General features: G+C 71.9%; 56 protein-coding genes and 1 pseudogene (1 of these 57 running past the window's edge). 17 read left to right on the top strand and 40 right to left on the bottom strand.

Going from position 1 to position 56,000, the window contains the following annotated elements; all coding sequences use genetic code 11:
- The 9 genes from scpB to BIU97_RS03810 all read right to left on the bottom strand — a co-directional run.
- Window positions 1–73, bottom strand: partial view of an SMC-Scp complex subunit ScpB gene (scpB, locus tag BIU97_RS03850; RefSeq protein ID WP_254782879.1) — the start only. It extends 605 nt beyond the left edge of the window; only the first 73 of its 678 coding nucleotides appear in the window; it begins with the start codon at window positions 71–73; its stop codon lies off the left edge, out of view.
- The gene (locus BIU97_RS03845) at window positions 63–866 is read right to left on the bottom strand and encodes a segregation and condensation protein A (RefSeq protein WP_071257719.1); all 804 of its coding nucleotides are present in this window, start codon (window positions 864–866) and stop codon (window positions 63–65) included. The genes scpB and BIU97_RS03845 overlap by 11 nt, the downstream gene beginning before the upstream one ends.
- Window positions 850–1,725, bottom strand: a complete 876-nt coding sequence (locus BIU97_RS03840) for a ParA family protein (RefSeq protein WP_071257714.1) — start codon at window positions 1,723–1,725, stop codon at window positions 850–852. The genes BIU97_RS03845 and BIU97_RS03840 overlap by 17 nt, the downstream gene beginning before the upstream one ends.
- Before the next feature lie 162 nt (window positions 1,726–1,887).
- Window positions 1,888–2,703, bottom strand: a complete 816-nt coding sequence (locus tag BIU97_RS03835) for an SseB family protein (protein ID WP_071297113.1) — start codon at window positions 2,701–2,703, stop codon at window positions 1,888–1,890.
- Window positions 2,704–2,707: 4 nt separating this feature from the next.
- Window positions 2,708–3,454, bottom strand: a complete 747-nt coding sequence (priA, locus tag BIU97_RS03830) for a bifunctional 1-(5-phosphoribosyl)-5-((5-phosphoribosylamino)methylideneamino)imidazole-4-carboxamide isomerase/phosphoribosylanthranilate isomerase PriA (protein WP_071257707.1) — start codon at window positions 3,452–3,454, stop codon at window positions 2,708–2,710.
- Between the two features lie 117 nt (window positions 3,455–3,571).
- Window positions 3,572–4,207: an imidazole glycerol phosphate synthase subunit HisH gene (gene hisH, locus BIU97_RS03825; protein ID WP_071257701.1), complete on the bottom strand. Its 636-nt coding sequence runs from the start codon at window positions 4,205–4,207 to the stop codon at window positions 3,572–3,574.
- The gene (gene hisB, locus BIU97_RS03820) at window positions 4,204–4,806 is read right to left on the bottom strand and encodes an imidazoleglycerol-phosphate dehydratase HisB (protein WP_071257700.1); all 603 of its coding nucleotides are present in this window, start codon (window positions 4,804–4,806) and stop codon (window positions 4,204–4,206) included. Before hisB ends, hisH begins: the two co-directional genes overlap by 4 nt.
- Window positions 4,803–5,909 carry a histidinol-phosphate transaminase gene (locus BIU97_RS03815; protein WP_071257828.1) on the bottom strand — a complete coding sequence of 369 codons (1,107 nt, stop codon included), beginning with the start codon at window positions 5,907–5,909 and terminating at the stop codon, window positions 4,803–4,805. Before BIU97_RS03815 ends, hisB begins: the two co-directional genes overlap by 4 nt.
- Window positions 5,910–6,152: 243 nt before the next feature.
- Window positions 6,153–6,530, bottom strand: coding sequence for a LysM peptidoglycan-binding domain-containing protein (locus tag BIU97_RS03810; RefSeq protein ID WP_071257825.1), 378 nt, complete (start codon window positions 6,528–6,530; stop codon window positions 6,153–6,155).
- Window positions 6,531–6,765: 235 nt separating this feature from the next.
- On the opposite strand from BIU97_RS03810, the gene lexA reads away from it, so the two are divergent.
- Window positions 6,766–7,410 carry a transcriptional repressor LexA gene (gene lexA, locus BIU97_RS03805; RefSeq protein ID WP_071257697.1) on the top strand — a complete coding sequence of 215 codons (645 nt, stop codon included), beginning with the start codon at window positions 6,766–6,768 and terminating at the stop codon, window positions 7,408–7,410.
- A 261-nt stretch (window positions 7,411–7,671) separates the two neighbouring features.
- On the opposite strand, the gene BIU97_RS18555 is transcribed toward lexA, so the two are convergent.
- Window positions 7,672–7,920, bottom strand: coding sequence for a hypothetical protein (locus BIU97_RS18555; protein WP_441294389.1), 249 nt, complete (start codon window positions 7,918–7,920; stop codon window positions 7,672–7,674).
- Window positions 7,921–7,923: 3 nt separating this feature from the next.
- Window positions 7,924–9,012 (bottom strand): annotated as a pseudogene (gene hflX / locus BIU97_RS03800) (GTPase HflX); the annotation flags it as partial.
- A 259-nt stretch (window positions 9,013–9,271) separates the two neighbouring features.
- On the opposite strand from hflX, the gene BIU97_RS03795 reads away from it, so the two are divergent.
- Window positions 9,272–9,883: a class I SAM-dependent methyltransferase gene (locus BIU97_RS03795; RefSeq protein ID WP_071257687.1), complete on the top strand. Its 612-nt coding sequence runs from the start codon at window positions 9,272–9,274 to the stop codon at window positions 9,881–9,883.
- A 204-nt stretch (window positions 9,884–10,087) separates the two neighbouring features.
- Here the strand turns inward: BIU97_RS03795 and dapF are convergent, their stop codons facing one another.
- The 14 genes from dapF to BIU97_RS03725 all read right to left on the bottom strand — a co-directional run bounded on the left by dapF (window position 10,088) and on the right by BIU97_RS03725 (window position 24,951).
- Window positions 10,088–10,978: a diaminopimelate epimerase gene (gene dapF / locus BIU97_RS03790; RefSeq protein ID WP_071257685.1), complete on the bottom strand. Its 891-nt coding sequence runs from the start codon at window positions 10,976–10,978 to the stop codon at window positions 10,088–10,090.
- The gene (miaA, locus tag BIU97_RS03785) at window positions 10,975–11,979 is read right to left on the bottom strand and encodes a tRNA (adenosine(37)-N6)-dimethylallyltransferase MiaA (RefSeq protein ID WP_441294388.1); all 1,005 of its coding nucleotides are present in this window, start codon (window positions 11,977–11,979) and stop codon (window positions 10,975–10,977) included. Before miaA ends, dapF begins: the two co-directional genes overlap by 4 nt.
- Window positions 11,966–13,459 carry a tRNA (N6-isopentenyl adenosine(37)-C2)-methylthiotransferase MiaB gene (miaB, locus tag BIU97_RS03780; RefSeq protein WP_071297112.1) on the bottom strand — a complete coding sequence of 498 codons (1,494 nt, stop codon included), beginning with the start codon at window positions 13,457–13,459 and terminating at the stop codon, window positions 11,966–11,968. The genes miaA and miaB overlap by 14 nt, the downstream gene beginning before the upstream one ends.
- Window positions 13,460–13,485: 26 nt before the next feature.
- The gene (locus tag BIU97_RS17140) at window positions 13,486–14,364 is read right to left on the bottom strand and encodes a regulatory protein RecX (protein WP_083404702.1); all 879 of its coding nucleotides are present in this window, start codon (window positions 14,362–14,364) and stop codon (window positions 13,486–13,488) included.
- Window positions 14,361–15,425 carry a recombinase RecA gene (gene recA / locus BIU97_RS03770; protein WP_071257675.1) on the bottom strand — a complete coding sequence of 355 codons (1,065 nt, stop codon included), beginning with the start codon at window positions 15,423–15,425 and terminating at the stop codon, window positions 14,361–14,363. The genes BIU97_RS17140 and recA overlap by 4 nt, the downstream gene beginning before the upstream one ends.
- Window positions 15,426–15,684: 259 nt before the next feature.
- Window positions 15,685–15,909 (bottom strand): DUF3046 domain-containing protein, encoded by a 225-nt coding sequence (locus BIU97_RS03765; RefSeq protein WP_071257672.1) that lies wholly within the window; start codon window positions 15,907–15,909, stop codon window positions 15,685–15,687.
- A gap of 85 nt (window positions 15,910–15,994) precedes the next feature.
- Complete coding sequence (locus tag BIU97_RS03760) at window positions 15,995–16,303, bottom strand: helix-turn-helix domain-containing protein (protein WP_027464765.1); 309 nt, start codon at window positions 16,301–16,303, stop codon at window positions 15,995–15,997.
- 154 nt (window positions 16,304–16,457) lie between these two features.
- Complete coding sequence (locus tag BIU97_RS03755; RefSeq protein ID WP_071257819.1) at window positions 16,458–16,973, bottom strand: CinA family protein; 516 nt, start codon at window positions 16,971–16,973, stop codon at window positions 16,458–16,460.
- Window positions 16,974–16,999: 26 nt separating this feature from the next.
- Complete coding sequence (pgsA, locus tag BIU97_RS03750) at window positions 17,000–17,644, bottom strand: CDP-diacylglycerol--glycerol-3-phosphate 3-phosphatidyltransferase (RefSeq protein WP_071257812.1); 645 nt, start codon at window positions 17,642–17,644, stop codon at window positions 17,000–17,002.
- 5 nt (window positions 17,645–17,649) lie between these two features.
- Window positions 17,650–20,589 (bottom strand): FtsK/SpoIIIE family DNA translocase, encoded by a 2,940-nt coding sequence (locus BIU97_RS03745; RefSeq protein ID WP_071297111.1) that lies wholly within the window; start codon window positions 20,587–20,589, stop codon window positions 17,650–17,652.
- 101 nt (window positions 20,590–20,690) lie between these two features.
- Entirely contained in the window at window positions 20,691–22,367 is a 1,677-nt protein-coding gene (locus BIU97_RS03740) for a ribonuclease J (protein ID WP_071297110.1), read from the bottom strand.
- Between the two features lie 49 nt (window positions 22,368–22,416).
- A complete protein-coding gene (gene dapA, locus BIU97_RS03735; RefSeq protein ID WP_071257810.1) occupies window positions 22,417–23,394 on the bottom strand; it encodes a 4-hydroxy-tetrahydrodipicolinate synthase in 978 nt (325 codons plus the stop codon).
- 196 nt (window positions 23,395–23,590) lie between these two features.
- Window positions 23,591–24,121, bottom strand: coding sequence for a dihydrofolate reductase (locus BIU97_RS03730; RefSeq protein ID WP_071297109.1), 531 nt, complete (start codon window positions 24,119–24,121; stop codon window positions 23,591–23,593).
- Complete coding sequence (locus BIU97_RS03725; protein WP_254782876.1) at window positions 24,121–24,951, bottom strand: thymidylate synthase; 831 nt, start codon at window positions 24,949–24,951, stop codon at window positions 24,121–24,123. Before BIU97_RS03725 ends, BIU97_RS03730 begins: the two co-directional genes overlap by 1 nt.
- Window positions 24,952–24,989: 38 nt before the next feature.
- Between BIU97_RS03725 and BIU97_RS03720 the strand changes: the two genes are divergently transcribed.
- The gene (locus tag BIU97_RS03720; RefSeq protein ID WP_071297108.1) at window positions 24,990–25,910 is read left to right on the top strand and encodes a TIGR01777 family oxidoreductase; all 921 of its coding nucleotides are present in this window, start codon (window positions 24,990–24,992) and stop codon (window positions 25,908–25,910) included.
- 94 nt (window positions 25,911–26,004) lie between these two features.
- Here the strand turns inward: BIU97_RS03720 and BIU97_RS03715 are convergent, their stop codons facing one another.
- Together BIU97_RS03715 and dapB are read right to left on the bottom strand one after the other, a co-directional pair.
- A complete protein-coding gene (locus tag BIU97_RS03715) occupies window positions 26,005–26,466 on the bottom strand; it encodes a hypothetical protein (RefSeq protein WP_368073079.1) in 462 nt (153 codons plus the stop codon).
- Window positions 26,467–26,475: 9 nt separating this feature from the next.
- Window positions 26,476–27,222 carry a 4-hydroxy-tetrahydrodipicolinate reductase gene (dapB, locus tag BIU97_RS03710; RefSeq protein ID WP_071297114.1) on the bottom strand — a complete coding sequence of 249 codons (747 nt, stop codon included), beginning with the start codon at window positions 27,220–27,222 and terminating at the stop codon, window positions 26,476–26,478.
- A gap of 23 nt (window positions 27,223–27,245) precedes the next feature.
- Between dapB and BIU97_RS03705 the strand changes: the two genes are divergently transcribed.
- Complete coding sequence (locus BIU97_RS03705; protein ID WP_071257644.1) at window positions 27,246–27,740, top strand: GNAT family N-acetyltransferase; 495 nt, start codon at window positions 27,246–27,248, stop codon at window positions 27,738–27,740.
- 48 nt (window positions 27,741–27,788) lie between these two features.
- On the opposite strand, the gene BIU97_RS03700 is transcribed toward BIU97_RS03705, so the two are convergent.
- Both BIU97_RS03700 and BIU97_RS03695 read right to left on the bottom strand, forming a co-directional pair.
- Window positions 27,789–28,391, bottom strand: a complete 603-nt coding sequence (locus BIU97_RS03700) for a histidine phosphatase family protein (protein ID WP_071257634.1) — start codon at window positions 28,389–28,391, stop codon at window positions 27,789–27,791.
- A gap of 8 nt (window positions 28,392–28,399) precedes the next feature.
- A complete protein-coding gene (locus BIU97_RS03695; RefSeq protein WP_071257631.1) occupies window positions 28,400–29,734 on the bottom strand; it encodes a M16 family metallopeptidase in 1,335 nt (444 codons plus the stop codon).
- A 251-nt stretch (window positions 29,735–29,985) separates the two neighbouring features.
- On the opposite strand from BIU97_RS03695, the gene BIU97_RS03690 reads away from it, so the two are divergent.
- Entirely contained in the window at window positions 29,986–30,633 is a 648-nt protein-coding gene (locus tag BIU97_RS03690) for a TetR/AcrR family transcriptional regulator (RefSeq protein ID WP_175472099.1), read from the top strand.
- Window positions 30,634–31,218: 585 nt separating this feature from the next.
- Window positions 31,219–31,746, top strand: a complete 528-nt coding sequence (locus tag BIU97_RS03685) for a YbhB/YbcL family Raf kinase inhibitor-like protein (RefSeq protein ID WP_071297106.1) — start codon at window positions 31,219–31,221, stop codon at window positions 31,744–31,746.
- 72 nt (window positions 31,747–31,818) lie between these two features.
- Here BIU97_RS03685 and BIU97_RS03680 read toward each other — a convergent pair whose 3' ends face one another.
- Entirely contained in the window at window positions 31,819–34,107 is a 2,289-nt protein-coding gene (locus BIU97_RS03680) for a polyribonucleotide nucleotidyltransferase (protein WP_071297105.1), read from the bottom strand.
- Between the two features lie 281 nt (window positions 34,108–34,388).
- On the opposite strand from BIU97_RS03680, the gene BIU97_RS03675 reads away from it, so the two are divergent.
- Window positions 34,389–35,588 (top strand): coiled-coil domain-containing protein, encoded by a 1,200-nt coding sequence (locus BIU97_RS03675; protein ID WP_071297104.1) that lies wholly within the window; start codon window positions 34,389–34,391, stop codon window positions 35,586–35,588.
- A 19-nt stretch (window positions 35,589–35,607) separates the two neighbouring features.
- On the opposite strand, the gene BIU97_RS03670 is transcribed toward BIU97_RS03675, so the two are convergent.
- From BIU97_RS03670 to BIU97_RS03660, 3 genes are all read right to left on the bottom strand, one after another.
- Window positions 35,608–36,225: a CE1759 family FMN reductase gene (locus BIU97_RS03670; protein ID WP_071297103.1), complete on the bottom strand. Its 618-nt coding sequence runs from the start codon at window positions 36,223–36,225 to the stop codon at window positions 35,608–35,610.
- Window positions 36,226–36,363: 138 nt separating this feature from the next.
- On the bottom strand, window positions 36,364–36,633 hold the full coding sequence (gene rpsO, locus BIU97_RS03665) for a 30S ribosomal protein S15 (RefSeq protein WP_071257618.1): 270 nt from the start codon (window positions 36,631–36,633) through the stop codon (window positions 36,364–36,366).
- A gap of 101 nt (window positions 36,634–36,734) precedes the next feature.
- Window positions 36,735–37,199, bottom strand: coding sequence for a VanZ family protein (locus BIU97_RS03660; protein WP_175472401.1), 465 nt, complete (start codon window positions 37,197–37,199; stop codon window positions 36,735–36,737).
- 152 nt (window positions 37,200–37,351) lie between these two features.
- Between BIU97_RS03660 and BIU97_RS03655 the strand changes: the two genes are divergently transcribed.
- Genes BIU97_RS03655 through BIU97_RS03645 form a run of 3 tightly spaced genes read left to right on the top strand, consistent with a single transcriptional unit; the run spans window position 37,352 to window position 39,842 of the window.
- Window positions 37,352–38,449, top strand: coding sequence for a glycoside hydrolase family 6 protein (locus BIU97_RS03655; protein WP_071297101.1), 1,098 nt, complete (start codon window positions 37,352–37,354; stop codon window positions 38,447–38,449).
- Window positions 38,450–38,493: 44 nt separating this feature from the next.
- Entirely contained in the window at window positions 38,494–39,543 is a 1,050-nt protein-coding gene (locus tag BIU97_RS03650) for a M4 family metallopeptidase (RefSeq protein WP_071297100.1), read from the top strand.
- 29 nt (window positions 39,544–39,572) lie between these two features.
- Window positions 39,573–39,842, top strand: coding sequence for a protealysin inhibitor emfourin (locus tag BIU97_RS03645; RefSeq protein ID WP_071257604.1), 270 nt, complete (start codon window positions 39,573–39,575; stop codon window positions 39,840–39,842).
- A gap of 146 nt (window positions 39,843–39,988) precedes the next feature.
- On the opposite strand, the gene BIU97_RS03640 is transcribed toward BIU97_RS03645, so the two are convergent.
- The 3 genes from BIU97_RS03640 to BIU97_RS03630 all read right to left on the bottom strand — a co-directional run bounded on the left by BIU97_RS03640 (window position 39,989) and on the right by BIU97_RS03630 (window position 43,651).
- Window positions 39,989–42,232 carry a HelD family protein gene (locus BIU97_RS03640; protein ID WP_254782875.1) on the bottom strand — a complete coding sequence of 748 codons (2,244 nt, stop codon included), beginning with the start codon at window positions 42,230–42,232 and terminating at the stop codon, window positions 39,989–39,991.
- Between the two features lie 211 nt (window positions 42,233–42,443).
- Window positions 42,444–43,280: an aldo/keto reductase gene (locus tag BIU97_RS03635; protein ID WP_071257537.1), complete on the bottom strand. Its 837-nt coding sequence runs from the start codon at window positions 43,278–43,280 to the stop codon at window positions 42,444–42,446.
- Window positions 43,280–43,651 carry an FKBP-type peptidyl-prolyl cis-trans isomerase gene (locus BIU97_RS03630; protein ID WP_071257535.1) on the bottom strand — a complete coding sequence of 124 codons (372 nt, stop codon included), beginning with the start codon at window positions 43,649–43,651 and terminating at the stop codon, window positions 43,280–43,282. Before BIU97_RS03630 ends, BIU97_RS03635 begins: the two co-directional genes overlap by 1 nt.
- A 58-nt stretch (window positions 43,652–43,709) precedes the next feature.
- On the opposite strand from BIU97_RS03630, the gene BIU97_RS03625 reads away from it, so the two are divergent.
- Together BIU97_RS03625 and BIU97_RS03620 are read left to right on the top strand one after the other, a co-directional pair.
- Window positions 43,710–45,029 carry an MFS transporter gene (locus tag BIU97_RS03625; protein ID WP_083404697.1) on the top strand — a complete coding sequence of 440 codons (1,320 nt, stop codon included), beginning with the start codon at window positions 43,710–43,712 and terminating at the stop codon, window positions 45,027–45,029.
- A gap of 377 nt (window positions 45,030–45,406) precedes the next feature.
- Window positions 45,407–46,492, top strand: a complete 1,086-nt coding sequence (locus BIU97_RS03620; protein ID WP_071257527.1) for a YihY/virulence factor BrkB family protein — start codon at window positions 45,407–45,409, stop codon at window positions 46,490–46,492.
- Window positions 46,493–46,543: 51 nt separating this feature from the next.
- Here the strand turns inward: BIU97_RS03620 and BIU97_RS03615 are convergent, their stop codons facing one another.
- From BIU97_RS03615 to BIU97_RS03605, 3 genes are all read right to left on the bottom strand, one after another.
- Window positions 46,544–48,034: an aspartate ammonia-lyase gene (locus BIU97_RS03615; protein WP_071257524.1), complete on the bottom strand. Its 1,491-nt coding sequence runs from the start codon at window positions 48,032–48,034 to the stop codon at window positions 46,544–46,546.
- A gap of 253 nt (window positions 48,035–48,287) precedes the next feature.
- Window positions 48,288–48,584, bottom strand: coding sequence for a hypothetical protein (locus tag BIU97_RS03610; RefSeq protein ID WP_071257521.1), 297 nt, complete (start codon window positions 48,582–48,584; stop codon window positions 48,288–48,290).
- Window positions 48,584–49,840 carry an inorganic phosphate transporter gene (locus tag BIU97_RS03605; RefSeq protein ID WP_083404696.1) on the bottom strand — a complete coding sequence of 419 codons (1,257 nt, stop codon included), beginning with the start codon at window positions 49,838–49,840 and terminating at the stop codon, window positions 48,584–48,586. The genes BIU97_RS03610 and BIU97_RS03605 overlap by 1 nt, the downstream gene beginning before the upstream one ends.
- Before the next feature lie 116 nt (window positions 49,841–49,956).
- Between BIU97_RS03605 and BIU97_RS03600 the strand changes: the two genes are divergently transcribed.
- The 3 genes from BIU97_RS03600 to BIU97_RS03590 all read left to right on the top strand — a co-directional run bounded on the left by BIU97_RS03600 (window position 49,957) and on the right by BIU97_RS03590 (window position 54,106).
- Complete coding sequence (locus tag BIU97_RS03600; RefSeq protein WP_071257797.1) at window positions 49,957–51,645, top strand: cation:proton antiporter; 1,689 nt, start codon at window positions 49,957–49,959, stop codon at window positions 51,643–51,645.
- Window positions 51,646–51,697: 52 nt separating this feature from the next.
- Complete coding sequence (locus tag BIU97_RS03595) at window positions 51,698–53,287, top strand: ABC transporter permease (RefSeq protein WP_071257518.1); 1,590 nt, start codon at window positions 51,698–51,700, stop codon at window positions 53,285–53,287.
- Between the two features lie 531 nt (window positions 53,288–53,818).
- Window positions 53,819–54,106 carry a hypothetical protein gene (locus BIU97_RS03590; protein ID WP_071257516.1) on the top strand — a complete coding sequence of 96 codons (288 nt, stop codon included), beginning with the start codon at window positions 53,819–53,821 and terminating at the stop codon, window positions 54,104–54,106.
- Here the strand turns inward: BIU97_RS03590 and BIU97_RS03585 are convergent.
- A complete protein-coding gene (locus BIU97_RS03585; protein WP_217639493.1) occupies window positions 54,103–54,627 on the bottom strand; it encodes an 8-oxo-dGTP diphosphatase in 525 nt (174 codons plus the stop codon). The genes BIU97_RS03590 and BIU97_RS03585 overlap by 4 nt on opposite strands.
- Before the next feature lie 181 nt (window positions 54,628–54,808).
- Here BIU97_RS03585 and BIU97_RS03580 point away from each other — a divergent pair, with 181 nt between their 5' ends.
- A complete protein-coding gene (locus tag BIU97_RS03580) occupies window positions 54,809–55,042 on the top strand; it encodes a tryptophan synthase subunit alpha (RefSeq protein WP_368073078.1) in 234 nt (77 codons plus the stop codon).
- A 19-nt stretch (window positions 55,043–55,061) separates the two neighbouring features.
- Complete coding sequence (locus BIU97_RS03575; protein WP_071257510.1) at window positions 55,062–55,952, top strand: aminodeoxychorismate lyase; 891 nt, start codon at window positions 55,062–55,064, stop codon at window positions 55,950–55,952.
- Window positions 55,953–56,000: the final 48 nt, after the last annotated feature.

Here is a 56,000-nt window from a genome sequence, read left to right as displayed (position 1 = left end):
TCGCGCGGGCGTCGGCGATCTCGTCGGCCCCGCCGGGTTCGGCGCTGGACGGGTCGTGCGCGTCATCCGTCATAGTCGGCTCCCAGGTTGGCGAGGCTCTCGTCGGACCAGTCCTCGGCGGTCCACCGGAGTGTCAGCTCCCCGAGCGGCTCGAGCTGCTCGAACGAGATCGACGCGTTCCGGTACAGCTCGAGGATCGCGAGGAAGCGAGCCACCACGATACCCGTCTCCAGCACGCCGGCGACCAGGTCGCGGAACGAGACGTCCTCGTCGGAGCGGGTGCGGAGGATCGAGACGACGATCGCGGCCTGCTCGCGGATGCTGATGAGCGGCGCGTGCAGGTGGTCGAGTCCGACCGTGGGGATCTCCTTCGGCGCGAACGCCACCGCCGCCAGCGCCGCGAAGTCCTGGACGGACAGCGTCCAGACGAGTTCGGGCGTGCGGGCGCGGAAGCGCTCCTCGAGCCGGACGCTCCGCACGTGCCGGCGGGACTCGACGCCCCAGCGCTCCCCGAACCAGTCGGCCGCCTGCTTGAACGCGCGGTACTGCAGCAGGCGTGCGAACAGCAGGTCGCGGGCCTCGAGCAGGGCGACGTCCTCGGCGTCGACGAGCTCGCCCTGCGGCAGCAGCCCGACGATCTTCAGGTCGAGCAGGGTCGCGGCGACGACGAGGAACTCGCTTGCCTCGTCGAGTTCGTCGGCGGACTCGGCCTGCCGGACGTAGGCGATGAACTCACCCGTCACGGCGCCGAGGGAGACCTCGGTGATGTCCAGCTCGTGCTTCGTGATGAGCGAGAGCAGGAGGTCGAACGGCCCGTCGAAGTTGGCGAGCCGGACCCGGAACCCCGGCTCAGGCGACGGCGCCACGCTGGACGAGCTCTCGTGCGAGCTGCCGGTAGGCGTGTGCGGCCGCGTGGTCGGGAGCGGTCTGGGTGATGGGGCGCGCGGACACCGTGGCGTCGGGGAACCGGACGGTGCGGCCGATGACGGTGTCGAGCACCCGGTCGTCGAAGGTGTCGACGACGCGTTCCATGACCTCGCGGGAGTGCAGCGTGCGCGAGTCGTACATGGTCGCCAGGATGCCGTCGAGCGTCAGCGCCGGGTTGAGGCGGTCGCGCACCTTGTCGATCGTCTCGATGAGCAGGGCGACACCGCGGAGCGCGAAGAACTCGCACTCGAGCGGGATGAGCACCCCGTGCGCCGCCGTCAGCGCGTTGACGGTGAGCAGCCCGAGCGACGGCTGGCAGTCGACCAGGATCACGTCGTAGTCGTTCGCGACCTTGCGGAGCACGCTCGCCAGGATCTGCTCGCGGGCGACCTCGTTGACCAGGTGCACCTCGGCAGCGGACAGGTCGATGTTCGCGGGGATGACGTCGAGCCCGGGGGTGTTCGTCGGCTGGATGACCTGGTTCGGGTCCTTCACGGCGCCCATGAGCAGGTCGTAGACGGTGTGGATGTCGTGCGTGCGGACGCCGAGGCCCGCGGACAGCGCACCCTGCGGGTCGAAGTCGACGGCGAGGACCTTGCGGCCGTACTCGGCGAGCGCCGCGCCGAGGTTGATGGCGGTCGTGGTCTTGCCGACGCCGCCCTTCTGGTTGCAGAGCGCGATGATGCGGGCGGGTCCGGTGCTGTCGAGCTCCTCGGGCACGGGGAACTCGCGGACGGGACGCCCCGTCGGACCGTGGGTGGTCGCGCCGGTGGGGTTGGTCGTCGGGTTCGGGCTCACCCCGTCATCGTACCGGCGGCGGCCCCCCGACCGGGGTCGCACCGCCGCAGCAGCACCGGGCCGGGCCGGGGCCGAGCCGGGGCTGCGTCGGGTCCCGGTCGGTGCCGCGGCCGTGTCCGCGGCGTCGCCGCGCCCCTGGCCCCGCGCTGCGGGGTCGGTGGATCAGGCGGCGCGGAGGGCGACCCGCATGCTGTCGACCCGCTCGGCGATGACGGCGTCGGTGGCCCACCGCTGCTGCAGCCGACCGACGAGCGCCGCGACCTGCTCGCGGTCGAGGCCGGGGTGCAGCGCGAGGCCCACCGTCAGCTCGGGTCCGGCGAAGCGACCGACCGGGTCGCCCGGCGCGAGTTCGACCCGCGCGACGCTCGGCTCGCCCTGCACCGACGCCGCGAACGCCCCCGCGACGTCGGGGTCCTCGAAGCAGGGCGTCCAGGGCAGGTCCTGCCCGAGCGCCCACACCGCGGGACGGCGCAGCACGAACTCGGTCGGCGACTTCGGGTCGAGGACGACGAGCTGGGTGTCCTCGCTCGCCGCGGCCATCGCCACCCGGCGGGACTCCACCGGGACGGGGCGCGCGTCCGGGTCCCACGCGTGCATGGCGTCGACCGACGTGAAGGCCGGCATGACGCTGCGGCCGTCCGGCCCGGCGACCGTGACGATCGAGAGCTCCTGGGTCTTGTCGACGAGCGCGCCGGTCTCGGTCGTACCGACGTCGCCGGCCTCGGCGATGAGCGGGATGAGCAAGCGGGCGGAGCGCAGGGCGTCGACGACCGCGCCCTGCGGGGCTCCCGTGGTCAGGGCGCCGATCGCCGCGACCAGGGCCGGGTCGGCGAGCCCGTCGTCGTCGGCGAACGCGGTGTCGTGGTGGTCGAACGTCCGGCCGGCCCAGGGATGGCCCGCGGAGTCCGCCGCAGCTGCGACACCGGCGGTGTCGTCCGCGTCGGGCCCGGTGCCCCGTCCGTTCGAGATTCCCGCCACGCGGCTACTCCGCGGCGACGTCGAGCGCGGCCGGCAGCGTGAACGCCCCGGAGTAGAGCGCCTTGCCGATGATCGCGCCCTCGAGGCCGTGCGGCACGAGCGCGCGGAGCGCACGGAGGTCCTCGAGGGTCGAGATCCCGCCCGAGGCCACCACCGGCTTGTCGGTCCGGTCGCACACCTGCCGGAGCAGCTCCACGTTCGGGCCCTGCAGCGTGCCGTCCTTCGTGACGTCGGTCACCACGTAGCGGGCGCACCCGGCCGCCTCGAGGCGGTCGAGCACCTCCCACAGGTCGCCGGCGTCCTCGGTCCACCCGCGGCTCGCCAGGGTCGTGCCGCGCACGTCGAGGCCGACGGCGATCTGCTCGCCGTACTCGCCGATCACCCGAGCGGCCCACTCCGGGTCCTCGAGGGCGGCGGTCCCGAGGTTCACGCGCGCCGCACCCGTGGCGAGCGCCGCCTCGAGCGAGGCGTCGTCACGGATGCCGCCGGAGAGCTCGACCGCGACACCGTCGACCTCGCGGATCGCCTGCGCGACGAGGGCCCGGTTGTCGCCACGGCCGAAGGCCGCGTCGAGGTCCACGAGGTGGATCCACTCGGCGCCCTGCTCCCGCCAGGTCCGCGCCGCGGTGACCGGGTCGCCGTAGGACGTCTCGCTGCCGGCCTCGCCCTGGGTCAGGCGCACCGCCTGGCCGTCGACGACGTCGACGGCGGGCAGCAGGACGAGGGGCGGGGTGTCGGTGCGGTCGGTCATGGTCCTGTCGGTCTCGTCGTGGTGCTGGTGCGGTTCGGGTCGTGCGGTGGTCGGGGCGACGGCCGGGAGGCCCGGATCACGTCCGGCACGGACGCGTGCGTCCGTCGTCGGCCGGGTTCAGAGCGACTGCACCCAGTTGGTGAGCAGGCGGATGCCCGGCTCCCCGGACTTCTCGGGGTGGAACTGGGTCGCGGTGAGCGGACCGTTCTCGACGGCGGCGACGAAGCGCTGCCCGTGCTCGGCCCAGGTGAGCCGGGGCGCACGGAACGGGCCGTAGGCCTCGAGCGGGAAGTCGGTCACACCGTACGAGTGCACGAAGTAGAAGCGCTCGTCGTGCAGGCCGTCGAACAGGACGGAGTCCTCCGGTGCCTGCACGGTGTTCCAGCCCATGTGCGGCAGGACCTCGGCCTCGAGCTGCTCGACGGTGCCCGGCCACTGCCCGAGGCCCTCGACGTCGGCACCGCGTTCGATGCCGCGTGAGAACAGGACCTGCATGCCGACGCAGATGCCGAGCACCGGACGGCCACCGGCCAGACGGTGGTCGACGATCTCACCCCCGCGGACGCCCTCGAGCTGGTCGATCACGGCGGCGAACGCCCCGACGCCCGGCACGAGCAGCCCGTCCGCCTGCAGCGCCGCCTGCTTGTCGGCCGTCAGGGTCACGTCGGCGCCGGCGCGCTCGAGTGCCTTCGCGGCGGAGTGCACGTTCCCCGACCCGTAGTCGAGGACGACGACGTTCGGCCGCGCGCTCACAGTGCGCCCTTCGTGGAGGGGATGCCGACGACCCGCGGGTCGCGTTCGACGGCCTTGCGCATCGCACGGGCGAAGGCCTTGAACTCGGCCTCGGCGATGTGGTGGGGGTCGCGCCCCTCGACCACCCGCACGTGCACGGTGATGCCCGCGTTGACGGTGATCGCCTCGAACACGTGCCGGACCATCGACCCGGTGAAGTGCCCGCCGATGCGGTGGAACTCGAAGCCGGCCGGCTCGCCGGTGTGCACGAGGTACGGACGGCCGGACACGTCGACGACGGCCTGGGCCAGGGCCTCGTCGAGCGGCACGAGGGCGTCGCCGTAGCGGCCGATGCCGGACCGGTCGCCGAGCGCCTGCTTGATCGCCTGGCCGAGCACGATGCCGGTGTCCTCGACGGTGTGGTGCACGTCGATGTCGGTGTCACCGGTCGAGCGCACGCGCAGGTCGATGAGCGAGTGCTTGCTGAACGCCGTCAGCATGTGGTCGAAGAACGGCACGCTCGTCGAGATGTCCGAGGTACCGGTACCGTCCAGGTCGAGCTCGAGTTCGACACTCGACTCGCTCGTGCTGCGGCTGATCGAGGCGGTGCGGGCGGTCATGCGTCCACCCTAACCGGCGGCTGCACGGCGGCGACGCGGCGCATCGCGTCGAGGAAGGCGGTGGTCTCCTCGGCGGTCCCCGCACTCACGCGCAGGTGGTTCGGGATGCCGAGGTCGCGGACGATGACGTCCTGGTCGAGCAGCGCCTCGAAGGCGGCGTGCGGGTCCGCCACCCCGCCGAACAGCACGAAGTTCGACCACGTCTCGTAGGTCCGGTACCCCATGGCCTGCAGCTCGGTGACCATCCGGTCCCGCTGCTCCTTGATGTCGTCGACCATCGCCAGCATGGCGGGCGCGTGCCGCAGTGCGGCGACGGCCGCCGCCTGCGTCAGCGCGGACAGGTGGTACGGCAGGCGCACGAGCCGGAGGGCGTCGACGACCGCGGGGTCGGCGGCCAGGTACCCGACGCGCGCACCCGCGAACGCGAACGCCTTGCTCATGGTGCGCGACACGACGAGCCGCGGCCGCCCCGGCAGCAGGGACAGCGCCGACGGCGCGTCCGACGGCATGAACTCGGCGTAGGCCTCGTCCACCATCACGATGCCGTCGGTGGCGGCGTAGGCGGCCTCGATCGTCTCGATGGGCAGCGGGGTGCCGGTGGGGTTGTTCGGCCCGCACAGGAACACGATGTCCGGCTGGTGTGCCTCGATCGCGGCCACGACGGTCTCGGGCGAGGTGCGGAACTCGTCGTCACGCTGCGCCGGGATCCACCGCGTTCCGGTCCCTGCAGCGAGGATCGAGTGCATGGAGTACGTGGGCGGGAACCCGAGCACCGAGCGCCCCGGGCCGCCGAATGCCTGCAACAGCTGCTGGAGGACCTCGTTCGAGCCGTTCGCCGCCCAGAGCTGGTCCACCGTGAGGTCGTGCCCGAGATAGTCGGCCAACGACCGGCGCAGCTCGGTGAACTCACGGTCGGGGTAGCGGTTCACGGTGGCGAGGGCCTGCCGGATCGAGGCGAGGATGTCCTCGGCGACGGCGTCCGGCACCGGATGCGTGTTCTCGTTGACGTTGAGTTGGACGCGGACGTGCTTCTGCGGAGCGCCGTAGGGGCTCTGACCGCGGAGGTCGTCTCGGATCGGGAGGTCGTCCAGCGTGAATGCCACCGATCCATCGTAGGGCGCTCGACCGCCGACGGACCGTCTGCCCGGACGGCGGCGCTCGGCCGCCGACGGACCGTCCGCCCCGACGGCGACGATCGGCCGTCGACGGGACGGACCGTCCACCCCGACAGCCGCGCTCGGCCATCAACGGGCCGTCATCTGAGACGGCGGCGCCCCGCCGTCAACGGGTCGCCCTCTGGGACCGCGTCGCCGGACAGTCCGCCGGGAAGGCGGAGGGACCGCCGACTACTCGCCGGTTGCGTACTTGGTCGGGATGGCGATCTGCTCGCCGGCCTGCAGCTCGGAGCCGTCGAGCGCATTGAGGCTCACGACGTCCTGCACGAAGTCACGGGGGTCGGCGTTCGGAGCGGTCTGCTCGGCGAGCTGCCACAGCGTCTCCCCCGGCTCGACCGTCACGGTGGCGAAGTCGGCGTGGTTGCCGCCGGAAGCCGAGTCTCCGGCGGACGCCTGCCCGCCGTTCAGCATCGCGAGGGCGACGCCGACCAGGAGTGGGACCGCGGCGAGCGTGGTGAAGACGACACGGCCCCGGCGGGTGAGCCGCAGGCGCGTCCGCACGGCGGGAGTCGCGGTGCGCTGGGTGTCAGCGATGGCGATGGTGCTCATGTCGGTGGTGCCTTCCCGTTCGGTCAACCGAAGTCGTGTACCGAACATAGTTTCGAACCGGAGGTCACACAAGCCCTGGGAGAGGATTTGTGGGGGATTTTCTTGCGACACGCTCGAACAGGTGTTTGTCCGGCTTGGACCAGTCGGATACTGTTTCGAGCGACTGGGACAAGTCAAGCGGGGACCACCGACATTCCCGCCACGACCGCTCCGGCACCGACGAAAGCGAGACGACGTGGTGGACGAACTGCGGGGCCAGAAGCCGCTGACCGCGAAGCAGCAGGCGATCCTCGACGCGATCCGAGCGTCGATCGCCTCGCGCGGTTACCCGCCGAGCATGCGGGAGATCGGTGACGCGGCCGGGCTGTCCTCGCTGTCGAGCGTCTCGCACCAGCTCGGGCAGCTCGAGCTCGGCGGCTGGATCCGACGCGACCCGAACCGCCCCCGGGCACTCGAGGTCCTGGTCGACGAGCCGTCGTCCGACGCAGACTCCCCCGACGTCGACGCCACGACCCTCGTGCCGCTCGTCGGTCGGATCGCCGCCGGTGTGCCGATCACCGCCGAGCAGCACGTCGACGAGATCGTGCCGCTGCCGCGTCAGCTCGTGGGCACCGGTGACCTCTTCATGCTCAAGGTCGTGGGCGAGTCGATGATCGACGCCGCGATCTGCGACGGCGACTGGGTGGTCGTCCGCGCGCAGCAGACGGCCGACAACGGCGACATCGTCGCGGCGATGCTCGACGAAGAGGCCACCGTCAAGGTCTTCCGCCAGCGCGACGGGCACACCTGGCTGCTGCCGCGGAACTCGGCGTTCGAGCCGATCCTCGGGGACGCCGCGTCCGTGCTCGGCAAGGTGGTGGCGGTCCTCCGCTCCATCTGAGCCGGCAGGTCCCCGGCTGGCCGGGCCTCGCAGCGGCCGACCGCCTCGTCGCGTCGGTGATGTCCGCACGCCGTCGACCGGTCGGGCGGAACCAGGTTCCGGACACCACACCGCGCTCTCCGACGGCGCCGTGGCCTGAACCGGCTCCCTCAGCGAGGAACCCGGCGCCGACGCACCGACGCGACGCGCCACGGGACACCGCGCGGCGGACCGCCGGACGCGCCCCGTGCCTCCCGGCCGGAGCGCGTCAGCGGACGCAGGTCAGGACGCGACCGGCGTGACCACGTAGGGGTCGAGCTCGGCGACCTGCCGCTGGAAGACGCGCACCCGCAGGCGGGTGCCGTCCTCGACGTAGTCGACCGTCTCGACGGAACCCGCGTCGTGCAGCGAGGACACCAGGTCCCCGCGGTCGTACGGCACGACGACGGTGAGCTCGACGTCGGGTTCGGGCAGCCGGTCCTCGATGACGCGGAGGAGCTCGGCGACGCCCTCGCCGGTTCGAGCCGACACGAAGACCGCGTCCGGGACGAGCCCGACGAGCACCAGACGCTGGGCGTCGTCGATCAGGTCCGCCTTGTTGAAGACGACGACCTCGGGGATGTCACGGGCACCCACCTCGCCGATGACCTCGCGGACGGTCGCCAACTGCGCGCCCGGGTCGGGGTGGGAGCCGTCCACGACGTGCACGATGACGTCGGCGTCGCCGACCTCCTCGAGCGTGGAGCGGAAGGCCTCGACCAGCTGGTGCGGCAGGTTCCGCACGAAGCCGACGGTGTCGACGAACGTGAACTCCCGGCCCTTGGCGCTCTCGGTCCGACGCACGGTGGCGTCCAGCGTCGCGAACAGCTGGTTCTGCACGAGCACACCGGCGCTCGTCAGCCGGTTCAGGAGCGAGGACTTGCCGGCGTTCGTGTAGCCGGCGATCGCGACGCTCGGTACCTCGTTGCGGTTGCGCTCGGCACGCTTGGCCTCGCGGGCCGGGGTGAAGCCGGCGATCTGCCGTCGGAGCTTCGCCATCCGCGTGTGGATCTTGCGGCGGTCGAGCTCCATCTTCGTCTCACCGGGGCCGCGCGAGCCCATGCCCGCACCGCCGGAGACCTGGCCACCGGCCTGCCGGGACATCGACTCACCCCAACCACGCAGTCGCGGCAGCAGGTACTGCAGCTGGGCGAGCTCGACCTGGGCCTTGCCCTCGCGGGTCTTCGCGTGCTGACTGAAGATGTCGAGGATCACGGCCGTGCGGTCGATGACCTTCACCTTCACGACGTCCTCGAGCGCACGGCGCTGCGAGGGGGCGAGTTCGGTGTCGGCGATGACCGTGTCGGCGCCGGTGGCCTTGACCACCATCGCGAGTTCCTGGGCCTTGCCCTTGCCGAGGTAGGTGGCCGGGTCCGGGTTCGGTCGGCGCTGCAGGAGCCCGTCGAGCACCACGGCGCCCGCGGTCTCGGCCAATGCCGCGAGTTCGCGGAGGGAGTTCTCGGCGTCCGAGGCATCGCCCTGGGGGTACACGCCGATGAGGACGACCTGCTCGAGCCGCAGCTGGCGGTACTCGACCTCGGTGACGTCCTCGAGTTCGGTGGAGAGGCCGGCGACGCGGCGCAGGGCCGCCCGGTCCTCGCGGTCGTACTGGTCGCCGTCGCCGTCCCACCCGCGGTCGTCGACCGATCGGGTCTGGATCGCCTGGGCGGGGGCGAAGATGGACGATGCTGCGCGGTGGTCGGCGTTGCGCAACACCCGTTCGACGACACCGTCTGCGCTGTCGTCGTTGGTCTGGTGGTTCTGCTGATGGGTATCCGTCATCCTGTCCACAGGGTACCTCCGGCGCCCCGTTGACACACGGGGTTCCCGGTACGGTTCTTCCATGGCGAACGACCACTACTTCTCCGCGAACCCCTCGTCGGACACCCGCGAACGCCAGATCGACGTCACCCTGGCCGGCCGGCCGCTCACACTGACCACCGCGGCCGGGGTCTTCAGCCCCGACGGCGTCGACCGGGGCACGCGTGTGTTGCTCGGCTCGGTGCCGTCGCCCGCCCCTGACGGGGCCCTGCTCGACATCGGCTGCGGGTGGGGGCCGATCGCGATCACGATGGCGCTCGAGTCGCCCGAGGCGCAGGTGTGGGGCGTCGACGTCAACGAACGGGTGCTCGGGCTCGCGCGGGCGAACGCCACCGCAGCCGGGCTGACGAACGTGACCGTCGCGGCACCGGGCGACGTGCCCGACGACCTGCGCTTCCGGACGATCTGGTCGAACCCGCCGATCCGCGTCGGCAAGGACGAGCTGCACCAGATCCTGCTGACGTGGCTGCCCCGGCTCGAGGTCGGGGGCGACGCCTGGCTCGTCGTGTCGAAGGACCTCGGGGGCGACTCGCTGCAGAAGTGGCTCGTCGGCGCGCTCGGCTCGGGGTACTCGGTCACCCGGGAGTCGACGGCGAAGGGCTTCCGAGTCATCCGGGTGCAGCGCAGCGCGTAGGGCGCGCCGGTGCGCGTGCGCGCGGCGCGTGCGCCGCTCGCGCCCGCTGCGGCGCGGCGCTCAGGGCGCGCGCGGGGAGCGGCAGGCGCTTTGTGAGCAGAAAACGTCGGATCACCGCAGCGCACTCGACCATTTCTGCTCACCAAGCGCGCCGTGCCACCGCGCCGCCCGACCCCCGCCCGCCCGCGGCGCCGCGCCCCCGCGTCAGACCGTCAGGTCCCCCGAGAACACCAGCTCGGCCGGCCCCGACAGCGAGACGTGCTCGCCGTCCTCCGCCGCGAACATCCGCACGGTGACGACGCCACCCGGCACCCGTACCCGCCAGGTGTCCGGCGCACCGGAACCGACCCAGTACCGGGTCGCGAGCGCGGCCGCCACGGCGCCGGTCCCGCACGAGAGGGTCTCGCCGCTCCCCCGCTCGTGCACCCGCATCGTGATCTCGCCGACGCCGTCGTTGATGAGCGGGTCGCCCGGCAGCACGAACTCGACGTTGGCTCCGTGCTCGGGTGCCGGGTCGAGCACGGGCAGGAAGGTCAGGTCGAGGTCGGCGAGCTCGTCCTCGGTGGCGACGGCGACCACCACGTGCGGGTTGCCCACGTCGATGCCGATGCCCGGACGCGCGCCGTCGAGGTTCTTCGCCCGCACGAGCACGTCGTCGGCACCGCCGCCCTCGATGCCGAGGCCCCACCGGCCGAGGTCGGCGGCGAAGCCGTTGGTGGTGCGCTGGATGTCGACGAGGCCCTTCCGGCTGCCGACGGTCAGCGTGTCGCCGGGCGCGAGCTCGACGAGCCCGGACTCGGTCAGGTACCGCGCGAACACGCGAATGCCGTTGCCGCACATCTCGGCGACCGTGCCGTCGGCGTTGTGGTAGTCCATGAACCAGGTCGCGGCGGGCTCGACGGCCACCAGGGCGCGTCCCTCGGGGATCGACTCGGACCGCACCGCCCGGATGACGCCGTCGCCGCCCACGCCGAACCGTCGGTCGGCGATCGCGCGGATCCGCTCCGGGGTCAGGTCGACGGTCGCGTCGGGGTCGGCGAACAGGACGAAGTCGTTACCGGTCCCCTGGCCCTTGGTGAAGTGCAGCTCGGTCACGGCACGATCCTACGGGCCAGTTCCGTCAGGTCCCCGTGGTCCGCCCCGGTGACGTCGAGCGTCTCGGCCTCGGCGTACCGCCGGAACCACGACACCTGCCGCCGGGCGTACTTGCGCGTGGCGACGCCCGTGGCCTCGACCGCCTGGTCGACGGTCGCATCGCCTCGCAGGACGTCGAGCGCCTGCGAGTACCCGATTGCGGCACGGGCCGTCCGCCCCTGCTCGAGGCCCTGCCCCCGCAGCGCAGCGACCTCGTCCACCAGGCCGGCGGCGAACATCCGCGCCGCCCGCGCGTGCAGCGCGGTGACGAGCTGCTCGCGTTCCCGACGCAGGTGCAGGATCCGGGCGGGCCGCCAGGCGCGGGGCGCGGACGGGAGGCTCGGGGTCACGACCTCGGACCGGCTCGCGATCTCGAGTGCCCGGATCAACCGCCGGGGGTTGCGGGCGTCGATCGTCGCCGCGGCGGCCGGGTCGAGGGAGCGAAGCCGCTCGAGCAGCACGCCGGGCCCCTGCTCGTCGTGCTCGCGCTCGAGCCGTGCCCGCAGCGCCGCGTCCGTGCCGGGGAACGCGAGGTCGAACAGCACCGCGGAGACGTAGAGCCCGCTGCCCCCGACGAGCACGGCGACGCCGCCGTCCGCCTGGATCCGCTCGACGTCGGCGCGGGCGGCCGTCTGGTACGCGGCGACGCTCGCCTCGTCGGTGACGTCGAGCACGTCGAGTTGGTGGTGCGGGATGCCGTGCCGCTCGTCGAGCGACAGCTTCGCGGTGCCGATGTCCAGGCCGCGGTACAGCTGCATGGCGTCGGCGTTGACGATCTCGGCGTTCCGTCCGGCGGCACGCAAGCGCTCGGCGATCGCGATCCCGAGGTCGGACTTGCCCGTCCCCGTCGCACCGACGACCGCGATCAGGTCGGCATCGCTCGCGGCGCGGGGGTCCTCGTGGTCCGGGACCGGGCCGCGCCCGAGGTCGTCCGGTCCGACGGGGACGTCAGCGCCCGACACGGAGCGTGGGCAGCCCGAGCGACACCGGACGCGGTCCGTCGCCGGGCGCTGCCGGGGTCGGTACGCCGCAGCTCTCGGCCTCAGCACGGTCCCAGGCGTCGCCGGCGCGGGTGCGACGGATGCGCAGCGGGGCGTCCCCGTCGGCGATGAGGAAGTGCGGCGCGGCACGGGTGATCGTCACCGACACGACGTCGCCGGGACGCGGCACGTCGGACCCGTCCGGCACGGCGAAGTGCACGAGCCGGGAGTCCTCGGCTCGACCGGAGAGGCGACGGGTCGAGTCGTCCTTCTTGCCCTCGCCCGTGGCGACGAGCACCTCGACGGTGCGGCCGACCTGGCGGGCGTTCTCCTCTGCCGTGATGCGCTCCTGCAGGGCGACGAGCCGCTCGTAGCGTTCCTGCACGACCTGCTTCGGCAGCTGGTCGTCCATCGTCGCCGCGGGCGTGCCCGGGCGGATCGAGTACTGGAACGTGAAGGCGCTCGCGAACCGCGCCTGCTCGACGACCCGCAGGGTGTCCTGGAAGTCGGCCTCGGTCTCGCCGGGGAAGCCGACGATGATGTCCGTCGAGATCGCCGCGTGCGGGATCTTCGCGCGCACCCGGTCGAGGATGCCGAGGAACCGCTCGCTCCGGTAGCTCCGACGCATCGCCTTGAGCACGCGGTCGGAGCCGGACTGCAGGGGCATGTGCAGCTGGGGCATGACGTTCGGCGTCTCGGCCATGGCGTCGATGACGTCGTCGGTGAACGCCGCCGGGTGCGGACTCGTGAAGCGGACGCGCTCGAGCCCTTCGATCGTGCCGGCCGCCCGCAGCAGCTTGCCGAACGCCTGCCGGTCGCCGAACTCGACGCCGTACGAGTTGACGTTCTGCCCGAGCAGGGTGACCTCGATCGCCCCGTCGTCGACCAGGGCCTGGATCTCGGCCAGGACGTCGCCCGGGCGGCGGTCCTTCTCCTTCCCGCGCAGCGACGGCACGATGCAGAAGGTGCAGGTGTTGTTGCAGCCGACCGAGATCGACACCCAGCCGCTGTGCGTCGAATCGCGCTTGGTGGGCAGCGTCGACGGGAAGACGTCGAGCGCCTCGAGGATCTCGATCTGCGCCTCGTCGTTGTGCCGTGCGCGCTCGAGCAGCGTCGGCAGCGAGCCCATGTTGTGCGTCCCGAAGACGACGTCGACCCACGGCGCCTTCTCGAGGATGACGTTCTTGTCCTTCTGCGCCAGGCACCCGCCGACGGCGATCTGCATGCCCGGGTGCTCGCGCTTGATCCCCGCGAGCTGCCCGAGGTTGCCGTACAACCGGTTGTCCGCGTTCTCCCGCACCGCACAGGTGTTGATGACGACGACGTCGGCCTGTTCGCCGTCCGCCGCGACGTACCCGGCGGACTGGAGCGACCCGCTCAACCGCTCCGAGTCGTGCACGTTCATCTGGCACCCGTAGGTGCGGACTTCGTAGGTGCGGGGGCGCGCTGCGACGGTGGCCATGGTCGTCCCAGTGTAGGTCGGCCGGACTACTCGAACCGCACGGTCCCGCGGCCCGGCTGCGGGCGTCGGCCGCCGCCGTCGAGGGCACGTTCGACCACGATCCGGACGACACCGGAGCTGTAGCCCTTGCGCATGAGGAACCCGGACAACCGTCGTTCGGCCGTCGCCCGGTCGAGGCCGCGCATCTGCGGAGCACGCTTGTCGGCGAGCTCCTGTGCGCGGAGGAACTCGTCGTCCTCGTCGTCGGCGGCCTGCTCGAGCGCAGTGTCGATCGCGACCTGGTCGATGCCCCGTCGACGGAGCTCCGTGACCACACCCTGCCGTCCGAGACCCTTGCGGTCGTGCAGCCGGTCCACCAGGTCCGTGGCGAGTGCGACGTCGTCGAGCAGACCGACGCCGGTCAGGCGTGCGATCTCGTGCTCGACCACGTCGGGGTCGAGGTCCTGCTGGGTGAGCAGGGTCCGCATCTCCGACTCACTGACGCCCTTGCGGCCGAGCGCCCGCATGCTGACGCGTTCGGCGTCGGCTCGCTGCTCGTCGATGGGTCGGGGCACGTCGGCCGGGTCGAGTTCCTCGCCCCCGGCGATCGAGAACACCGACGCGGTCGTGGCGTCCGCCGTCTCGTCGTCGTAGCCGTCGAGCTCGGCCCGCGCACTGCGACCCGAGCCGTCGCCGATCACCGGCGACACCCACTCGGCCTGCGCGCGTGCTCCACCGATGGGGAGCGGCACGGGCGTGTCCGCGTCGGCCCGGTCGTCCGCACCGGCCGGGTCGTCGGCGCCCGGTTCGGCTCCGATGGCGGCCGGCGTGTGCGGCGGTGACGCCGCAGGGGTCCGGCGACGGGACCTCGCACCGAACAGGTCGGTGACCGGTGCGAGGCCCTCGTCGTCGCGGTCGGTGCTCACGCGCCCTTGCGCTCCGCGAGCTTCGGCGCGATGGACTCGACCGCTGCGTCACTGTCGGCCTTGGCCCCACCGACGCCGAGCTTGGCGAGGATCTTGCCCTCGATCTCGGCGGCGATCTCGGGGTTCTGGATCAGGAACGAACGCGAGTTCTCCTTGCCCTGCCCGAGCTGGTCGCCGTCGTAGGTGTACCAGGCGCCGGACTTCTTGACGATGCCGTGGTCGACACCGAAGTCGAGCAGCGAGCCCTCGCGCGAGATGCCCACGCCGTACAGGATGTCGAACTCCGCCTGCTTGAAGGGCGGCGCCATCTTGTTCTTGACGACCTTGACGCGCGTGCGGTTGCCGACGGCGTCGGTGCCGCTCTTCAGCGTCTCGATGCGGCGGATGTCCAGGCGGACGGACGCGTAGAACTTGAGCGCCTTACCACCGGAGGTGGTCTCCGGGGAGCCGAAGAACACACCGATCTTCTCGCGCAGCTGGTTGATGAAGATCATCGTGGTCTGCGTCTGGTTCAGCCCACCGGCGAGCTTGCGCAGCGCCTGGGACATGAGGCGGGCCTGCAGACCGACGTGGGAGTCGCCCATCTCGCCCTCGATCTCGGCGCGCGGAACCAGCGCTGCGACGGAGTCGATCACGATGAGGTCGATGGAGCCGGAGCGGACCAGCATGTCCGCGATCTCGAGCGCCTGCTCGGCGGTGTCGGGCTGCGACACGAGCAGTGCGTCGATGTCGACACCGAGCTTCTTGGCGTACTCGGGGTCGAGCGCGTGCTCGGCGTCGATGAAGGCCGCGATGCCGCCGGCACGCTGGGCGTTGGCGATGGCGTGGATGGTCAGCGTGGTCTTACCCGAGGACTCCGGGCCGTAGATCTCGACGATGCGGCCACGGGGCAGGCCGCCGATGCCGAGCGCGACGTCGAGCGCCACCGACCCGGTCTGGATGACGTTGACGGGGGCGCGTTCGTCCGAACCGAGGCGCATGATCGCACCCTTGCCGAACTGCCTGTCGATCTGGGCGAGGGCGGTCTCGAGGGCCTTCTCGCGGTCTGCCGGTGATGGCATGGGGTGCTCCTTCGTGCTCGTGTTCGGCCGCCTGTAGGCTGTCGCGTCCACGTCGGCCGGTGGTGCAAGGCCGATGGTTCTGCGACAAGGCTTCGGGCTGTTCCCGATGTCCATCAACCTATGGCCGGCCACCGACATCACTGCCGACGGTCACGCGATCTGTGGATGGAACACCTGGGCGACGCCGCTGTGCAGGAACGTAGCACCGATCGAACACGCGTTCGAGCAACACGCCGAACGGATGTTCGGTCAGGATCGATCAGTCGTGGGGTTCCGCGAGGCCCTTGCCGTGCCGCCGCTCCATCGGGACGTCCTGCGAGTCGCAGAGCGCGTCCCACACGCGTCGGGCGTCGACCCCGGCGCGGAGCGCGTCGACGGCGGAGCGCCCGCCGAGCTCCTCGAGCACGACGTCCCGGGTGACCACGGACCCGTACGCGTCCCCGAACACCTGCTCGACGGCTCGCCAGAACTCACTCACACGCATCCGTCAAGCCTAGGCGCGCCCGCCGACGCCCGGACGCAGAACGCCCCCGCCGGCGGGGCCGGTGGGGGCGTTCGGTGCGGTGCGGTCAGCGGACCGCGAGGTCGTTGTCGAACTCGGCGACGAGGTCGTCCGGGAGCGTGTCGGGGACGGGGGTGAGTCCCTCGACGATCGCGAGGCGGTCGCCCACCTCGCGCATGATCGTGGAGATGGGAGTGTCCAGCGCGTCCGCGACGGACGCGAGGATCTCCGAGCTGGCCTCTTTCTGACCACGCTCGACCTCACTGAGGTACCCGAGGGCAACGCTGGCCTTGGACGCGACCTGTCGGAGGGTCCGGCCCTTCTGCAAGCGGAAGTCCCGAAGCACATCGCCGATTTCCTGACGAACGAGAACCATGAGAACTCCTCCTTCCTGTCGTCTCCGCGCCCGCTCGATCCGGTGGATCGAGTTCGGGTTCAGCAACAGTAGCGTTGCCGGTTCGAGCATGCTAACCAGGCTGGCTGCCGTCCTGCTGGAGATTGCGTGAGATGTAACCCGGTGGAAACGGGACCTATTCCCGGCCCCGGACCTCGGACGACATCCGTGTCAGGAGTTCGGAGACGGTCGCCGTGCGGATTGCCCCGCGGTCCCCGTCGAGGTGGAGTTCCCAGGCGGTGGCGGAGCCGGCGGTCGCGATCCCGATGAACACCGTGCCGACGGCCTTGCCGTCCTGCGGGTCGGGCCCCGCGACCCCGGTCGTGCTGATCCCCCACGTGGCGGGTTCGCCGTCGACACTGAGCGCGGTGCGCACCCCGGCCGCCATCTGGCGCGCGACCTCCGGGTCGACGGCACCGTTGGCCGCCAGCAGCTCGGCCGAGACCCCGAGCACGGTGTGCTTCACGGGGGTCGCGTAGGCCACGACTCCCCCGCGCACGACGGCGCTCGCCCCCGGTACGCCGACGAGCGTCGAGACGACGAGTCCGCCGGTGAGCGACTCCGCCACGGCGACCGTCGCACCGCGACCGGTCAGGTCGGCGACGAGCTGCCGCGCGATCGCCTCGAGCGATCCCTGCTGGTCGGGAGGCACGACACCCGTCACCCCGTCGGCCTGCGTCACGCGGTGGTCCGGTTGTGCTTCCACGCCTGGTACAGGTAATCGATGCCGCTCAGGACCGTCGCGAGCAGGGCGGCGGTCATGAGGATGCCGTTGACCCAGTGCGCCCAGTCCCCGGCGAGGTTCCACCACGGGAACAGCGCCGCCGTCAGCGCCACGGCCTGCAGCACGGTCTTGATCTTCCCGCCGCGGCTGGCCGGGATCACCCGGTCGGACAGCACCGCGAACCGGAAGACCGTGATGCCGATCTCGCGCACCATGATGAGGACGGTCACGTACCAGGGCAGTTCGTGCAGGATCGACAGCGCGACGAGGGCCCCGCCGATGAGCACCTTGTCGGCGATCGGGTCGACGAGCTTGCCGAAGTCGGTGACGAGGTCCTGACGCCGGGCGATGATCCCGTCGGCGCTGTCGGTGACGATGGCCACGACGAACACCACGGCGGCCCAGATGCGCAGGGATCCGTCGGCGCCGCCGTCGGTGAGCAGCAGCACGAAGAACAGCGGTGCCATGAGGATGCGCACCACGGTGATGATGTTCGCGACGTTCGCCGTCGAGGCGGGACCGGGCCCCTTGCGGAGCAGTCGCCCGCGCCAGGGGAACTTCGCGCCGTGTGTCGTGTCCGTGCCGTCCGAGGCGGTCATCGCCTTCACTCCCTGCCCGTCAGTCCCCACGCGTCCTCATCGGGCTCGTCGTGCACTTCATCGTACCCGCGGGTCATGTCGCCCACGGGGTCGGCGCCGTAGCGGTCGCCGTCGTCGCTCGGTCCGGGCACGGGGGCCGCGGGCGCCGCGGCAGCGGGCGGCTCCTCGCCGCGGAGCTTCGCGAGGACCGCGGGCAGCTGGTCCGCGGTGACGAGGACGTCGCGCGCCTTCGACCCCTCGGACGGCCCGACGATGTCGCGGGACTCCATCAGGTCCATGAGGCGCCCGGCCTTCGCGAAGCCGACGCGGAGCTTGCGCTGCAGCATCGACGTCGAGCCGAACTGGGTGGAGACGACCTGCTCCACGGCCGCGAGCAGCAGCTCGAGGTCGTCGCCGATGTCGGCGTCGATCTCCTTGCGCTCGACGACCGCCTGGACGTCCTGTCGGTACTCGGGTTGGGCCTGCCGGGTGACGTGCTGGACGACCTCGGCGACCTCGCCCTCCTGCACCCAGGCGCCCTGCACGCGCAGGGACTTCGACGACCCCATCGGCAGGAACAGCGCGTCGCCCTGGCCGATGAGCTTGTCGGCGCCGGGCTGATCGAGGATGACCCGCGAGTCCGTGACGCTCGTCACCGCGAACGCGATGCGCGACGGCACGTTCGCCTTGATGAGACCGGTGATGACGTCGACCGAGGGGCGCTGCGTCGCGAGCACGAGGTGGATGCCGGCCGCGCGGGCCAGCTGGGTGATGCGGACGATCGACTCCTCGACGTCGCGCGGGGCGACGAGCATGAGGTCGGCGAGCTCGTCGACCACGACGAGCAGGTACGGGTACGGCTTGAGCTTCCGCTCGCTGCCGGCGGGCAGGACGATCTCGTTGTCCTCGATCGCCTTGTTGAAGTCGTCGACGTGACGGAACCCGAACGACGCCAGGTCGTCGTACCGCATGTCCATCTCCTTCACGACCCACTGCAGCGCCTCGGCTGCCTTCTTCGGGTTCGTGATGATGGGCGTGATGAGGTGCGGGACACCGGCGTAGATCGACAGCTCGACGCGCTTCGGGTCGACCAGGACCATGCGGACCTCGGACGGCTTCGCGCGCATGAGCAGCGAGGTGATCATCGAGTTGATGAACACGGACTTGCCGGAACCGGTGGAACCGGCGACGAGCAGGTGGGGCATCTTCGCCAGGTTCGCGACGACGAAGCCGCCCTCGACGTCCTTGCCGACGCCGATCGTCATCGGGTGCTTCGACTTGCGTGCGGCGTTCGAGCGCAGCACGTCGCCGAGGGACACGATCTCGCGGTCGGTGTTCGGGATCTCGACGCCGATCGCGCTCTTGCCCGGGATCGGCGACAGGATGCGGACCTCGTTCGACGCCACCGCGTACGACAGGTTCTTCGACAGCGCCGTGACGCGCTCGACCTTGACGCCCGGGCCGAGCTCGATCTCGTAGCGGGTGACCGTCGGCCCGCGGGAGAACCCGGTGACCTTCGCGTCGACCTTGAACTCGGTGAGCACGCCCGTGATCGCGGCGACGATGTCGTCGTTCGCCTGGCTGCGCGCCACGGACGGGGTGCCCGAGCTCAGGGTGGTGGCGGCCGGCAGACGGTACGGCTTCGACGGGTCGTCGTCGGACGCCGCGGCGGAGAGCTCGGCCGGTTCGTCGGTCGGCTCGTCGAGCGGCTCCTCGATGGCCTCGGGCACCGCCGGGCGGATCGCGGCCGTCGGCTCCGGGCGCGCGGGCACGTCGGTGCCGAGGTCGCGCAGGGCCTGTTCGGCGTCCTGCAGGTCCTGCTCGACGGAGTCGTTGAGGTTCACCGAGCCGGGCTCGGCGGGGGTGAGGTCGACCAGCCCGGCTGCGGCGCCGGCGTTCGGGCTGACGGACGGCGCGGCTGCGGCCGGAGCGGGGGTTGCGGCAGGTGCGGGTGCGGCGGCGGCGGCGGGTGCCGGCGTTGCGACACCGGTCGCTGCCGGGGGCAGCACGGGGCTGTCGTAGGCCGGGTCCTCTTCGCGCCCGGACTTGTTCCGGCGCCACCAGGGCACCGTCTCGCCGCCCTCGCCGTCGCCGTCGGCCTCGGCGGCGGGCTGCTCGTCCGCGAAACCGAGGTCGTCGAACAGCTGGAAGTCGGTGTCGCCCTTCTTGCCGCGCTTCGTCGCCCGCGCCCGGGGAGCGGGCGCCTCGGCGACCTCGGCCTCGGGTTCGGCGGCCGGAGCCGGCGCCCCGAACAGGTACGCGTACAGCTCGTGCAGGCGACGACCGGTCTTGTTCGGCGGGGTCTTCGTGATGATGAACAGGGAGAGCACGAGCAGCAGGACGGCCACCGGCACCGCGACCCACGCGGTCGCGATCGCCACGAGCCAGCCGATGACGACCCAGCCGAGCACGCCGCCGGCGGCGGCCAGGGCGGGCATGCCGTCCGCCGCGCTCGGCTGCCCGCCGAAGACGTGGCAGAGCGATGCGATCGAGACGAGCAGCAGGCCGAGCCCGATGCCGATCCGCGTGTTGTCGTGCACCGACGCGGGGTGCCGGAACAACCACCCGGCGAACACGACCATGATGACCGGCAGCGCGAACGCCAACCGGCCGAACAGGCCGCCGAACGTGTAGGCGTCGAGCGCGATCGAGACGTCGTTCGTCGGGTTGAGCCACTCGACCACGGCCCCGGCGATCGCGAGCACGAACAGCAGGAACGGGAACCCGTCACGCCGCTGGTCCTTCTCCAACGTCTCCTTGCCGAGCAGGCGGAACATCGCCCCGACGCCGTGCGCCATGGCGAGCCAGGCCGTCACGAGCGGGTTCTGCTCGCGGAAGACCGGGGACGGTGCGGCCTGCGGCAGCTTCTTCGTCGTGGCCTGGGTGCGCGACGAACCGCGCGTCCCGTTGCCACGGGACGACGTGGACGCGCGCGAGCGCGTGGTCGACTTGGTGCCTCCGGCCATGGGCAGGAGCCTAATCCCCACCCGGGACAAAGCGAGGAAGGCCCGCCGCAGCGTCCTGACGGACGCTGGACGGGCCTCCCGGCCGATCACGACGGACCGCGCTACGCCTCGATGACCACCGGGACGATCATCGGACGGCGGCGGTGCTTCGTGTTCACCCAGCGGCCGACGGTGCGACGGACGACCTGCGCGAACGCGTGCGAGTCGCGCGTGCCGTTGGCGGCCGCTTCGGACAGCGCCTTGGCGATCTGCGGGCGGACGTCGTCGAAGACGGCGTCGGTCTCGGCGAAGCCGCGCGACTGGATCTCCGGGCCGACCACGCACTGGCCGGTCGTGAAGTCCACCGCGGCGAAGATCGAGATGAAGCCCTCCTCCGCCAGGACACGACGGTCCTTGAGGTCGGCGTCGGTGATCTCGCCGACGGTGGAGCCGTCGACGTAGACGTAGCCGATGTCGAGCTGGCCGGCGACGGTCGCGACGCCGTCCTTCAGGTCGACGACGATGCCGTCCTGCCCGAGGATCACGTTGCGCGGCGGCACACCCGTCTGGATCGCCAGGTCGGCGTTCGCGTACAGGTGGCGGTGCTCGCCGTGCACGGGGAGCACGTTGCGCGGACGCAGGATGTTGTAGCAGTAGAGCAGCTCGCCGGCGGAGGCGTGTCCGGAGACGTGCACCTTCGCGTTGCCCTTGTGCACGACCTTCGCGCCGAGCTTGGTGAGCCCGTCGATGACGCGGTACACGGCGTTCTCGTTGCCCGGGATGAGGCTCGACGCGAGGATGACGGTGTCGCCCTCGCCGATCTCGATCTGGTGCTCGAGGTTCGCCATGCGCGCCAGGACGGCCATCGGCTCGCCCTGCGACCCCGTCGACATGTAGACGATCTGGTCGTCGGGGACGTTCTTCGCCTTCTTCGTGTCGATGAGCACGTTCTCCGGCACCCGCAGGTACCCGAGCTCGGCGGCGATCGTCATGTTGCGGATCATCGAGCGGCCCATGAACGCGACCTTGCGGTTCGCGGCCGCGGCGGCGTCGAGGACCTGCTGCACGCGGTGCACGTGCGACGAGAAGCTCGCCACGACGACCTTCTTGCGGGCGCGCGTGATGATGTTCTCGAGCACCGGACCGATGTCGCGCTCCGGGGCGGTGAAGCCCGGCACGTCGGCGTTGGTGGAGTCCGGCAGGAACAGGTCGACGCCCTGCTCGCCGAGCCGCGCGAAGGCACGGAGGTCGGTGATCCGGTCGTCCAGCGGGAGCTGGTCCATCTTGAAGTCGCCCGTGTGCAGGACACGACCGGCGGGGGTCGTGATCGCGACGGCCAGGGCGTCCGGGATGGAGTGGTTCACGGCCACGAACTCGAGGTGGAACGGACCCATCTGCTCGGTCTGGTCCTCCTGCACGACGAGTGTGTAGGGCTTGATCCGGTGTTCCTTGAGCTTGGCCTCGACGAGGGCGAGGGTCAGCGTGGAGCCGATCAGCGGGATGTCGTCGCGCAGCTTGAGCAGGTACGGGACGGCGCCGATGTGGTCCTCGTGGCCGTGCGTGAGCACGACGCCGAGCACGTCGTCCAGGCGGTCCCGGATCGGCGCGAAGTCGGGGAGGATGAGGTCGACACCGGGCTGGTGCTCCTCGGGGAACAGCACGCCGGCGTCGACGATGAGCAGCTTGCCCTCGTACTCGTAGACGGTCATGTTGCGACCGATCTCGCCGAGACCCCCGACGGGGATCACGCGGAGGGTGCCGTTCTCGAGCGGCTGCGGTGTGGAGACTTGTGTGGGCATTCGGTCCTACGGATTCAGGCGACGCGCGTGCTGCGCGCCGCGGTGTTCGCTAGCGGGTGGTGCCTGGCACCTTTGGCAGTGCGCCGCCGGCCGCTGCGTTGCGGTCGGGGCGGAAGTTCGAGAAGTCGGCACCGGGCACGTCGCGCACGGCTTCGAGCGAGGTCTCGATGGCGTACGCCTCGGAGTCCTCGGGGCCGACGAGCGGCAGTCGGACGCGCGGGCTGCCGATGCGGCCGAGCCCGTGCAGGATGTACTTCGCCGCCACGGTACCGGGCACGTGCGTCATCACGGCGCGGACGAGCGGCTCGACACGCTTGTGCTCGGCCGTCGCCGTCGCCAGGTCGCCGGCGTTCACGGCGTCGACGATCGTGCGGTACGGCCGGCTCGTGATGTTCGCCGTCACACCGATCAGACCCGTCGCGCCGATGGACAGGTGCGGGAGCACGTTCGTGTCGTCGCCGGAGAAGTACATGAGGTCGGTGTTGTTGAGCACGCGGGACACCTCGGCGAAGTCGCCCTTGGCGTCCTTCACCGCGAGGATGTTCGGGTGCTTCGAGGCACGCACGATCGTCTCGTACGTGATCGGGATGCCCGTGCGGCCGGGGATGTCGTACAGGATCACCGGCAGGTCGGTGGCGTCCGCGATCATCCGGAAGTGGGTCAGCACGCCCGCCTGTGTCGGCTTGTTGTAGTACGGCGTGACGATCATGACGCCGTCGGCGCCGGCCCGCTCGCTCTGCTTGTACAGGTGGATCGCGTGCGCGGTCTCGTTCGAGCCACCGCCCGTGATGATCTTCGCGCGGCCCGCGGCGACGGACTTGCCGACCTCGACCAGCCGGAGCTTCTCCGGGTCGGTCAGCGTGCTCGTCTCACCGGTCGTCCCGGTGACGACGATGCCGTCGGCACCGGCGCTGATGCAGTCGTCGATGTGCTGCTCGACGCCGGGCCAGTCGACCTCGCCGTCCGCGGTGAACGGGGTCACGAGGGCGACGAGGACCTGACCGAAGGGATTCTCACGCGGGGACACGGGCACCAGCGTACCGGGGTCGGGCGCGAAGGCCGCCGTCCGGGTGGACGGTCCCCGCTCCGGGAGGCGCGGCTCGCCCCCGCCCCGCCGGTTCCCCGGTCGGGAACCAGGTTCCGGACACAGCACCACGGAAACGCGCGGTGTGGTGTCCGGAACCTGGTTCCGCCGACGGCCGCGCGCGGCACGGCGGCACGCGCTACGCGCGGCGGCGCCACTCCAGGAAACGGAAGCGCGTGCCGTCGACGCGGGACTCCTGCCACGGGCCCTCGTCGACGAGCGACCAGCCGGCGGCCCCGTCGAGCGACGGCGCGACGGTGTCGCCCGGCACGTCCACGTCGATGACGGTCTCCGAGACCCGGTCGGCCAGGTCGAGCGCCGCCGCGTAGACCTGGCCGCCGCCGATGACCCACACCGAGCCGCCGGAGCCGTCCGAACCGCCGGAGCCGCCGGGGCCGTCGAGCGCCGCGCGCAGGTCGTGCACGACCTCGGCGCCGTCGGCCCGCCACGAAGGGTCCCGCGTCAGCACGACGTTGCGGCGTCCTGGCAGCGGCCGGAACCGTGACGGCAGGGACTCCCACGTGCGGCGCCCCATCACCACGGTCGCGTCCCCGGTGACCTGCCGGAAGTGCGCGAGGTCCTCGGGGACGTGCCAGGGCATCCCGCCGTCCGCGCCGATCACGCCGGCGGTGGACCGCGCCCAGACCATGCCGACCCGGTCGGCTGCCATCAGACGGCGACCGCGGCCGAGATCGCCGGGTGGTGGTGGTAGCCGACGACGGTGAAGTCCTCGTACTCGTAGTCGTCGATCGAGTCGCGCGGGGCGAGCTCGAGCGTCGGGAGCGCGTACGCGGTGCGGGACAGCTGCTCCTCGACCTGCTCGACGTGGTTGTCGTAGACGTGGCAGTCGCCACCGGTCCACACGAAGTCGCCGACCTCGAGTCCGGTCTGCGCGGCGATCATGTGCGTGAGCAGCGCGTACGAGGCGATGTTGAACGGCACCCCGAGGAACATGTCCGCACTGCGCTGGTAGAGCTGGCACGACAGCTTGCCGTCGACCACGTAGAACTGGAAGAACGCGTGGCAGGGGGCGAGCGCCATGTCCGGCACGTCCGCGACGTTCCACGCGGACACGATGAGTCGGCGGCTGTCCGGGTTCGTGCGGATCTGGTCGATGACCTGGGCGATCTGGTCGACGTGCTCCCCCGACGGCGTCGGCCACGAGCGCCACTGCACGCCGTAGACCGGCCCGAGGTCGCCGTCGGCGTCGGCCCACTCGTTCCAGATGCGGACGCCGTGCTCCTGCAGCCAGGTGGCGTTGCCGTCGCCGCGCAGGAACCACAGGAGCTCGTAGGCGATCGACTTGAAGTGCACCCGCTTCGTGGTGACGAGCGGGAAGCCCTGCGACAGGTCGTAACGGAGTTGGGCGCCGAACAGGCTGCGGGTCCCGGTGCCAGTGCGGTCGCCCTTCGGGGTGCCCTCGGTCAGGACACGGCGGAGCAGGTCCTCGTAGGGCGTCGGCACGGTGGGGTCGGGCTGCACGGTCTCGCTGTCGCTCACACACAGAAGACTACGTCGGCGTGAGTAGCGTTGCGGGCATGGCAGACACGGCGGTAGCACCGCTCTCGATCCTCGTCGCCGGCGCTTCCGGCTTCATCGGCACCCCGCTCGTGCACGCGCTGCGCGAGGCGGGCCACGACGTGACGACGCTCGTCCGGCGCGAGCCCCGCACCGCGGCCGAGTTCCGGTGGGCGCCCGGGCGGCGGCCGCTCGACCCCGCGGTGCTCGACGGTGCCGACGTCGTCATCAACCTGGCCGGTGCGAACATCGGCAAGCTGCCCTGGACGGACGCGTACCGCGACGAGATCCGCCGGTCGCGGGTCGACGCCACGGACACCCTGGTCGAGGCGATGCGCCACGCCGCCGTCCCGCCGGCGCTGTTCCTGTCCGGTTCGGCCTCGGGTGTGTACGGCGACCGCCCCGCCGACGCCCTGCACGACGACGCGGCCCCCGGCACCGGCTTCCTCGCCGACGTCTGCACCGCGTGGGAGGCCGCCGCGAACGCCGCCCCCGACGGCGTCCGCGTGGTCACCCTGCGCACCGGCATCGTCGTCGGCCAGGGCGGCGGCGCGCTCGCACCGCTCGTCCCCCTGACGAAGGCCGGCCTGGGCGGTCGGCTCGGCACCGGGGGCCAGTTCTGGCCCTGGATCGCCCTCGAGGACGAGGTCGGCGCGATCGTGCACCTCGCGACGAGCCCCGCGGCCGCCGGGGTCACCGGACCGGTCAACCTCGCTGGCCCGGACGCCGCCGTCGCCGACCGCTTGACGAAGCGCGTCGCCGAGGACCTGCACCGCCCGTACCTGTTCCACGTCCCCGCCTTCGCCCTGCGGTTCGCGCTCCGCGACGCCGCGGACGACATGCTCCTGTCGAGCCAGCAGATGGTGCCGACGAAGCTGCTCGACTCCGGCTACGCGTTCCGGTACGCGCGCGCCGAGGACGCCGTCGACGCCGCCTTCTGACGGCCGGGAGGCCCGCCCCGCGTGCCCCGCGCGACCCCGCTGACCGGGTCGGTCGGCTCCACTGCACCGCTCCGGACGGTGCGGCGTCGTGCGCTCAGGACGCGGTCGCCCGGGACCGCGCGAGCGCTTCGCGCATCGCGGCCCGGGCTCGTTTCCGGTCGCCGGCGGCGTCGTAGACCACGCCGAGCCGGTACCAGCCGCGCCAGTCGCCCGGGTCGGACTCCACCGCCGCCTTGTACCGCGGGAAGACCTCGTCGGCGGCCTGCCGCGTCGGACGGCCGGAGGGGCGGACCACGACGACGTCGTCGGGGGTCCCACCCTCGCGTTCGAGCCGCGCGCCGAGCCGGGTGATGCGGACACCGAAGCGCACCTCGAGCACGAGCAGCAGGGCGCCGACGGCCGCGACGACGAACAGCGCGACGCCGATCGCGATGCCGATCGGCACACCGGTCGCCACGAACGCGACGGCACGCTGCCCGACGAGCCCGATGTAGAGCGCCAGCAGGAGGGTCATCAGCGCCGCGCCCCAGAAAGGCGAACGGACGGTGCGGAGCACGGCGGTCGCCTAGCCGATGCCGAGCACGCTGCCGAGGCCGACCGTCAGCCCGCGCGCGGCCCCGACGGCACCGAGCGCCGCCCGGATGCCGGCGACGTAGGCGACGTCGTCGTTCGTGTCGTGCCGGATCGTCAGGGTCTCGCCGGGACCGCTCAGCAGGACGTCCTGCACGGCCTTCACCCCGGGCAGTCGGAGCGAGTGGATCGGCACGCTGGCGACCTGCTGCCCGCGGGCACGCTGGTCGACGTGCGGGGCGTCGACCGGGCCGACGTCGCGGCGGGCGTCGGCGACGAGCTCGGCCGTGCGGACCGCGGTGCCCGAGGGCGAGTCGATCTTGCCGGCGTGGTGCGTCTCGATGATCTCGACCGCGGGGAACCACGGCGCGGCGATCGTCGCCAGGTGCGTGCCGAGCACGGAGCCGATGGAGAAGTTCGGGACGACGAGGACCCCCTGCTCCGGGCGGTCCTGCAGCCCCGAGCGGAGTGTCGCCAGCCGGTCGGCGGACCAGCCGGAGGTGCCGACGAGCACGTTCGCGCCGCTCGACAGCGCGTTCTCGACGATCGCGGGGCTGAGCGCGGGCACCGTCACGTCGACGACGACGCGGGCGCCCGCGAAGACCTGCGGGTCGGCCTCGTGCGCGCCGTCCTTCGAGGACAGGCTCGCGACGAGCTCGAGCTCGGGGAGTTCCTGGACCACGGCGGCCACGAGACCCCCGAGACGACCGGTGGCGCCGACGACGGCGACGGGAGTGACCATGCGCTCCATCCTAGGATCGACCCATGTCAGTCGAGGTCAGGACCGTGCCGGCCGATCTGCCCGAGGTCGACGTGCTGTTGGACGCGTACCTGGACGAGCGCGAGGCGACGTTCCCGAGCGCGCAGGGCGCCTACTCGCGGAAGCGCACCCCGGCGGCCGAGTTCACGCCGCCGAACGGGGTCTTCGCGGTCGCGTACGACGCGGACGGCACCGCGGTCGGGTGCGGCGGGCTCCGACGCATCGCGGACGGGACCGGCGACGCGGGCGCGGTCGACGTGCGCTTCGAGGTGAAGCACGTCTTCGTCACCCCGGCCGGTCGCGGGCAGGGTGTCGCCACCGCGGTGATGGACGTGCTCGAGCGCGCCGGCGCCGGCCTCGGCGCGACGAGCATCGTGCTCGACACGAACGACTCGCTCGTGGCAGCGGGCGCGATGTACCGCGGACGCGGCTACCGACGCGTCGAGCCGTTCAACGCGAACCCGAACGCGACCGCCTGGTACCGCAAGCCGATCGCCTGAGCCGGACCGGGCCTCCCGACCGGAACGCGAGTCCCGGACCGTCGGCCGCTAGACGGGCTGGTCCACCGGCAGCCCGGTGCGGAGCTCCACCGGCAGGTGGGCCAGGTCGTTGAGCGTGACCACCTCGGCCGGCTTGGCCGACCGGATCCGGATGATGGTGAGCGCGGTGTGCGCGACGTTCGTGCCCATCCAGCGCCACTCGGGGGCCTGGAACGCCTCGCGGACGAACCAGCCGATGACGGCGTTGTGCGTGATGAGCAGGTCGTGCCGGTCCTCGCGCGCCGGGGTGAACCACTCGGCCACGGCGTCACCCATCTGGGCCTGGCCGGCGACGATCTCCTCTTCCGTGATGCCGCCGTACCAGCCCTGGTACGCGTGCGGCATGTCCGGGGTCGGACCGGAGGGGATGCAGTCGAAGAGCAGCGTCGACGGCTCCGGCTGGATCGAGGGCAGTCGCTGCGCCAGGAACGCGGCGGTCTCGCTCGGGGCCTCGAGCGGCGAGTGGTACACGCCGTCGAAGGGCACGCCGCCGAGCCGATCGGCCACCAACATCGCCTGACGCTTGCCGCGCTCCGAGAGCTTGCCGTCGCGCAGGCCGTGCTCGGCGTCCTGGTGCTCACCGTGCCGGACGAGGTACAGGTAGTGCGACATGTCGATGCTCAGCTGCCGATCCCGATCGCGGCCGCGAGCTCGTCCTGCTGCACGGCGCCGACGACCGAGGTGATCGTCGGACGGGTGAGCAGGTCGCGCGAGAGCTCGAGCACGTCGTCGGTGGTGACGCGGTCGACGCGCTCGAGGGCCGTTGCCAGGTCGGTGTACTCCCCCGTGCCGAGCTCGGACCGGCCGAGGCGGGTCATGCGGGCGTCGGAGTCCTCGAGCGAGAGCGTCAGCGCGCCCTCGATCTGGCCCTTGGCGCGCCGGAGCTCGTCGGCCGTGATGCCGTGGTCGACCATCCGGCGGAACTCGGCGTCGACGATGTCGATCACGCCGGGGACGTTGTCGGGCGCGCAGCCGGCGTAGACGCCGAACGCGCCGTTGTCGAGGTAGGCGGGTGCGAACGAGGACACCGCGTAGGCGAGCCCGCGACGCTCGCGCACCTCTTGGAAGAGCCGGGAGCTCATCCCGCCGCCGAGCACGGCGTTCAGCACGCTCAGCGCCGGGCGCCGCTCGTCGCGCAGGTCGAGCCCCTGCGAGCCGCGCAGCATGCTCACCTGCTCGGTGGGTCGGTGCACGACCGACAGCTTCGGCTGCACCGGGTCGGCGACGGTCTGCGGCGTGCGACGCGACAGCGGGTCGGCGCGCGGGGCGTCGTGGAACACCTGCCCGACGAGCTCGCACAGGCGGTCGTGGTCGACGGCGCCGGCGGCGGTGACCACGATGCCGTTCGGTGCGTAGTGCTCGCGGTAGTGGGACAGGACCTCGTCACGCCCGACGGCGCGGATGCTGTCCGGGGTGCCGCCGATCGGACGCCCGAGCGGGTGTCCGCCGAACGCCGCGGCGAAGAAGGCCTCGCCCGCCACGTCGGCCGGGTCGTCGGCCGCCATCGCGAGTTCCTCGAGGATGACGCCGCGTTCGACGTCGAAGGCGTCGGGGTCGAGCACGGACGCGGTGACCATGTCGCCGATCACGCCGATGGCCATCGGGACGTCGGTGTCCCGGACCCGGGCGTAGTAGCAGGTGTACTCCTTGGCCGTCGCGGCGTTGTGCTCACCGCCCACGGAGTCGAACGCGATCGCGATGTCGAGCGCCGAGCGGGTCTCGGTGCCCTTGAAGAGCAGGTGTTCGAGGAAGTGCGTCGACCCGAACTGACCGTCGCGTTCGTCGCGCGAACCGACGCCGACCCAGAACCCGATGCTCGTCGAAGCGGCACCCGGCACCGCCTCGGACAGCACGCGGACACCCGACGGCAGCACGGTGCGACGGACGAAGGCCCCGCCGGACGTCAGGAAGGACGTGTCCGGGGCCCCGAGCGGCAGTGGCACTGGCTGGTTCATCGCAGACGAGCCTACTGATCGGCTCGCGGGCCTCGCCCAGTTTGCACAGGCGCGTCGGACGCCACTCGAAGTGGGGTACAGAAAGTGTGGACAGACCGACTCGTCTGTCTGTCCTCCTTGTGCTACAGTTGGGCAAGCCGGATCGGTAGCCCCCCTAGATTCCGATCCGGTGGCTCGGGACATCAGTCCTGCGCGGTCGACGAGTCCCCCCCACTCAGATCGCGGAGCCGATGAGCCCAAGGAGCCACGCTGTGACGGTCGATTCCCCCCAACCGGCCGTCCAGCGTCTCCTTGGCCCGAGCACGAACCTCGCGTCGCCGGACGGGTCGAGCGTCCCCCCGACTCCCCGCTCCGGCGGCGCGAAGGTCCGCATCCTCGAGACCGCCTCGCGACTCTTCTACGAAGAGGGCATCCACAGCGTCGGCGTCGACCGCCTCATCTCCGAGGCCAGCGTCACGAAGGCGACGTTCTACAAGCACTACGGGTCGAAGGACAACCTGATCCTCGCCTACATCCGCGCACAGGACGAGCGCGTGCAGCAGCGGATGGAGTCGTTCACCACGTCGGCCGAGACCCCCGCGGCGGCCGTCCGGGCCTGGGTCACCGCCCTGGCCGACGACGTCAACGACCCCGAGTTCCGCGGTTGCGCCTTCCTGAACGCCGCAGCCGAGTACCACGACCCCCGCGACCCGGTGCGCGAGGTCGTCGCCACCCACCGCGAGTGGTACACCGAGCGCCTCGCGACCCTGCTGCAGGAAGCCGGCCACCCGCTGCCGGGCGACGGCGCCGACGAACTCATGCTCGCCCGCGACGGCGCGATGGCGGGCGCGTACGCCGGCGACGCCATCGCGGCCACGGCCGCCCTGCAGCGCGTGGTCGACCGGGTCCTGGCCGTCTGACGCGTCACCGCCCCGTGCGGGCGGGTCGGGCGTTGACGCGAAAGCGACAGTCTGCCGCCAACAGTTCGCGGCGATTTGTCGCCCTCGCGGCACGAACCGTGCGGCTCCCTGCACGGGTGTCGCTTCCGTAACGCAACGTCGCCCCGCGCTGGTGCGGAGGCTGCCGGGAGGCCCGACCCGGCCCCGCCACGCACCTCACGCTCAGCACACGGTCACGTCCCCACCCCCGAGTCGCCAAAGCGACAAGATCCCGCCAACAGTTCGCGGCGATCTGTCGCCTTCGCGGCACCAACCGCGCAGCTCCCCGCACGGGAGTCGCTTCCGCAGCACAACGCCGCCGCGTGCCCGCCAGCCACGACCGAGAGGCCGGACCCGGCCCCGCCGCGCACCTCCCGCCCGGCGCACGGTCACGTTCTCCCCCGCGGGTCGCCGAAGCGACAATCCCCCGCCAACAGTTCGCGGCGATCTGTCGCCTTCGCGACACCAACCGCGCAGCTCCCCCCACGGGAGTCGCTTCCGCACCACCACGCCGCCCACGCACCGCCGCCGAGCCGCCCCCGAGGCCGCGGGTGTTGGCTGGAGCACATGGCAAACGACCCCAACTGGAACCTCCCCGAGGTCCCCGCGTTCACCCTGACCAGCCCCGACTTCGCCGACGGCGCCGAGCTCCCGACGTGGGCCCGCGGCACCGACGCCGGTGGCGAGGACCGCTCCCCCGCACTCGAGTGGTCCGACGCCCCCGAGGGCACGAAGAGCTTCGTGCTCACGGTGTACGACCCCGACGCACCGACCGGCTCCGGCTTCTGGCACTGGTCGCTCACCGACATCCCCGGCTCGGCGACCTCGCTCCCGCAGGGCGCCGGGACCGATGACGCCCTGCTGCCGGCCGAGGCGCTCCGTCGCCGCAACGAGTTCGGCACGGACACGTTCCTCGGCGCCGCTCCGCCCGCCGGGCACGGTGCGCACCGCTACTTCTTCACGTTGAGCGCGCTCGACGTGCCGGTGCTCGAGGCACCGGCGGACGCCACCCCCGCGGTCGTCGGCTTCGTGCTTCGCGAACACCTGCTCGGCCGCGCCCAGCTCGTCGGCACGCAGGAGACCCCGGCCGCCTGAACCCCCGCAACGGCGAACGGCCGCCGCCCCGGGAGGGGACGGCGGCCGTTCGTGCGTCGGGACGCGGGTGGATCAGCCCTCGGCCGGAGCCTCGGCGTGCGAGGCGTGGTCGTCACGGCCCTCGGTGTCCACGTCGTCGGCCACGACCGGCGCGAGCGACAGCTTGCCGCGGTCGTCGACCTTGGTGACCTCGACCAGGATCTTCTGGCCGACGCCGAGGACGTCCTCGACGTTCTCCACACGCTTGCCACCGGCGAGCTTGCGCACCTCGGAGACGTGGAGCAGACCGTCACGGCCCGGGAGCAGCGACACGAAGGCGCCGAAGGTGGCGATCTTCACGACGGTGCCGAGGAACTGGTCCCCGATCTCCGGGTTGGTCGGGTTCGCGATCGCGTTGACCTGGGCACGAGCGGCCTCGGCCGACGGACCGTCGACGGCGCCGATGTAGACGGTGCCGTTGTCCTCGATCGAGATGTCGGCACCGGTGTCGTCCTGGATGCCGTTGATCGTCTTGCCCTTCGGGCCGATCAGCTCGCCGATCTTGTCGACGGGGATCTGCACCGAGATGACGCGGGGAGCGGTGTCCGCCATCTCGTCGGGGGCGTCGATCGCCTCGGTCAGCACGCCGAGGATGGCCGAGCGGGCCTCCTTGGCCTGCTTCAGCGCGGCGTCGAGGACCGACGACGGGATGCCGTCGAGCTTCGTGTCGAGCTGGATGGCCGTGACGAACTCCGAGGTACCGGCGACCTTGAAGTCCATGTCGCCGAGGGCGTCCTCGGCACCGAGGATGTCGGTCAGCGCCGCGTAGCGGGTCTGGCCGTCGACGGTGTCGGACACGAGGCCCATCGCGATGCCCGCGACCGGGGCCTTGAGCGGCACACCGGCGTTGAGGAGCGACAGGGTCGACGCGCAGACGGAGCCCATCGACGTCGAGCCGTTGGAGCCGAGGGCCTCGGACACCTGACGGATCGCGTAGGGGAACTCGTCACGCGACGGCAGCACCGGCACGAGGGCGCGCTCGGCGAGGAAGCCGTGCCCGATCTCGCGACGCTTCGGCGAACCCACGCGGCCGGTCTCACCGGTCGAGTAGGGCGGGAAGTTGTAGTGGTGCAGGTAGCGCTTCTTCGTGACGGGCGACAGCGAGTCGATCTGCTGCTCCATCTTGAGCATGTTCAGCGTGGTGACGCCGAGGATCTGCGTCTCGCCGCGCTGGAAGATCGCCGAACCGTGGACGCGCGGGATCACGGCGACCTCGGCGTCGAGCGGACGGATGTCGGCGAGGCCGCGACCGTCCATGCGGATCTGCTCGGTGAGGATGCGGCCGCGGACGACCTTCTTCGTGACCGACTTGTAGGCACCGCTGACCTGGCCGTTGGCGCTCTCCGGCAGCTCGCCGGCCGACACCTTGGCGGCGACGGCCTCCTTGACGCGGGCCTTGAGGGCGTCGTCGGCGTCCTGGCGCTCGAGCTTGCCGGCGATCTTGTAGACGTCACCGAGCTCGGACAGGGCGAGGGACTCGACCACGTCGTAGACCTCGGGGGCGTACGGCGGGAAGACCGGGTAGTCCTGGATCTCCTTGGCGGACTGCGCGGCCATCTTCGCCTGCGCCTCGACCAGCACCTTGAGGAACGGCTTGGCCGCCTCGAGGCCCTGGGCGACGACGGCCTCGTCGGGCTTCGTGGCGCCGCCCTGGATGAGGTCCCAGCTGTGCTCGGTGGCCTCGGCCTCGACCATCATGATCGCGACGTCCTCGTTGCCCTGGTCGTCGGTGACGACCCGGCCGGCGACGGTGAGGTCGAACACGGCGTCGGCGAGCTGCGAGGCCTTCGGGAACGCGACCCACTGGTCGGTGCCGTTGGACCCCGGGATGAGCGCGAGGCGCACACCGGCGATCGGGCCGGAGAACGGCAGACCGGAGATCTGCGTGGACGCGGACGCGGCGTTGATCGCCAGCGCGTCGTAGAACTCGTCCGGCGCGATGCTCAGGACGGTGATGACGATCTGGACCTCGTTGCGCAGGCCGTCGACGAACGACGGACGGAGCGGCCGGTCGATGAGACGGCAGACGAGGATGGCCTCGGTCGACGGACGACCCTCGCGGCGGAAGAACGAGCCGGGGATCTTGCCGGCGGCGTAGGAGCGCTCCTCGACGTCGACGGTGAGCGGGAAGAAGTCGAATCCTTCACGCGGGTGCTTGCCGGCGCTGGTGGCCGAGAGGAGCATCGTCTCCTCGTCGAGGTACGCGGCGACCGCGCCCTGCGCCTGCTGTGCGAGCCGGCCGGTCTCGAACCGGACGGTGCGCGTGCCGTACTTGCCGTTGTCGATGACGGCTTCGGCGAACTTGATCTCGGGACCCTCCAAAAGGGTGCCTCCTTGATGTGTGTCCGGCAGGCCGTGGCGACGGCACACGAGGGTGCGTGCGCGCCGATCGGTCGGGACGCATGTCTGGCCAGCAGTAGAAGCACTCGGGAAACCGTTCCGGCCCGCGAGCCACCACCGATGACCAGCTCCGTGCCCGGCCTGCGCAGTGTTTGTCTGACGTCCGGGGAAGAAGGTCCTCGGACGGAAGCGACTTTACCAGTCCACAGGGAATCGGCGGCGCGGCTCGCTGGCACCCGGGTGATCCTCGGTAGCCTGCGGACATGCGTCTCACCCCCTCGCGGGGCGTGCTCGTCGCGGCCGCCGTGGTCGTCGGCGCGCTCGTCGCCCCGGCACTGACCGCCGTCCCGGCGAACGCGACCGAGTACCCGACGTGGCAGGACGTCCAGCGTGCGAAGGGCAACGAGGCCGCGAAACGCGTCGAGGTGCGGAAGGTCCAGTCGGCACTGCAGGCCGCGCAGGACGAGGCCGCGGCGAAGTCGCAGGCCGCCCTGGTGGCCTCGTCGAAGGCGGACGCGGCCGAGGCGGAGCTGGCGGAGGCCACCCAGGCCGCCACGAGCCTCCAGGCCCAGGCGCAGCACGCGAGCGAGACGGCGGACCGCGCCCAGCAGCGGGCCGGCCAGCTCGCGGCGAACCTGTACCGCGACGGCAGCACGAACCAGATGACGACCCGGATCGCGACCGCCGGCGACCCGGACCAGCTGCTGTACCAGCTCGGGGCGCTCGACCAGCTCTCGTCGACGTGGTCCGGCGTGATGGACGAGGCATCCGTCGCCGCCGGCACCGCGTCGTCGCTGCACGAGCAGGCCGAGCGGGCCGAGTCGGAACGGGCCACCCGCGCGCAGGCGGCCGAGGAACGCTCGGCCGCGGCGGAGTCGGCCGAGCAGGCGGCGGACGCCGCGGTCGACTCGACCGAGCAGCACAGCGACGAGCTGTACGCGCAGCTCGCGTCGCTCAAGGACAGCACCGCGGAGCAGCAGGCCGGGTACGAACTCGGCCAGCGCGTCGCCGCGCAGAAGGCCGAACAGCAGCGCAAGCGCGCCGCGGCCGCTGCGGCCGAGGCAGCCCGGAACGCCGCGACGCCGACGAACAGCAGCGCGAGCAGCGGCGGGACGGGCACGAGCTACCCGAGCACCGGGGGCGTCGTGGTCGACCCCGCCGGTGCCCAGTCGTACGCACGCGGCGCGATCGGCGCCTACGGATGGGGCGGCGACCAGTTCTCGTGCCTGGTGTCGCTCTGGACGCAGGAGTCCGGGTGGCGGGCGAACGCCCTGAACGCCTCGAGCGGCGCCTACGGCATCCCGCAGTCGCTGCCCGCCGACAAGATGGCGGCGGCGGGAGCGGACTGGCGGACGAACGCGGCCACCCAGATCGACTGGGGACTCGCGTACATCAAGAGCGCCTACGGCTCACCCTGCGCCGCGTGGGGGCACGAGATGAGCGTCGACCCGCACTGGTACTGAGCGCTCGGCGGACCGCCGGTCAGTGCCCGAGGCCGCCGAGCAGGCTCGCGAAGTCCGGGGTCGCGGGGAGCGCGTCGGCTTCCTGCGGGGTCCGCCGGGAGGCCCGGATCGCCCAGGCGAGGTCGACCCCCGCCCGGCGGATGCGTGCGTCCAGGGCCGCGGCGTCGCCGTCGGTCCCCCAGTCGTCCGTCGCGGCGAACACGCCCGTCGGCACGACCGCGGCGCGCAGGTAGGCGAACACCGGCCGCAGGGCGTGATCGATCGCGAGCGAGTGCCGCGACGTGCCGCCGGTCGCGCCGAGCAGCACCGGCAGGTCGGCCAGCGAGTCCTTGTCGAGCACGTCGAGGAACGACTTCGCGAGGCCGCTGACGCCGGCCGTGAAGATCGGGGTGACGAACACGACGGCGTCGGCCCCGACCACGGTGGCCGTCGCGGCGGCGAGCCCCGGCGCCGCGAAGCCGGTGAGCATCGCGTCGGTGACCTCGTGCGCGATCGGGCGGAGCTCGACGTGCTCGACGTGGGCACGGGTGCCCTCGGCGACGAGCGCGGCGACGGCTGCCTCGCCGAGGCGGTCGGCCAGCAGGCGGGTGGAGCTGGGCTCGGAGAGTCCGGCGGAGACGACGGCAATGGTGGTCATGGTGGGTCCCGACTTTCGATGCGTTTGCATGAACATAGCATCCAACCGGACCAGCCCGGCGAGCATTCCCCGGGAACGGAGAACGCCCCGGTCCTCGTACGAGGGCCGGGGCGTTCGGTCAAGCCGTGGGTCGGTCGACTAGCGACGCAGGCCGAGACGCTCGATGAGCGTGCGGTAGCGGGCGATGTCGACGTCGGAGAGGTAACCGAGGAGACGGCGACGCTGACCGACCATGAGCAGCAGACCACGACGCGAGTGGTGGTCGTGCTTGTGCTCCTTGAGGTGCTCGTTCAGGTCGTTGATGCGACGCGTCAGAACGGCGACCTGGACCTCGGGGGATCCGGTGTCGCCCGGGTGGGTCGCGTACTCTTCGATGATCTCCTGCTTGACCTTCGCGTCAAGTGCCATGGATGATCCCCTTCCTGTCCGTTGCGCGGTGCCCGTGCCTGATGCACGAGCGCTCTTTGTCCGCGGCCGTTCGACGGCAACCGCGCAAGACTACCAGAGATCTAGGCGGTCCTGGCCCGCAGACGGCGACGCCGCGGTGCGGGCAGCAGGCTCCGGACGAGTCCGACGAGCGTGGCGCCGAGCAGCCCGCCGAGGCCGTTCGACAGGACGTCCCGCGGGTCGGCGACGCGGTACGGCAGGTAGGTGGCCTGTGCGAACTCGATGCCGGTGGACAGCGCCACGGCGACGAGGGCGCCGAGGATCCACCAGCGGCGCGGCAGCCAGAGTGCGGCGAGCGCACCCACGGGCACGAACATCGCGATGTTGGCGAGGAACTCGGTGCGCTCGTACGTGAACCACGTGCCGTGCGGCAGCTGCTGCACCCACGCGATGGCGTGCAGCACGAGCGAGTTCTGCGCCGAGGTGAAGACCTGCGGGGTCAGCGTCATCCGCCAGATCACCCAGGCGTACGCCGCGGTCAGGGCGAGGAGGAGGAGTCGTCGGAACACCGCGTCAGTGTGCTGCACGCTCCTGCACGGTCGCTGGAGCGCTCCTGGGAGCCGCGGGCACGACGCCCGGACGGCGCCGGCGGGCACTGGCCACGGCGGACCCGGACCTGACAGCATGGACCGGGGCGTCCACGCCCGACCCGACGGTCACGTCCAGGGAGGACCGCCGCATGCCGCACCACCACGGGCCCGCTCGACCCCGCCGCGCTCGCGCCCACGGCCGTCGGCAGTGGGCGTGGATCGCCGCCGCAGCGCTCGTCGTCGCGGCCGTCGTGACGACGGTCGTCGTGGTCGGTCCCTCCGGTGGGGACCGGCACACCGGAGGCCCGGACGGGACAGCCGGTCCCTCAGCGTCGACCGACCGTCCCGTCGTCGGGCGGAAGTCGGCCGCCGACGCCTTCCCCGGCGGGCTCGCCCGACAGCCCGAGGCCGTGAACCAGCCCGGCATCCGGGAGCGACGAGCACGCGCCGAGGGTCGCGAGGACACCGCTGACCGGATCGCCGCCATCGCCGACCAGCCGATCGCCACCTGGCTCACGGACACCTCGCGGTCGGCGACCCGCGAGACGGTCCGGACCGTCGTCCGCGCCGCCGAGCGTGCCGACGCGACCCCGGTGTTCGTCCTGTACAACGTGCCCGACCGCGACTGCGGGAACTACTCGCGCGGCGGCACCGAGGCCGACGCGTACCTGCCGTGGGTCCGCTCCGCTGCCGAGGCGATGTCCGGCTCGGGCGCCGTGGTGCTCGTCGAGCCGGACTCCGTCGCGCAGATCGGCAAGTGCGACCGGTTGCGCGACACCCGCCTGCCCCTGCTGCGGAAGGCCGTCGACGCGTTGTCCGGGCACGGGCTGACCGTGTACCTCGACGGCGGGAACGAGAACCGGGTGCCGGTCGACACCATGGCCGACCGGCTCCGCCAGGCCGGGATCGACCGGGTGCAGGGGTTCTTCACGAACGTGTCGAACTTCTACCGGGTCGACCAGGAACGCGCCTACGCCGACCGGCTCGCCGACGCGATCGGCGGCGACCCGCACTTCGTCGTCGACGTGTCCCGCAACGGGCGCGGCTGGCGCGGCACCTGGTGCAACCCCGAGGGCGCCGGACTCGGGCAGGCACCGCACGTCACCGGCGGCACGACCCGGCTGGACGCCCTGCTCTGGGTGAAGACCCCCGGGCTCAGCGACGGCAGCTGCAACGGCGGCCCGCCCGCCGGCCGGTGGTGGGAGGCGTACGCCCTCGCACTCGTGGAGCACCGCGCCCGCGACTGACGACGACCCGGGCGGGTGTCGGTACCCGGTGGTTCCATGAGCGCATGACCGCGACCGACCGCATCCGCTCCGTCGTCCCGCCGTACCTGCTCCGCGCCGTCGCCGACGCCGACGCGTACCCCCGGGCGGCCTCCGCCGCGCGCACCGCGCTGGCCTCCCTGGACACCGTCCGGTCCCCCAAGGAGCAGCACCTGACCGCGCCGCAGCAGGTCGCCGGCACCGTCGACCGGTCCCCCCGGCGCACCGTGTCGGACGCGCACGGCTCGACCACCCTGCCGGGGACGGTCGTGCGGCGCGAGGGCGACGCCGACTCCGGTGACGCCGCCGTCGACGAGGCCTACGCGGGCCTCGGCGCGACGCACGCCTTCTGGCTCGACGTGTTCGACCGGGCCTCGGTCGACGGCGCCGGGCTGCCCCTCGACGCCACCGTGCACTTCGGGCAGGACTACGACAACGCCTACTGGGACGGCTCCCGGATGGTCTTCGGGGACGGCGACGGAGAAGTGTTCCGACGGTTCACCGTCGCCCTCGACGTCATCGGACACGAGCTCGCCCACGGCGTGACGCAGTACACCGCCGACCTCACCTACCAGGGCCAGTCCGGCGCGCTCAACGAGTCGGTCAGCGACGTGTTCGGCTCCCTCGTCGCCCAGTACACCGCCGGGCAGACCGCGGAGCAGGCGTCCTGGCTGATCGGCGGGGGCCTGTTCACCGAGGCGGTCCACGGCGTCGCACTCCGGTCGCTGCGGGCGCCGGGCACCGCGTACGACGACCCGGTGCTCGGCAAGGACCCCCAGCCGGCGACCATGGCCGGGTACGTCGACACCACCGACGACCAGGGCGGCGTGCACACGAACTCGGGCATCCCGAACCACGCGTTCTTCCTGGCCGCCACCGCCATCGGCGGGTACGCCTGGCAGGGCGCGGGTGCGGTCTGGTGGGACGCCCTGACCTCGTCGTCGGTCACGGCGTCGATCGACTTCGCCGGCTTCGCGACCGTCACCGTCGACGCCGCCGGCACCCGGTTCGGCGACGGCTCCGCCCAGCAGACCGCCGTCCGCACGGCCTGGCGGACGGTGGGCGTGCTCGACTGAGCGACGCCGGGCGGCGTACCGTCGGAGCCATGCGCATCGAGGTCCGCCGCACCGGGGGCTTCGCCGGCACCACGCGGCGCTGGCGGGTCGACACCGACGCCGCCGGTGACCCCTCCGCGTGGTCGGACGTGCTCGACGCCCTGCAGCGCAGCCCCGCCCCGACGGACGCGCCGGTCCCCGACGACTTCAGCTGGACGATCACCGTCGAGCGCACGACCGTGACGATCCCCGGCCGCCGACTCGACGGTCCGTGGGCCGACCTGGTCGCGCGGGTGCGGTCGGAGGGTGACCAGGCCTGAGCCGGGAGGCCCGTGGCGGGCCCGCACCGGCCCTCCCGTCCGCTCCGCGGCGACGCCGCCGCCCACGGATCGTGAGCAGGAACGGTCGCGTCGGGCCGACGGGACCGTTCCTGCGCACGGAGTGCGCGGCGCCCCGCGCACGACCGTCAGTCGACGTCGATGACGGTCAGGCGTCGGGTCGGGCGGGTCATCGCGACGTAGACAGCCGCCGCGGCCCGCGCCGCGTCGGCGCCCACGCCGTCGGGGTCGACGAGCAGCACGCCGTCGAACTCGAGCCCCTTGGCGTCCGCCCCGGTCAGGACCGTGAGGGACCCCGCCTGCGGCGACGCGAGCCCCCGCACGTCGGCCTCGGTGCGGGTGAGGCGCTGCCGCACGGCGTCGACCTGGGACTCCGGGACGATCACGCCGATGGTGCCCGAGCCGATGCGCGCCCGTTCGGCATCCGCCACCGCGGCGACGGTGTCGAGCAGGACCGGGCGGGACACCCGGACGCGTTCGACGGGGTCGCCGTCGCGGACGGCCTCGTTGCGGGTGACCGTCAGCCCGGCGGCGTCGGCGTACTCCCCCGCGGCGAGCACGATGGAGCGCGGCGTGCGGTAGTTCACGGTGAGCTGCTCGACGCGGTGGTCGAGCGGCACCTGCGGGGCACGGCCGCGCCGGCGGCGCGCGAGGGCGCCGATGACGTCGTCCCACGTGCGTGCCGCGCCGGGCGAGGAACCCTGCGCCATGTCGCCGACGATCGTGAACGACCGGAGCGGGTTGCGGCGGGCGAGCACGCGCCACTGCATGGGCGAGAGCTCCTGGGCCTCGTCGACGACGATGTGCCCGTAGGTCCACTCGCGGTCCTCGGCGGCGCGCTCGGCGGTGGAGCGCGGGTCGCCGCCCTCGGCGAAGGAGCCGGCGACCTGCTCGGCCGTGACGATGCCCTCGACGCCCATGTTCTCGATCGCCTGGCGCGCGTTCTCGATGTCGCGGTTCCGGCTGGCCTTCGCGGCGCGCTTCGCGGCGCCGCCGGTCGGGTCGAACGGGCCGAGCAGTTCGGCGGCCTCGTCGAGCAGGGGGACGTCCTCGACGGTCCAGGCCGTACCGCGGGCACGCTGCAGCAGGGCGCGGCGCTCCGGGCTCCAGTCGGGGGTGAGCGAGGCGAGCCAGTTCGGCCGGGCGTAGAGGTCCTCGAGGAACTTCTCCGGCGGCAGGGGCAGCCACGCCGTGTTGAGCAGCACCCGGGCGTCGTAGGAGCTCCGGATGTCCTCGCGCAGCACCTTCTCGTCGGCTTCGTCGACCGTGGTGCCGCGTTCGCGCAGCTGGTCGGCGAGCAGGCGGGTCATCGCGTCGAGGGCGATCTTGTTGAACGTGACACGGGCGACGTTGTGCGGCTTGCCGCGGTCCTGCGCCCGCTTCATCGCGTCGGCGACGAGCTGCGGCGGGACGACGAGCCGCTCGCCCTCGACGTCGAGCGTGACGGACTCGGTCGGCACGACCTGGCGCGAGCGGACCGCGCGGCGCAGGAGCGAGGCCGTCTGCGCGGCACCCTTCACCGCGGCGACGTCCCGGGAGTCGTGCACCGTCGCGTGCACCCCCGGGTAGAGCGACCCGAGCGAGGCCATCACGACACCGGTCTCGCCGAGCGACGGCAGCACCTGCTCGATGTACGTCAGGAACGCCGACGACGGGCCGACCATGAGCACGCCGGAGCCCCGGAGCCGCTCGCGGTACGAGTACAGCAGGTAGGCGGCGCGGTGCAGTGCGACGGCGGTCTTGCCGGTGCCGGGGCCGCCCTGCACGATGAGCACGCCCTCGAGCGGGGAGCGGATGATGCGGTCCTGCTCGCCCTGGATCGTCGCGACGATGTCGGTCATCCGGCCGGTGCGCTCGGCGGTCACCGCGGCGAGCAGCGCGCCCTCGCCCTGCAGGTGGGTCCGCTCGTCGTCGTACAGCGAGGCGTCGAAGACCTCGTCCTCGACGCCGACGACCCGCCGCCCCTGCAGGGACAGGTGGCGCCGGGCACGCATGCCCATCGGGTGGGCCGCGGTCGCCTGGTAGAAGGCGCTGGCCCCGGGGACGCGCCAGTCGAGCAGCAGCGGCCGGTGCGCGGCGTCACGGAGTCCGACGCGGCCGATGTACCGGAAGGTGTCGTCGGGGTCCTCGGGTTCGGACACCTCGAGCCGTCCGAAGACCAGGCGGTCCCCCACGCGCTCGAGCGTGGCGATGGTGTCCTCGTAGAGCCGTGCGTACGCGTCGCGTTCGCTGCGGCTCTGGTGGTTCCCGCCGACCGCCTGACGACGGGTCTCGGCGAGACGCTGTTCGGCCTCGGCGGTCAGCTCGTCGAGGCGGCCGAAGAGGCCGTCCACGTAGCCGCGTTCGCGGTCGATCTCGGTCGGTTCGGACACGTACAACCCTTCGGGACAGGGGAACCCAGTGTAGTCCCGCGGGACCGACACCGCAGGACGCCTGACCCGTGACGGACGGGAGGCGCGTGGCGGACCCGCCACGCGCCTCCAGTCCGGAACCTGGTTCCGCCCGTCGAACACCGCGTTCCGGACACAGCACCGTGGAGATCCGCGGTGCTGTGTCCGGAACCTGGTTCCGGCGGGCGAGCCGCTACATCTCCTCGTGCGTGTCCGGGTCGCCGTCCCAGAGCCGTCCGCGCTCGAGGCCGGAGATCGCCCGCACCTCGTCGTCGGTCAGCTCGAAGCCGAAGACGTCGAGGTTCTCCCGCTGGCGGGCGGCGTCGCCCGACTTCGGGACCGGGACGGCACCGATCTGCACGTGCCAGCGGAGCACGACCTGACCCGGCGCGACGCCGTGCGCAGCGGCGGCGTCGACGATCGGCTGCTCGGTGAGCAGTTCCGAGCGCTTCGCCAGCGGGCTCCAGCTCTCGGTCACGATGCCGAGCTCCTGGTGGACCTTCCGCAGTTCGGCCTGCGGGAAGTACGGGTGCAGCTCGACCTGGTTCACCGCCGGGGCGACCCCGGTGGCGTCGACGATGCGACGGAGGTGCTCCGGCGTGAAGTTCGAGACGCCGATCGAGCGGACCTTGCCGCTGTCACGGAGGTCGACGAACGCCTTCCAGGTGTCGACGAACTTGTCCACCGAGGGGTTCGGCCAGTGGATGAGGTACAGGTCGACGGAGTCGAGACCCAGGTTGCCGAGCGTCTCGTCGATCGACCGGTGCGCCTCGTCGTAGCCGTGGTGCCGGCCGGGGAGCTTCGACGTGACGACGAGGTCCTCGCGCGCCACCTCGGACTCGCGGACGGCGCGGCCGACGGCGTCCTCGTTGCCGTAGTTGAGGGCGGTGTCGAGCAGCCGGTAGCCGCTCGCGATCGCGGTGCCGACGGCCGCGGCGCCCTCGTCGCCGTCGAGGCCGTACGTGCCGAGGCCGAGCTCCGGGAACCGGTGCCCGTCGTTCAGCTCGATGGTCGGGGCGCCGACCTGCATCAGCGCACCCCGAGCAGGTCGATCACGAAGATCAGGGTCTTGCCGGACAGGAAGTGCCCGCCGCCGGCGGGACCGTAGGCCAGCTCCGGCGGGACGACGAGCTTGCGGCGGCCGCCGACCTTCATGCCGGGGATGCCCTCCTGCCAGCCGCGCACCAGGGCCGCGAGCGGGAAGTCGATCGGCTCGCCGCGGTTCCAGGAGCTGTCGAACTCCTCGCCGGACTCGTACTCGACGCCGGCGTAGTGGACCTTCACGGTCGACCCGGCGCTCGCCACGTCGCCATCGCCCTCGACGATGTCGGTGATGACGAGTTCGGTGGGGGCCGGGCCCTCGGGAGCGTCGAACTCGGGCTTGCTGTTGAGGTCAGTCATGCCCGCAAGTCAACCAGAGCCACCGGAACCGGCGTGCAACCAGCAGAATGGTTCCACCGTGACACGACCCACTCCCGCACCGCCGCGCCGCCGCCTGTTCGCCGACCTCACCCCGCTCCGCCGCTCCCCCGCCTTCGCCCGACTCTGGGCGGGAACCGCCGTCGCGGGCATCGGCACCCAGATGACCACCGTGGCCGTCGGTCTCGAGGTCTACGAGATCACGCACTCCACCTTCGCCGTCGCGCTCGTCGGCGTCATCGCCCTGCTGCCGATGATCGTCGCCGGCCTGTACGGCGGGATGCTCGCCGACGCCTTCGACCGCCGCACCGTCGCACTCGTGTCCGCGATCATCGCGTGGGTCGCGGTCGCCCTGATCGCCACCCACGCCTGGCTCGGGTTGCACAGCGTCGTCCTGCTCTACGTGCTCGCGACCGCGAACGCCGTCGCCGCGACGGTGAGCGGCGCGTCACGCTCGGCGATCGTGCCCCGGCTCGTCGGCACCGACCTGCTGCCCGCGGCGAGCGCCCTCGGCGGCATCGCCTCAGGGTTCCAGGTCACCATCGGCCCCGCGGTCGCCGGCGTCCTCATCGCGAGCGTCGGGTTCGCCCCGACGTACACGATCGACGTCGTGCTGTTCACCTTCGCCTTCCTCGGGGTCTTCACCCTGCCGCGGATGGCCGCCGACCACGGCGCGCTCCGCCCCGGGCTCGGCTCGCTCGTCGAGGGCGCGAAGTTCCTGCGCCGGTCGAAGAACATCACGATGACGTTCGTGCTCGACATCGTCGCGATGACCTTCGGGCAGCCCCGCGTGCTCTTCCCCGCGATCGGTGCCCTCGTCATCGGCGGCGGTGCCATCACGGTCGGCACGCTCACGGCGGCGTACGCGATCGGTGCGCTGCTGTCGAGCGTGTTCTCCGGCCCGCTCGGACACGTGCGCCGCCAGGGCGAGGCGGTCGGCTGGGCGATCACCGCGTACGGCGGCGCGATCGCGGCGTTCGGTGTGGTCATCGCGCTGGCGCACGCGCTCGGCGGTCGGTCGGGCGAGACGTTCTCGGTCGGCATCCTGCCGGCGCTCGGGGCAGCGGCGCTCTTCCTCGCACTCGCGGGCGGCGCCGACAACGTCAGCTCGGTGTTCCGGAACACGATCCTGCAGGCGGCGTCGCCGGATGGCATGCGTGGGCGGCTGCAGGGCATCTTCGTCGTCGTGGTCACCGGCGGTCCGCGGCTCGGCGACCTGTACGCCGGCCTGGTCGTGGCCGCGGGCATCGCGTACCCGCCGATCATCGGCGGCGTGCTCATCGTCGCGCTCGTCGCGCTGCTGCTCCGGCTGGTGCCGTCCTTCCGCCGCTACGACGCCCTGCACCCGCACGCGAACTGAGGCGCCGCCCTGCGGTTCCGCGCGGTTCCGCCCCACCACGCGCGGTTCCACCCACCACGCGCAGTTCCGCCCACCACGCGCGGTTCCGCCACGCGCGGTGCCGCCACTCGCGGTGCCGATCCGCGCGATGCCGGTTCGCGAAAGCGACACTTCTGCGCGGACCTTCCGCGGACACCTGTCGCCTCCGCGGCAGGGACGGCGCACGGTGGCGGGACCGTGTCGCCTCCACGGCAGGGACGGCGCACGGTGGCGGGACCGTGTCGCTCCCGCGGACAGGACGGCAGCGGCTGCCGGGCACGACCGGCGGCCGGACGGGAGGCACGTGGCGGGCGCGCCCCGCGCCTCCCGTCCGTCAGGTGTCGGGTACCGTACGACGCATGCCGGACAGCGCGTCGCGCGATCTCGCGCGGACCGGTGTCCGCGCCGTCGTCCGGCGTACCTACCACTCGGTGATCCGACACCGCGTCGTGGACGCGGCCGCCTCGCTGACGTTCTTCGCGTTGCTGACGGTGTTCCCGAGCGCGCTCGCCGTGGTGTCCGCGCTGTCCGTCGTCGACCGGCAGGGCGACAGCCTGGCCGACGTCGTCGAGGTCCTCGGCTTCATCGTGCGACCGGAGACCGCCGAGCACCTCGAGGGGCCACTCCGGCAGCTGCTCACCCTGGACAACCCCTGGCTCGGGTTCACCATCGGCCTCGTCCTGACGCTCTGGTCGCTGTCCGGGTACGCGACCGCCTTCGGCCGGGCGATGAACACCGCCTACGAGGTCGAGGAGGGGCGCCGGATCTGGAAGTTCCGCAGCATGATGCTGTTCGTCACCCTGCTCGTCATGGTGGGCGGGGCGATCGCGATCGTCATCCTGCTCGGCACGCCGACGATCGCGGCGGCGCTGGTCCGGCAGCTCGAGTGGGCGCCGTGGATCGACGACGTGTGGAACGTGGCGAAGTGGCCGGTGCTCGCCGCCGACCTCGTCGTGATGGTCGCCGTGCTCTACTACGCCACCCCGAACGTCAAGACACCGCGGCTGCGCTGGGTGTCCGCCGGCGCCGGCTTCGCGATCGGCACCTGGGCGCTCGCGACGCTCGGCTTCGCCGTCTACGTCGAGACCATCGGCGGCGGCAACCGCGCGTACGGGTGGCTCGGTGGGGCGATCCTGCTGCTCGTCTACCTGTACATCTCGAACTTCGTGCTCGTCGTCGGCGGTGAGCTCGACTCCGAGGTGATCCGGATGCGGCAGCTGCTGGCGGGCATCGAGGCCGACGAGTCGATCCGCCTGCCGCTGCGCGACGTCACCCGGAACTTCACGCTCGCGCGCTGGCGGGACGCGGACATCGCGGCCGCGAAGCAGGTGCGGACCGAGGCGGCCCGGGTCGCCGACGACGAAGGGCACGAGCCGGACGCTGGCGAACAGCACCTCCGTGCGATGGCGCAGCAGGTCCGCGCCGGCGAGACACCGATGCCCTGACCCCGCGGTCGGGGCCGGGGGCGGGGTCGCGGTCGCGGTCGCGGTCGCGCGTCAGCGCTTGCGCGCCTCGGCGTCGAGCATCTCCTCGGTGATGACCGGGATCGCACCGGTCGCCAGCTCGATGCCGGACAGCCGCGCGGGGCTGAGGACCCGCTGCACCTGGTCCTCGTCCATCAGCCCCGCGGCCACGACGAGCGTCGAGATCGGCGTCGCGGTCGTCAGCGCCGTGTGGGCGATCGACGCGGCGGCCGCGTACCCGATGTACGGGGTGAGCGCCGTCACGACCCCGACGTTCGTGTCCACCTGCGCGGCGAGCCGGGCCTCGTTCGCCTCGATGCCGGTGACGCAGTGTTCGCGCAGCGTCGCACACCCCCGCGCCATCCACTGCAGCGACTGCAGGATCGAGTGCGCGATGATCGGCTCGAAGGCGTTGAGCTGCAGCTGCCCGCTCTCCGCCGCCATGGTGACCGTCGTGTCGGCACCGGCGACCGCGTAGGCGATCTGGTTGACGACCTCGGGGATGACCGGGTTCACCTTGCCCGGCATGATCGACGACCCGGCCTGGCGCGCCGGCAGGGTGATCTCCCCGAGACCGGCCTGCGGACCGGACGACAGCAGCCGCAGGTCGTTGCAGATCTTCGAGAGCTTCGCCGCGCTGCGCTTCACCGTGCCGGACAGCGTCATGAACGCGCCCGCGTCGCTCGTCGCCTCGATGAGGTCGGGCGCCGTCACGACGTCGATGCCGCTGGCCTCCTGCAGCTGCCGGCGGACCTCGTCGCGGTACAGCGGGTCGGCCGTGATGCCGGTCCCGATCGCCGTCGCCCCGAGGTTCATCTCGGCGAGCAGCGGCACGACCTTCCGGAGCATGACGGCGTCCTCCTGGATGGTGTGCGAGAACCCCGTGAACTCCTGGCCGAGCGTCATCGGCACGGCGTCCTGCAACTGCGTCCGGCCGACCTTGAGCACGTCGGCGAACGCGTTGCCCCGCTCCGCGAACGCGGCGGAGAGCTCCTCGAGCTGCACGATGAGCCGCCGCACCCCGAAGATCATCGCGATCTTGATGCTCGTCGGGTACGTGTCGTTCGTCGACTGGCTGCGGTTCACGTGGTCGATCGGGTGCAGGTACGCGTAGTCGCCCCGCTCCCGCCCGAGGAGCTCGAGCGCCCGGTTCGCGAGCACCTCGTTCGTGTTCATGTTCGTGCTGGTGCCGGCCCCGCCCTGCACGACGTCGACGACGAACTGGTCGCGGAGCGCTCCGTCCCGTACCTCCTGCGCGGCACGGTCGATCGCGTCGGCACGCTCCTCGTCGAGCACGCCGATCGCGCGGTTCGCCCGGGCTGCGGCCTGCTTCACGGTGACGAGCGCCTCGATGAGGTCCGGGTACACCGCGATCGGCACCGAGGTGATCGGGAAGTTCTCCAGCGCCCGGAGCGTGTTGATGCCCCAGTAGACGTCCTTCGGGACCTCCCGCGAGCCCAGCGAGTCGCTCTCGGTGCGGGTCGACGTGTGGTCGAGGGCCTGGGATGCGTCGTTGCCGGTCACGGCTCCGAGGGTAGTCCGATCCGTCTGGCCGGTCCGGGACCGGCGGGCGGGGTGTGGACAGCGGGGCGCGGGTGCTCGGGCGCTCGGGCGCGCAGCGGGCGCGGGGCGGGCGCTCGGGCGCGGGGCGGGCGCTCGGGCGCTTGGTGAGCAGAAGATGTCGGGTCGCAGGTCCTGACCCGACATCTTCTGCTCACGAAGGCGCCCCCGTGCCCCAGATCCGGCGGCGCCCAGCGCCTCGGCGGCGCCCCGGGCCTCAGTGGAACTGCGGGACGATGAGGTAGATGCCGTACAGCACGGCCGCGCCGCACACCACGAAGCACGCGATCGCCAGGGCGCGCAGCGCGCGGACCTTCGCCGAGGCCCCGGCCGGGTTCGGGAAGCCGACCGTCGCCGGGCCGATGGTGCCGTCGTCCTTCACGGTGAACTTGCCCGCCGTGGTGTCCGCTGCGCTCCAGAGTCGGAGGCCGACCGAGTAGACCGCGACGACGAAGCACGCGGAGACGACCGCGACGAGCGCCACCGTGAGGAATGCGAACCAGTCGATGCCCATCAGCGTCGGCCTCCCTTGCGTGCGGCCATCCGGCGCAGGGTGCGCTCGCGGCTGAGCTCGGCACGGCGGGCGGCGACCGCGTCCGCGCGCTTCTTGCGCTGCAGGTCGCGCAGCTCCTTGCGGGTGTACACCGCGTTCGCGGCGACGTCGACCTCGATGGCCGAGGCCTGCTCGTGCGGCTTCCGCAGCGACCAGAGGTACAGCCCGAGGATGACCGCGGCGCCGACGACCGCGTCGATGACGAGTCCGACGACGCCGAAGCGTGCGATGCCCGAGGCCACGGCGCCGACGGCCGCGGCGGCCGGCAGCGTGATGAACCAGGCGATGACGATCTTGCCGGCGGTGGACCACTGGATCTTCGAGCCGCGGCGGCCGAGCCCCGCACCGATGATCGAGCCGGACGACACCTGCGTGGTCGACAGGGCGAAGCCGAGGTGGCTCGACGCCAGGATCGTGGCGGCGGTCGACGCCTCGGCGGCGAAGCCCTGCGTCGCGCGGATCTCGGTGATGCCGGAACCGAGCGTCCGGATGATGCGCCATCCGCCGGTGTAGGTGCCGAGGGCTATCGCGAGGGCACACGCCACGACGACCCAGAACTGCACGCCCTGGTTCGACGACTGCGCACCCGAGGCGATGAGGGTCAGCGTGATGACACCCATCGTCTTCTGCGCGTCGTTCGTCCCGTGCGCGAGCGACACCATCGACGAGGTGAAGATCTGCCCGACGCGGAACCCACCGCGCTCGTTCGGGAACACCGGACGCTTCGTGATCCGGTAGGCGATCCGTGTCGACAGGAACGACACGAGCGACGCGATCACGGGCGAGGCGAACGCCGGGATGATGACGACGGTCAGCAGCGCGACGTAGTTGACCGACTGGAACCCGGCCCCGACGATCGCGGCGCCGATGAGCCCGCCGAAGAGCGCGTGCGACGACGACGAGGGCAGCCCGCGCAGCCACGTGATCATGTTCCACACGACCGCGCCGATGAGCCCCGCGAAGATCATCTCCGGCGAGATCGCGACGCCGCCGGGGCCTTCGTTGATCAGGCCGTGCGAGATCGAGGTCGCCACGGCGGTGCTGAGGAACGCACCGACGAGGTTGAGCACCGCAGCGACGGTGACCGCGACCTTGGGCTTCATGGCCCCGGTCGCGATCGGGGTCGCCATCGCGTTGGCGGTGTCGTGAAAACCGTTTGTGAAGTCGAAGAAGAGGGCCAACGCGATGACCAGGACGACTATGAGTGTGATGTCCACCGCGGGCCAGTGTCCCAGTCAGACCGCCCTGAGGCAAACCCTGTCGGCAACCTCCTGTTCACCCGCCCTTCACACTCGTTCAGTTTCGGAACCATGCCGATGGAAGAATGGACGGCATGGACACCGTCGAGCTCCTCATCCTGCTGATCGGATCGCTCGCGGTGACCGGCTTCGCGAGAGCGAAGGGGCTCCCCGCTCCCCTGCTCGTGACGGCCGTGGCGCTGGCCGCGTCCTTCATCCCCGGGCTGCCGGCGATGGAGATCGACTCCGAGGTGATCCTCACGGTGATCCTGCCGCCGCTGCTGTACTCGGCCGCCCTCGACGTGTCGTGGCAGAGCTTCCGGAAGTCGATCAAGCAGATCCGCCGACTCGGCATCTTCCTCGTCATCCTCACCGCGCTCGCGGTCGGGCTGGCGGCGTACATCATCATCCCCGACATGGACTGGCCCGCCGCGATCCTGCTCGGCGCGATCGTCGCCCCGCCGGACGCGGTGTCCGCGGCGTCGATCGGCCGCAAGCTCGGACTCCCCCGTCGGGTGATGACCGTGTTGTCCGGCGAGAGCCTCATCAACGACGCCGCCTCGCTGACCCTGGTGCGCGTGTTCACCCTCATCGCCGCGGGCACCTCGCTCACCATCTGGCAGGACCTCGGCATCTTCGGGCTGGCGATCGGGGTCGGCCTGGTCGTCGGCGGCGTGCTCGGTGTGCTCGTGCACTGGATCCGGATGCGCATCAACGACCCCGTGGTCGAGACGATCATGAGCATCCTGCTGCCGTTCGTCGCGTACATCCTCGCCGAGCACCTGTCCGGCTCCGGCGTCATCGCGGTCGTCACCGCCGGCCTGTACATCGGCTACAACTCGCCGAAGGAGGGCTACGCGACGCGCCTGCAGGAACGTCCGCTGTGGACGAGCATCGACGTCATCCTCGAGGGCTTCGTCTTCGCGCTCATCGGCCTGCAGCTCAACACCGTGGTGCAGGACCTCGTCGAGAGCGAGCGGAGCCTGGCGCAGACCCTGACGGCCGCCGCCGTCGTGCTCGTCGTGGTGATCCTGGTGCGGCCGCTCTTCATCTTCGAGTCGTACGTGCGCAACCGGTTCAACGGACGGTGGCTCCGACCACTGCGCATCCGGCTGTCGCGCGGGCACCCGTCGCTGCGGTGGATGCGCGGCACCGCCGAACCGAAGCTGAACTGGCGCGAGCTCACCGTGATCTCGTGGACGGGCATGCGCGGGGTGGTGACGCTCGCCGCGGCGGTGTCGGTGGTCGCCAACCCGGTGGACATCAAGGCGCAGGACACCATCTTCGTGATCGCCTTCGTGGTCACCGTCGGCACGCTGCTGCTGCAGGGCCTGACGCTGCCGTTCGTCATCCGGGCGCTCAAGGTGCAGGACCCCGACGAGGACGACGAGGACGTCCGCAGCGAGATGCGCCTGAACCAGCGCACGACCGAGGCGGCGATCGACCTGCTCGAGCGACGCCGGAGCACCTGGTCGAAGCAGTACGGGTCCGAGGCCGTCGACTCCGTCGTCACCCGGTTGAAGGCACGGTTGGAGCGGCAGGCCGAGACCTTCCGCCGCGACGCCGAGGAAGAAGAGGACGAGGAGCGCAACGCACCGGCCCGGCTGCGGGGCGCGCAGATCCAGGACATCCGTCGCGAACTGCTCGACCGTCGCCGCGAGATCGTGCTCGAGGAACGCGAGAAGGGCAACCTCGACGAGGAGGTCATGCGCCGCGTGCTCGTGACCCTGGACGCCGAGGAACTCGCGATGGACTCCGCGCAGGCCTCGCGCAGTCGGTCCTGAGGGGTCCGGGCGTATCCTGGCGCTCCGACCGAGACCAGGAGCACAGCGCCGAGTGAGCACGCCGCGGAACGACGTCCCCAGGACCGACGAGACCCCGGACCGGGGTGGTGGGTCGCGGACGCCGTCCGTCCCGAAGCAGCGGACCACAAGGCCGTCGGCCCGCGGGACGAAGCCACGCCGCGGGGCGAAGGTCGCCGGCACGACCCGGCCGGCTCCCCGTCGGCAGGCGCCGGTCCCCGAGCCGCAGCAGCACGGTGCCTACCGCCGCTGGTACGCCACCCTGCACCCCTCGCTGCAGCTCATCGGCCTGCAGCTCTGGATGCCGCTGTTCTTCATCGTCGGCTTCTGCCTCTGCTACGTCTTCGCGTTCCACGCCCCGCACCCGCACGACGTCCCCGTCGCGCTCATCGGCAGTGACCCGACGCTCGTCGCCGCCGTACAGAAGGCCCTGCCCGGCGAGTTCGTCTTCCACACCTACGACTCCCTGGCGGCGGCGAAGCGCGACGTGCTCGCCGGGTCGATGGCCGTGGCCTACGACCCCGCCACGAACGAGTTCTTCAAGGCGAGCGCGCACCAGTTCCAGGTCGCGAGCCTGGTGCCGGCGACGCTCACCGCGGTGCTGACCGGCATCGGCGCCGCGACGCCGAAGGTGACGGAGCTCGCTCCGCTGCCCGCCTGGGACGAGTACGGCACCGTCCCGATGTACGTCATGCTCGCGTGGTGCATCGGCGGGTACATGGTCGCGATGTTCATCGGCATCATGGGCGGCCCGCTGCGCCACCGCACCCGCATGACGGTCATCGTCGTCGGCGGTCTCGTGATCTCGGTCATCACGAACAGCCTCGCCGGCCCGGTCGTCGGCGCCATCCACGGCCACTGGATCGAGCTCGTCCTCATCGCCTGGGGCTGGATCGTGGCGATCGGCCTGGCCGTCAACGGGCTGAGCTACTTCGTCGGCCGGTTCATCGCCGCCCCCGCGATGATCTGCTTCGTGTTCCTGTCGATGCCGTCGTCCGGCGGGGCCTACCCGAAGTGGTTCATGCCGGAGCCGTTCGCGTGGCTGAACAACGTCGTCGTCGGTTCGAGCATGGTCGACATGATCAAGCACCAGGTCTACGGCGTCGGCCCCGGCCCGGCGCGCGGGCTCATCACGATGGGCTGCTACGCGTTGGCCGGTCTCGTGCTCATGTACTTCGGCAAGCAGTGGTGGGAGCGTCGCCGCATCCGCGCGATCGTCACGGGCCGCACCACCATGTTCCAGGACGCCAACACCGCCAACCGCGAGTTCCTCGGGAAGCAGCGCGACGCCGAGCTCGCCCGCCACGGCCTGGAGTCCACCGAGACCGGCACGCTGAGCATCCTCGACCAGGACGACGGCTGGCAGGACGAACGCGTCGGCGGCGACGTCTTCACCGGTGGCCGCGACGGACTCGAGGTCGAGACCACCCCGACCGGCCGCATCCCCGTGGTCCGGTCCAGCGACCGCTCCGGTCCGCAGCAGCGGTCGGGAGGCGCGGGGACCGGTCCACGCACACGTCCCGTCCCGCGCACGGAGACTCCCAGGACCCCGGCCCGGTCCGACGCTCCGCTCCGGTCCGACGCGGCGGACGACCAGCGGCACGGACGACACGCCGACCGCTAGCCGAGCGGGCACGCGGGCGAGCTGCGTGCACACGTCACGACGGAGCACCAGTCGATCGACACGTGCTCCGTCGCACGATGCGCACGCACGTGTGCGCGCACGTTCCGACAGAGCACCGGTCGACCAACGCGTGGACCGTCGCACGATGCGCACGCACCTCCCGCGGTCACGCGTGCTCCCGCGGCGAGCTGTCCTGCGCGTCGGAGGTCGTTCCGCGCATGGTCGGTCGATCCGCGCATTGGAGGCCGTTCCTTCCGACTCCTCACGCGCGGATCCGCTTCCTACTCCGCGTGCGATGGGACGGAACGCTCCACGTGGTGAGACGGAACGCTCCACGTGGTGGGACGGAACGCTCCACGCAAGGGCACCGGCGGCAGGCACAGGCAACGGGTGCGGGCACCGGCAACGGGCACAGGCAGCGGGCAGCGGCAACGCGCACAGACAGCGGGCACCGGCAACGGGCACCGGCAACGGTCAAAGCCCGCGGGACCGGGAAGCTGGACACCCGCGGCGCCGCGTATCCTGGAGCACATGAAGCCCCGCATCACCTGGCACCGCGTGCTCGTCGCCGTCGTCGTCGTGTTCCTCGTGCTGGCGGTCGGGTTCTACGTCGCGAGCATCGCACTCGCCCCCGCCGACGGCCGCAACACCGCCGGGCTGTTCGTCGGATGGGCGATGTTCGCCCTGATCGGCGCGATCGTCTTCGGCATCATCGACTTCTTCGTGCGGCCCCTGGGCGGCCGGAGCGGCGAGGCCGAGGTCATCGCCGCCGCCGAAGAGGCACGCACCGGCAGCACCCGCACGCAGCAGCCGCGCTAGTCACCCGTCCCCGGCCCGACACCGGTCCCGGTGAAGCCGGCGACCGTCGCGTCGTCCTCGGCGAAGGTGAACCGTGCCCGCACGCTCCCGCCGTCGAGCACGCCCGGCAGCCAGTACCGCGCGTCGTCCCACATGGCGTCGTACGGGACGGCGTCGACGGGGATCCACCGCGGCTCGAGCTCGTCGGACCCCGACGGCTCCCCCTGCCAGCGGCGGCAGACGAACACGTCCGAGACCTGGGACCAGGACGGCCGGAACGGGAACCGGTAGTCCAACGTTCCACGGGCCTCCAGGTCGGCGGCGTCGACCCGCAGGCCGACCTCTTCCGCCACCTCGCGCACGGCGGTCTCGACCGCCGTCTCGCCCGGCTCCCGCTTGCCACCGGGGCCGACCAGGCGGCCCGTGCCGAGGCCGCGGCGCTTCTCGCCGAGCAGGACCTCCGGGCCGGCCGCGCCGTCGCGCAGCAGGTAGACGACCACCACTCGTGGGTGCTGGGACTTGCTCTCGTCGCGCAGGGTCACCCGTCCAGTGTGGCCGACGAAGTGTCGTACGCTCGTTGCATGGCAGGCGTGCTGTGGGGGCACCGTGGCTGAGTCCCGCAGGACGGGGCGCAGCCTCGAAGTGCTGCGTGCCGAGGCCGCCGAGGAGATCTCGATGCTGGTCGAGCACCGCAGCCGCCAGGGCGAGGACCCGTGAGAGTTCATGCCGACGCTGCCGACCGTCGACGAGCAGGTCGTGCTCATCCTCCGCGCGGACGCGGTCGACCTCGACGACGCGATCGGCAAGCGGAACGCGCAGTGGTCGGCGCACCCGGCGTCGGGGCAGGGCACGGCCCTCGGCGAGGAGTACCACCGCCTGCGCCGGATCGCGCTGCAGCACCCGGAGCTCACCCCGGCGGTGTGGAAGCTCATGGGCGCCCTGCCCGACGCCAGCTGAGCTGCGGTTGGATGGACGCATGACCGACACCGTGCTCGCCGTCCTGAACCAGCCCTCCCGCGACGCCGCGCCGCACGACCCGGACGCCGACGCGTACACCTGGGTGGAGCCGCTCGAGGAGCACCTGCAGGTGCAGGACCTCGGCGCGACGCGCGGTGACGGCGTCTTCGAGACGATCACGGTCGTCGACGGGCACCCGCAGGCCCTCGAGCCGCACCTCGCCCGCTTCGGTCGCTCCGCAGCGAAGCTCGACCTGCCCGCACCCGACACCGACGTCTGGCGCCAGGCGGTCGAGGCCGCCTGCGCCCGGCTCGACCCGGTGCGCGAGGCCTTCGTGAAGACCGTCATGACCCGCGGCGTCGAGGGCACCGACCGCCCGACGGGCTGGGTCTACGCCGCGCCGTCGCCGGACTCCACCCGGGCCCGCACCGAGGGCATCTCGGTCGTGCTGCTCGACCGCGGGTACCGGCACGACGTCGAGCGCACCTCGCCGTGGCTGCTGCAGGGCGCGAAGACGCTGTCCTACGGCATCAACATGGCTGCCCTGCGCGAGGCCGTCCGCCGCGGCGCCGACGACGCCCTGTTCGTCTCCACCGACGGCTACGTGCTCGAGGGCACGCGGGCGAACCTGGTCATGCGCGTCGGCGACCGCCTCGTCACGCCGCGCACCGACATCGGCATCCTCGACGGCACCACGCAGGCAGACGTCTTCCGCTTCGCCGAGGAGCAGGGCATGGAGACCGCCTACGAGCTCGTCACGCTCGACGACCTGCGCGCTGCCGACGCGCTCTGGCTCGTCTCGAGCGTCCGGCAGGCGGCGCCGGTCCGCGCCGTCGACGGCGAGGACCGCCCCGTCGACGCCGAGCTCACGACGCGCATCAACGACTTCCTGCTCGCGCGCTCCGTCTGACACGTCACCACCGGCGCCCCGGCGCGGACGGCCGGGAGGCCCGGGTCG

The sequence above is a fragment of the Curtobacterium sp. MCBA15_009 genome (genome assembly GCF_001864895.1).
GTDB lineage: Bacteria > Actinomycetota > Actinomycetes > Actinomycetales > Microbacteriaceae > Curtobacterium.
Note: the sequence above shows the minus strand (reverse complement) of the source record. Positions and strands in the feature narration are given on the sequence as shown.

Coding starts and splice junctions, on each gene's coding strand:
- priA (WP_071257707.1), bottom strand. CDS start 3,454: ATGACCGACCGCACCGACACCCCGCCCCTCGTCCTGCTGCCCGCCGTC.
- hisB (WP_071257700.1), bottom strand. CDS start 4,806: ATGACCGCCCGCACCGCCTCGATCAGCCGCAGCACGAGCGAGTCGAGT.
- BIU97_RS03810 (WP_071257825.1), bottom strand. CDS start 6,530: ATGAGCACCATCGCCATCGCTGACACCCAGCGCACCGCGACTCCCGCC.
- BIU97_RS03795 (WP_071257687.1), top strand. CDS start 9,272: ATGGCGAACGACCACTACTTCTCCGCGAACCCCTCGTCGGACACCCGC.
- miaB (WP_071297112.1), bottom strand. CDS start 13,459: ATGGCCACCGTCGCAGCGCGCCCCCGCACCTACGAAGTCCGCACCTAC.
- recA (WP_071257675.1), bottom strand. CDS start 15,425: ATGCCATCACCGGCAGACCGCGAGAAGGCCCTCGAGACCGCCCTCGCC.
- BIU97_RS03765 (WP_071257672.1), bottom strand. CDS start 15,909: ATGCGTGTGAGTGAGTTCTGGCGAGCCGTCGAGCAGGTGTTCGGGGAC.
- BIU97_RS03760 (WP_027464765.1), bottom strand. CDS start 16,303: ATGGTTCTCGTTCGTCAGGAAATCGGCGATGTGCTTCGGGACTTCCGC.
- pgsA (WP_071257812.1), bottom strand. CDS start 17,644: ATGACCGCCTCGGACGGCACGGACACGACACACGGCGCGAAGTTCCCC.
- BIU97_RS03745 (WP_071297111.1), bottom strand. CDS start 20,589: ATGGCCGGAGGCACCAAGTCGACCACGCGCTCGCGCGCGTCCACGTCG.
- BIU97_RS03740 (WP_071297110.1), bottom strand. CDS start 22,367: ATGCCCACACAAGTCTCCACACCGCAGCCGCTCGAGAACGGCACCCTC.
- BIU97_RS03730 (WP_071297109.1), bottom strand. CDS start 24,121: ATGGCAGCCGACCGGGTCGGCATGGTCTGGGCGCGGTCCACCGCCGGC.
- BIU97_RS03720 (WP_071297108.1), top strand. CDS start 24,990: ATGGCAGACACGGCGGTAGCACCGCTCTCGATCCTCGTCGCCGGCGCT.
- dapB (WP_071297114.1), bottom strand. CDS start 27,222: ATGGTCACTCCCGTCGCCGTCGTCGGCGCCACCGGTCGTCTCGGGGGT.
- BIU97_RS03705 (WP_071257644.1), top strand. CDS start 27,246: ATGTCAGTCGAGGTCAGGACCGTGCCGGCCGATCTGCCCGAGGTCGAC.
- BIU97_RS03700 (WP_071257634.1), bottom strand. CDS start 28,391: ATGTCGCACTACCTGTACCTCGTCCGGCACGGTGAGCACCAGGACGCC.
- BIU97_RS03695 (WP_071257631.1), bottom strand. CDS start 29,734: ATGAACCAGCCAGTGCCACTGCCGCTCGGGGCCCCGGACACGTCCTTC.
- BIU97_RS03685 (WP_071297106.1), top strand. CDS start 31,219: ATGGCAAACGACCCCAACTGGAACCTCCCCGAGGTCCCCGCGTTCACC.
- BIU97_RS03675 (WP_071297104.1), top strand. CDS start 34,389: ATGCGTCTCACCCCCTCGCGGGGCGTGCTCGTCGCGGCCGCCGTGGTC.
- BIU97_RS03670 (WP_071297103.1), bottom strand. CDS start 36,225: ATGACCACCATTGCCGTCGTCTCCGCCGGACTCTCCGAGCCCAGCTCC.
- rpsO (WP_071257618.1), bottom strand. CDS start 36,633: ATGGCACTTGACGCGAAGGTCAAGCAGGAGATCATCGAAGAGTACGCG.
- BIU97_RS03655 (WP_071297101.1), top strand. CDS start 37,352: ATGCCGCACCACCACGGGCCCGCTCGACCCCGCCGCGCTCGCGCCCAC.
- BIU97_RS03650 (WP_071297100.1), top strand. CDS start 38,494: ATGACCGCGACCGACCGCATCCGCTCCGTCGTCCCGCCGTACCTGCTC.
- BIU97_RS03645 (WP_071257604.1), top strand. CDS start 39,573: ATGCGCATCGAGGTCCGCCGCACCGGGGGCTTCGCCGGCACCACGCGG.
- BIU97_RS03635 (WP_071257537.1), bottom strand. CDS start 43,280: ATGCAGGTCGGCGCCCCGACCATCGAGCTGAACGACGGGCACCGGTTC.
- BIU97_RS03630 (WP_071257535.1), bottom strand. CDS start 43,651: ATGACTGACCTCAACAGCAAGCCCGAGTTCGACGCTCCCGAGGGCCCG.
- BIU97_RS03620 (WP_071257527.1), top strand. CDS start 45,407: ATGCCGGACAGCGCGTCGCGCGATCTCGCGCGGACCGGTGTCCGCGCC.
- BIU97_RS03610 (WP_071257521.1), bottom strand. CDS start 48,584: ATGGGCATCGACTGGTTCGCATTCCTCACGGTGGCGCTCGTCGCGGTC.
- BIU97_RS03600 (WP_071257797.1), top strand. CDS start 49,957: ATGGACACCGTCGAGCTCCTCATCCTGCTGATCGGATCGCTCGCGGTG.
- BIU97_RS03590 (WP_071257516.1), top strand. CDS start 53,819: ATGAAGCCCCGCATCACCTGGCACCGCGTGCTCGTCGCCGTCGTCGTC.
- BIU97_RS03580 (WP_368073078.1), top strand. CDS start 54,809: ATGCCGACGCTGCCGACCGTCGACGAGCAGGTCGTGCTCATCCTCCGC.
- BIU97_RS03575 (WP_071257510.1), top strand. CDS start 55,062: ATGACCGACACCGTGCTCGCCGTCCTGAACCAGCCCTCCCGCGACGCC.